We start from the raw sequence: 41426 nt of genomic DNA, 5'->3' as shown, positions 1-41426 counted from the left end.
TTCCGTCTACTATCATTGAGCTTACTACCTTGCTGTCGCCGATGGTACTCACTCCCGTATTGTCTATGGTAACATCTCCGCTCAATGTGACTTCCGTCGCTACGTTTGCTGCATTTCCAAGGTACACTTTTCCATCAGCAAGCGTATTGATAGCCGAAAGCCCGGTATCCACATAATTTTTGGTAGCGGCATCTTGGGCCAAGGTAGGGTCAGCAACTCCTGTTAATTTATTGGTTCCAAGTGAAACATCTGCAGCTGCTGCACCAAATCCACTCAATGGAATATTTTCCTTATCCAGTTTGGCATTGGTCACATTGGTATCTGCAATCATGGAACTCACCACTTTGCTATCGCCAATTGTATTTACCCCCGAATTGTTAAGGGTAACATCACCTGATAATGTGACTTCTGTAGCTTCGTTGTTCTCATTTCCAAGATATATTTTCCCGGAGTCAAGGGTGTTGATTTCTTTAATTGCCTGTGAATTCTCCAATTCAGCGGCTTTTGCACGGGCCTCCTCATCAGCAATCGCAATTTCAGCAGCTGTTTTGTTGGCATCCACATTGCCCTGAACCGTTTCGATATTGCTCTGCAATACGCCTTCAGCATTAGTTGCACGGGTTGTTTCAGATGCAAGATCAACAATTAGTTTCTCCTCAGCGGCCTTTGCACGGGCCTCTTCATCAGCAATCGCTGTTTCAGCGGCTGTTTTGTTAGCATCCACATTGCCCTGAACCGTTTCGATATTGCCCTGCAAAACCCCTTCGGCTCCAACTGCACGTATTGTTTCATCGGCAAGATCTGTGGCCAGTTTCTCCTCGGCAGCTTTTGCACGCGCTACTTCCTCAGCAAGCGCTTTGTTGCCCTCAGAAGCTGACGCATTCACAAAAGTCTTGACGGCAAGTTCGGTAGGAAACTTCGTGTTGGTGTCATCCGACAAGGCCACATCGGTTGATTTATTTGCACTATTTTCCTTTAATGCAATATTGGCGGCATTGGTCAGGATATCAGAACTGTTATTGGAAACAGCGGTGTTCAGACTATTGATATCGCCTGTGTTCGCTGAAATATTGTTGGCATTTGTTTGAATACCCGAAGCATTGCTCTGGATATTAGTGATATTTTGGGCTACCGCAGTATTCAAGCTGCTAATCTCTCCAGTGTTCTGAGCTATTTTTTCTGAATTTGCTGATTCTGCTGCTTTAGCCCTAGCAATTTCAGATTCAAATGCTGTCAAATCTACTTTTGTATCTAGAAAGGGCTGGATCTTAGCAAGCGTCAAAAAAGGCAATAACATTTTAGAAGTATCAGAAGCATAGATGATTTCTGGGATGTTGTTTAGATCAGAGAAATCACCGGAAACCGCCACATCCGAAAAATCAGGCTTGTTTAAAATCTGGGTTTCACCACTCGTTGCCTCCCAATCAGCGTTTTTGTAAACAGAATGTTTGAGCAAAGTCCAGTCGCCTCCGTTAAAAAAATAAAATCCGGAAACATCATCTACTTGGTAAATAAGCAATGATTCAGCAGGGTTCTGAATGGCATTTTTTTGCGCAAATGTTAATCGTGGAATTAAAAGTCCCTTTTCATTTGATTTTATTTCCAATGCAGCAGAAGCATGAGGTTCCTCTGTTCCAATTCCTACCTGAGCTTGAAGCAGAAAGGGAATCAACAAAAGAAAGCATAGTAAGAGTAGATTTTTCTTCATTTCACTTATAATAATTTTTGAAATAATTTTAATACACAATCTGACCTATTAAAGTAAATGCCTTAATGAGCTATCAAAGTCAGCAGGATCGCTGTATTGAATCTCAAAAGATTAAGTAATAGGTTTGGTAATTTCAGTAGAGATTGATCTGGGGATTAAGGATTTTTTCTCCACACTGATTTTGTAAAGCACATCAATTCCCAGTCAGGATTCAAAATTTGTATGTTTCAAAAGCCGATTTTGAAACATACTGTCAGAGAAGTCCCTTTTCAGTTTTATGAAATGCAAAAGTGACTTTACAAAAACCTGCCGCTTTGCTAAAAAAAATTAGCCCATTTAATCAAGAAGTGGGTTTTTCAGTAGTTCGTAAAATTATACAAACAAAAAAAGGTGAACTTTTTGACAACCGCCCATTGAAATACAAGGTATGAAAATAGGTTAAAAGTGGGTTGAGTTGATATCTGCCAAATAGGTTTTCCCCTGCAATTTTCCACAAGCCGGGCAGGAAAGATGGGAAGGATCCGGGTTCAGTCAGTTTATCCCTATCTTAAACCTTCAGAATACAATTATCTTATTTGATTATAGAAATAAGATAATTGTATTCAGATTATTGTTGCAATACCTACCTGTATCAAGAAGGGCTTTCCTGAAATTTCTTCCAAAACTCAGTGGGGCTGCAACCCTTTTCTTTTTTAAATGCATTGAAAAAAGTAGTCCTTGAATTGAATCCGGACATCTCACCCAAAGCTTCCAACGTATAATCATCAAGGTATCCTTCTTCTATTTTGGTAATGGCATATGATATCCTAAACTGATTTAAAAATTCATTGAAATTTCTACCAAATTCCCTATTGATAACCAATGAAACCAATTTTGATGATACATTAATACAGCTTGAAAATCGATTTAATGTCATTCCGGTTTCGGTAAATAACTGGTCTTCTTCCATTTTTGAGATGATCTCAGATTTAATGGATTCGATTTCTTTTTGGGAAATAACATCCGGTTGTTCTTTGGGTGATCGTAAATGGTCTTCAGATTCGTCTGGATTTTTGGTATTCGGAATTTGAATTATATCAATATCCACTTTGGTAACCTGTGATTTTTTCTTCTCCTTTCGATCGCTAAAATATCCTGCCCTGAAATTGACAAAAAGGTTAAGACCCAAAAGCCCAAGAAGCGAGATTCTTCTTAAATAATAATTCTCCACCGTTAGGTCAATTGCTCCAAAATTTATCAAAACCTCCAGGATAGCATAAGTAAATTGAAAAAGCACCAGCCAACCTAGATTGATCAATACAATCGTGAGGTCATATATTCGCCTATCCCCCTTCTTAAAAAAAAATATCTCTGGTCGCATCTTTTTCACCAGGTATAGTGCATAGACAAAATAGCCTGTCTGAAGAAAAATCCTGAACAGGTAGTGGAACTGAATTGGAACCAATCCGCCAGCTTCAAAATTAATTTTGGAATTGTCTGATACAATCGTTGTGGCAAATACAGATTTAACTTGAGCAGATTCGAAGTAAAAAGGAAGCAGGTCCAATAAGTGAAATAATGCGGGAAGAAAGTGAATCCAATCCCTTTCCCTTAATCCGGAAAATCCAAAAAGAGAGTTTCTAAAAAAAAAATAGAATAAAGGCGCACACAAATACATCAATGGACTTATAGTTCTCATTAAATAAGGCATTTTCATGATAAAGCCTGCCTCATACCAAATAAAATATATGAACAAGCAGAAATTAAAAAAAAACAATGATGCATAAAGGAACTTGTATCCTGAAATGTTCTTTTCCTTTTTTAATATCAAGATGAAACTGTTGAATGTAGCAACAGTCAGTAACATGATAATAAAGAGTAATTGAAACTTCATAATTCGGACCTGGGCTTGTGGGAATTAAAGAAGAATGCCGGAATAGCATCTTAATGGATATTTGAATATAGCTCAAAATCAAGTAATAAATAGATATTTCTAATACAAAATCTATGTTATTTTAAAATTATGAAGTTTTGTTAATACATAATCTCTGATTTTTCACGAAAAAACAAATTAAAAATTATCAAATAAATCTCCTTTTCATTATTATTACATTAAACTTATAAATAAGTAACACAATAAATATCATTGATATGACTATTTCAATTGATCATTTTATTAAGAAAAAACTCTTGTTTTTTTCACCAAACAAGAACTCCAAAACAAAAAAGTCAGGACTCCTAAAAAAACATCAGCCCCATTCTTTAAATTGGGAAAATAAAAAAGCCACCGCCATCAGGCAGTGACTTTCTATTCAAATTTAATTTTTCCTGAATTATATTAGAACTCGAACTTTTAATTTGGAAGTTTATCAGAAAACCTACCATAAGTCCAAGTACCGGCAATGGCACTTACCAAGGTAACTGCAATCACTGTGAACCCACTGCCTATTTGAGCAAATAATGGCCCGGGACATGCACCCGTCAAAGCCCATCCCAATCCGAAGATAAATCCACCTATGATCTGCCCTTTTCTAAATTCCTTTTTGGGTATGATGATTTCATCTCCATGAATGGTTTTGATATTGAATCTTTTGATCAATTGGATGGAAATGATACCGACCAAAATGGCCGAACCAATAACCCCGTACATGAAAAAAGATTGTAATCTGAACATTTCTTGAATTCTGAACCAAGAGATAATTTCGGCTTTGACGAAAATCAGACCGAAAAACAAACCCACTATCAAATATTTAATCAATCCAAAACCCGCCTCATGATCAATTTTGTTATTAGGCGTTCCGCAATCTTTTGGATCCTGTGTTTTTTCTATTATTGTCGTTTTCATAATCCCTTACTATTAAAATCCAACTAAAGTCATTAATGGTCCCAAAAACGCATGTGTCATCAGAAATCCTCCAATCATGAAGAAAATCGTAGCAACCACAGACGGCCATTGGAGGGAACTGATTCCCATAATCGCATGACCCGAAGTACATCCTCCGGCATAACGGGTTCCAAATCCCACCAAAAAACCTCCTACAACAAAGAAGAGTAGTCCTTTTGCAGTAAACAGGTTTTCCCAGTTGAATATCTCAGCCGGCATCAGGCTGCTGTAATCCGTAATACCCAATGCTGCCAAGTCCTGTTGTGTAGATTCCGCTATGACAATCGTTTCGGGATTGGCAAAGAAAGCTGTAGCTACAAATCCACCTATCAATATCCCAATAACAAAAACAATGTTCCACATTTCCTTTCTCCAATTGTAAGTAAAGAAAGGGATGTTGGCTGGTACACACATAGCGCAGACATGTCTAAGTGATGAGGAAATTCCGAAAGATTTATTTCCAATTAGCAATAATATTGGTACTGTTAGACCGATTAATGGTCCCGCGACCCACCAAGGCCAAGGTTGTTTGATCCATTCAATAAATTGTTCCATATTTAATTTGTTTGTTATTTATTTTTAATTTTTAAAACCTGTAATCCATTATTAGGTTCAAATTCCACATATCTACCCTATTGATTTTTAGGTTTTCGGTGAGTGCAGAACCTTTCTGAGGTATTTTATTGATTACCAGCAGTTGCATATTCAAGCCTTTGAGATAATTATCAAACTTGTAATCAAACATACCTGAGAAATGATAATATGATGGGATTCCATATTTATTGGTCTTAAAGGTGTACATGTCTGAATGATCTATTTTTCCGGCCCCAAACTGCGCAAATAAACCTTCTAAAGGGGTTATTAGATCATATTTAAGTACTATAGCTTTCATATCCCCACTCCCCTCATATCTTTCTCTGGAAAGACTTGCATAGAGGTTTTCTCTACCCCACTCTCTGGGAAACAAAAACCTACCTCTTCCATTGATTCCAAGGAAATTCAATGAAATATTATGTCTGCCCCAGAAAACTCCCATTTTGGAGCCCAAACCAGAACCTTTTTCACCTGGTAAAATATAGGTCTTACTGGTTTCTGGATTTCCGCCATCATTGATGGCAAACTGATGAAAACCCTGCAAACCGACATTGAATCTTGGCTTTCCTCCTAAGTCAAATGTGTAGTCCGTCTGTACAAATGAAATGTTAAATACATTTTCACTATAGTAATTCCAAGCTTGTGCAGTCAGTCCACTTTTATGGTATTGGAATCCTATGAGTCCAATCCCTTTGGAGCTGATATTATCCTTGTAATCAGAAGGTTCTCCAAAAGGATTTCTTCCAAAGGGATACACCCCAAATGATTCTTCAGCACTGTACCATTCTACTGTTCCCCTTATGGCAACAGAATTGATCCACATGGCCGTAATCTTATAATTCAGTGCAGAATACGTAGCAGATAGTCCACCAAAGACATTTGGCCTCATTCTATTGTCCTGATCATTGAGTAGCGGAGTGATTAATTTTTGACGTCCAAGGACTAGTTTCAACCGATTCCGTCTGTATGCCACAAATAACTCCTCTAGCCTGTCTAATTTATTGGTATTGGTCAGGTCGTTCATGTCATAGAGCAATAACTCATACCTGTTTCCTGCCCCCGTTATCGGATCAGCTATTCTGACGTTATGTTCAAACATCTGAAAGGTAAAGAAACCACTGAACCTCACTTCAAATCCCTTCCACTCCGGACTGGTATATCCTACTCCGGCACCCATTGCCAAGGTAGAATAATTCAATAAGTCTCCATGATTGATTGTTGACATAAAAAAGGATTTGACATGAAAATCAAATTCTCCTTTTTTAAGATCTTCTCCCAAAGTTGGTCTGATCGTTTTCAATGTATCAGTCGGTATATTTTCTTTTTGACCAAACACTTCAATTGAAAGAACATTTAAGAAAATAAAAACCAAAACTCGATACATATTCAAAATTGGGTAGACTTGATACGATTCGCAGTGACATTTATCACTTTTAACTCCTTTCAATGAAAAATGGCAAGACCAATGCCTTGCCATTTGAAGTTTTAGAATTTCAAAGGTTGAAAGTTTACAACAAGGTTGTGGGACAAACATAATCACTGACTTTGAAAAGAGCTGAGTCTTTGATTGCGTCAAACCCACCCTTAACATCGATCAGGTTATCAAACCCTCTTGCTTTCAAAATTGAATTAAATACCATGGATCTATAACCTCCCGCACAATGCACATAATACGTTTTGTCTTTATTTACCTGGGCCATGCTTTCGTTGATATAATCCAAAGGAGCATTTTCGGCATCAATGACGTGCTCGCTCAAATATTCAGAGTTCTTTCTGACATCAAGAATATTCACATTACCTTCTTTTTCGATAATATGAGCCAATTCCTCAGCAGAGACAGATGTAATGGTATCTACTTCTCTACCGTCTTTTGCCCAAGATTCAAAACCACCTTTGATATATCCAATAGCATAATCATATCCCACTCTTGCCAATCTCGTGACAACTTCCTCTTCCCTTCCTTCTTCTGCTACGATCAGTATTTCTTGCTTCAAGTCAGGCACTAAGGCACCTACCCAAACAGCAAAGCTGCCATCAATACCAATATTTATAGAATTTGGAATGAATCCTTTGGCAAAAACCTGAGCATCTCTTGTATCCAATATCACAGCGCCGGTTTCATTGGCCGCTGCTTCAAATGCAGCAGGACTCAAAGGCTTGATTCCTCTTTCCAAGACATCATCAATGCTGTCATAGCCTTGAATATTCATCAATACATTTTGAGGGAAATAGGAAGGCGGAGGTGTCAGTCCTGTCAACACTTCCTTGATAAATTCCTCTTTGGTCATTTCCTGAAGCGCATAATTGGTCTTCTTTTGATTGCCCAAAGTGTCTGTTGTTTCTTTACTCATGTTTTTACCACATGCACTACCTGCACCATGCGCAGGATATACAATGATATCATCAGCCAAAGGCATGATTTTATTTCTCAAGGAATCATAAAGATGCGCTGCTAATTTATCTTGGGTAAGGTCAGCAATTACTTTCTGGGCCAAATCAGGTCTTCCGACATCTCCAATAAACAATGTATCTCCAGTGAATAGTGCTTCTTCTTTACCTTCCTCATTGATCAAAAGGTAGCAGGCACTTTCCATGGTGTGTCCAGGGGTATGTATCAATCTGATTTTTACTTTACCCAATTGAAACTCCTGACCGTCCTCTGCAACTATTGCGTCAAATCCCATTTTCATACCTGTTGGCCCAAAAACTATCGGAGCTCCTGTCTTTGCAGACAAATCCTGATGACCTGATACAAAGTCAGCATGAAAATGGGTCTCAAATACATATTTGATTTTTGCGCCCCTTCTCTCTGCCTTTTCGATATAAGGCTGAACTTCTCTTAGTGGGTCAATGACTGCAGCTTCGCCATCAGACTCGATGTAATATGCTCCTTGAGCCAAACATCCGGTATAAATTTGTTCTATTAACATATTCTTTGTTTTTATTTTTGATTCTGTAAAATTATAACTGTCACCTTCTTTGAAGAATGACTTTTGTCACACTTATAAAATTATACTTTTTGAACCGTTTTTTCCTCAATTACTTTCACCAATTGGTGTGCAGGTACGACACCTGACTGCCTCCACAAGACTTGCCCGTTTTGGAATAAGATCAAAGTTGGGACCCCTCTTACTTGGTATTTACTAGCTGCTAAAGGATTTTTGTCGACATCTACTTTGATGATTTTGACTTTTTCACCGACTTGTTTGGCTGTGTCCAAAAGGATGGGCTGCATCATCTGACATGGACCGCACCATGTAGCAAAGAAATCTACCAATACTGGCTCATCACTTGAAATAAGCTCGTTGAATGTTCTAGGTTGTGCACTCATGGTTTTCATATTTTTTGATGCTACAAATTTATGGTGTTAAGAAATGATTCACAGTAATTTTTATCACAATACCTTAAATGCTGTTAAAATTCCAGACATTTTGGATTTATTGCTTATTTTCGCCCGATACTATTATTTCGTAAACAATGCTTGATTATAAAAAGGTCAACGACCTGACTGGTTGGTTGGTTTTTCTGGTGGCTACCACCGTCTATGTACTTACCGTTGAAGAGACTGCCAGCTTTTGGGATCCAGGGGAATTTATAGCTGTCTCATATAAACTACAGGTTCCCCATCCTCCGGGAGCTCCGTTTTTCTTGTTGATTTACAGGATGTTCGGTTTCCTTGCTTTGGGAGATGGACTGGCAGTAGCTTATTGGATGAACGTCGGCAGTGCAGTCTTCTCAGGACTAACCATATTATTTCTTTTTTGGTCTATCACCTTATTTGGAAGGAAACTTTTCAATTTACAAAAAGGACTAGAAAGCAAAGGGCAGACCATTACCCTGATGGGTGCGGGCATTATCGGTTCACTTATATACACATTCACGGATAGCTTCTGGTTTTCGGCCGTAGAGGCTGAAGTTTATGCCATGTCTTCTTTTTTCACTGCTATCGTGATTTGGGCATTCCTCAAATGGGATGTCATAGAAGATCCGCGGGATGAAAACCGTTGGATGATTTTTATAGCTTATCTGGTTGGTCTTTCCATAGGTGTCCACTTGCTGAACCTGGTGACTCTACCTGCATTGGCTTTGGTGTATTATTTTAAAAAGTACAAAAATCCAGACCTGAAAGGAGGAATAATTGCACTGATCATCGGTGGAATTGCACTGATCATCATCAATAATTTGATTATCCCTGGTTTGCCAAGCCTTGCCGGTTCTATAGAGATCTTCTTTGTGAATAGTATAGGATTGCCTTTTGGATCCGGTATAGTAGTATTCTCCGCAGTATTTTTAGGATCATTGATTTATGGGATTTTATATTCTATCAAAAAGGAAAAAGTAGTGCTGAATACCATTTTGGTATCCTTGACATTTATATTGATCGGATATGGTTCTTATGCCATGATTGTAGTCAGGGCAAATCAGGACCCTGTGATCAATGAAAATGCACCTAAAGACATTATCAGCTATGTATCCTATCTCAAAAGAGAACAATATGGCTACAGGCCCTTGCTATTTGGACAATATTTTGATGCAGAATTGGTGGACCAAAAAGAGGGTGCACCTATCTACATGAAAGGCAAGGACAAATATGAGATTGTGGATTATTCCACCACCAACATTTATGATCCTGAAAGGTCTACTATTCTCCCCAGAATTTATTCGACCCAAGATCGCCACAAACAACTCTATAGATCAAAATTAGGTCTTCGGGAAGGTGAGAAACCAAGCTTTGCTGACAATTTGTTTTTTATGTTCGATCATCAATTAGGGCATATGTATTGGAGATATTTTATGTGGAATTTCTCTGGCAGGGAAAGTGATTTTGCTGATGCGCCTTGGATGGGGATTTCAGATTTTTTCTCCGACATCTTTCCTGATTATATCAAAGAAAACAAAGCACACAACAATTACCTGATGTTGCCACTTATCTTGGGTTTGATCGGATTGATATTTCAGGCAAAAAATGACCCCAAGTCCTTCTACATTACCGTGATGTTGTTTCTCATGATGGGTGTGGTACTGGTACTTTACCTCAACTCACCACCTGTCGAACCAAGGGAGCGGGATTATATCTATGTGGGATCTTTTTATGCCTTTGCCATTTGGATCGGCATTGGTGTGATGGCATTGGCAAATTGGATAGCTAAATTGAACAAAAATCTGGCCTTTGCAGGGATCATTGCCACCTTGGTGACTTTTCCCATCCCTGTATTGATGGCTTCCCAAAACTGGGATGACCATAACCGGCAGGGTAGATTTTTCTCAGTGGATTCTGCAAGGAATTTCCTGTCATCATGTGCCCCAAATGCAATCTTATTTACAGGGGGTGACAATGATACTTTTCCACTCTGGTATGTGCAGGAAGTTGAAGGATTCAGGACTGATGTGCGTGTAGTTGTATTGAGTTACTTTGATACTGACTGGTACGTAGAGCAAATGACCCGTCCAGTACATGAATCTGCGGCATTGCCTTTTTCCTTGGATGAGAAGAATTTCAAAAAAGGAACCAATGATGTCCTTTATGTCGTGGATAGAGAGGGATTGGATGCTATTTCAGCAAATGAATACCTTAAGCTGGTCAAAAATGAAAGCAATCTTTTGAAGCTACAAACCTCAGGTAGAACTAATTATAATATGGTCCCATCCAGAAACCTGATTCTGGATGTCAATCTGCAAAACGTCTTCAATCAAGGGCTGATACCTGAAGGCATGGAGACTTTGATGACCGAACAGATTAACTTGAGGGTCAAGGGTAACTACCTGACCAAAGGCAATCTGATGCTGATTGACCTGATTACAAGCAACAATTGGGAAAGACCCATTTATTTCAACAATACTTCTTTGGCCACGATAGGCATCGACATCGAGGATTATGTGGTCATGGAAGGACTTACCTACAGGCTTCTTCCTGTAAGAAAACCTCAGGGACTAAGAACTGAACTTGTCAATACTGACCTTGCCTATTCCAACATCAAGGAAAAATTTGCTTTCAGGGGAATGGATAACCCCGATAATTACTTTGACGATGAATTCAGGCGCTTCACTTCCAACCACCGTTCTGCCATCAATTCTGTGGCGATTGCGCTATTGGATGAGGACGACTTGGACAGGGCTGCAGACCTACTTAAATTCAGTATGGAAGTCATGCCGGACAAGGCCATTCCATACGACCTTGCGAGCGGTCAATCAGTCCCTTTATTGTTTGAGGTGGGTGAAGATGATCTTGCGTTGGATATCATCGAAAAAATCTCCCATAGATCAGTTCAGATGTTGGAATTTTATACCCGAACCAATCGCGATTATGACAGGGAAGCTATGATTTCTATTGAAATGCTGAAATTCTTTGTGCCTCTTCTCGATGAAAGGGGATATAATGAAATGTCCGAAAAACTAAAGAAAGAACTGGATAAAATCCTTGGCCCCTCCGTCAGGGGCGGCGGAATCATGAATCCGAATTAAGCTATTCGTCATTTGTAATGACGAAGACAGATAATCAGAATTTGTAATCCTACAAGATCCTACGAAAGAAAGTTTACCGGAATTACAAATTCCGGATTATCTGGTCACGAGATTACAAATCTCGAGACGCACGAGAAGCCTTATGTAAGACATAAAACAAATCCAAGCCTTTTTCGGGGGAGGGCTCCAAGGTGTAATCTACATGAGTGATGTCAGTGACTGAGTTTCCCTGTTGTTGGTGAAGTTTGTTGCGGTTCATCCTATTGAGGATTTCATATGGCCATCTCAGCACAAAAGCAGGCAATCGGTATTGCAGGTTCAGCACATCAAACCGCATGATCTTTTGAACTGATTTACGGTTTGCTTCGTGATAAGCCCAAATTTTATCGTTGCCTCCGATACCCAAAGGTTCCACTTTTTCAAAAATACCTTTACATAAATCCTCTAATTGCTTGGGTGTATATTCCCGGATATGCCATGGATTGCGGGAAAGGGTATGCTTGATATTGGGAGTGGAAATGATGGCTTTGCCACCCGGCTTTAATACCCTATAGATTTCCTCCAGAAAAAGTCTGTCGTTCTGAATATGCTCTATAACCTGAAAACTGACAACCGTATCGTAGCTATTGTCTTTCAAATCAGAAAAAGGTGGAATGACTGCTTGTTGAAAAACTGCCTCGGGAAATTTATTTTTAAGTTTGTCAATGACTTCTTGGATTTTGTCAATTCCAAGATAGGAATCGACTTGGTCCAACAATACCTCTACACCTCTTCCTTCACCGCATCCTACTTCCAAAAGGTCACCACTGACCATAGGCTTGGCAGCAATATAGGCCTTTAGGAGACGTTGATGAATTGGGTTATCACTGATTAACTTATCAGAAGCGATTTCCGTTGTATAGGTAGCCATTTAAAATTTGATTAATTTGGGCAAAATTAAGGTTAATTTTTAATTGAAGATGATAAGACACAAAATCAAAGCGAAAATCACACCCTTCTTAGGCATCCTTTTCTTATTTGTTGGATTTTCCAATCTCAGTCAGGCACAGCAGACATTGGAAACACTCAACCAAGCATTGAGGTATTCCAGATATTCCCGGTTGGCATTGAAAATCATTCCGCTGCAGGAACAAAACAGGTCTTTTGTTTTACAAATGCCGGTGGAGAAAATTGAAGAAGACCTTGATTTCGACACATACCAATTTGCCTATGCAGTGTTGTCGGGATTCCAGGAACCTATTACAGCACAAAATCTTATCACTTTGACCAAGGAGGACGTGGTCAGAGAAACTGACTTCCATATTTATTTTGAAAAAAGAGTGACCATTCCCGATTCACAGGAAATGGCCTTTGCCTTGCTACAGGCGACAGATACCCGTCAAGGAGATGTGTATTATTACCACACTGACCTGATCAGTCCATTTATTTTCGGGCATGCTGGTTTTTGGGCATATTATGAAGATGGCGTGCCCTTTGACCAAAGTTTTGTCATCCAGAAAGAACCTATAGAATTCAAGGGAAGGACAGTAATCAATCTTCACAATTTCCATTACCCTGCTACTTTTGATGCGCCGCTACCCCCTATGGAAATTCGACCTGCTCCAGTACCCCGGGAAATAAAGGTGGACTACAAAGGGAGTTTTTTGGCAAATTTACCCAAGTCATTTGATGAAGTGGGATACTATTTTATCCAATCAGATACCAACTCTACCCAAGGTATGATGCTCAAAGCAGTACCGGAAACATTTCCCCGGGTCAATGATTTTAATGAAATGGTGGATATGGTCGTATACATTTCCACAAGAAGGGAACACGAAACATTGAAAGAAGCTGAAGATAAAAAAATTGCCCTTGACCAATATTGGTATGGTCTTACCAAAGATGAAGAGACAGCCAGAAAATTGATCAGGGAGTATTTCAAACAGATAGAATTTGCCAATATCCTCTTTACAGACTTCAAAGAAGGCTGGAAAACTGACCGGGGTATGGTATACACGGTGATGGGCCCGCCCAATGAAGTCAGCTTTCGATTGAACGGTGAGATATGGTCTTATGTCAGCGCTAACTCCAATTCAAAAATAACCTTTACATTTGCACGCGTCAAAAATATCTTGACCCCGAATTATTATATACTTAACCGTTCAAGAGCCTTACAGCCGGAATGGTTCAAAAGCATCACAACATGGAGAAACGCTCAGATGGTTTTCTGATCAACAAAGGAGACCACGAAAAAGATTTTATTTTTGGAACCAGGGCAGTCATGGAAGCCATCCATGCCCAAAAAGATATTGACAAGATTTTGGTGGACAAAGAGGTCAACAATGAATTGATCAAGGAATTGCTTTCATTGGCCAAAGAGGAAAAAATCAATGTGGTCCGTGTTCCCGAAGCCAAACTCAACAGAATTACCCGAAAGAATCATCAGGGAGTGGTGGCACACATGTCTGCCATTCAATATGCTTCTTTGGACAATGTGATTGATGAATGTTTTTCCAAAGGGATAGCACCTTTAATACTAGTTTTGGACAGGATTACTGATGTCAGAAATTTTGGCGCTATGGCCAGGACGGCAGATTGTGCGGGAGTTCATGCCATTGTCATTCCGGAAAAAGGAAGCGCTCAGATCAATTCAGATGCAGTCAAAACTTCCGCAGGAGCGTTGAACCATCTACCTGTTTGTAGGGTAAAAAACCTCTATTACACTGTCAAGGACTTAAAGAAAATGGGTCTAAACGTGGTCAGTGTAACCGAAAAAACAGAACGTCTGATGTATGATGCAGACTTTAGTCTACCTACTGCCCTGATTATGGGTTCGGAAGAAGACGGAATCTCCCAAGAATTGATGGGCATATCAGATGAGTTCGTCAAAATTCCATTATCAGGAAATATCGAAAGTCTTAATGTATCTGTATCTGCTGGTGTGGTAGTATATGAAGCGATCAGGCAGAGGAGGTAGGGAGAAAGGATGAAGGAAGGTTGACATTGATATATGCTTTGCGATATAAATAGATATTTGCCTTCGGCGATATATTTGGTCATCGTAATTAACACAACTATTGTTCTGGAGCAATTAGAATTGACATTTAAAAAAAGTAAAAAGTGTCAAGTAAATTCAGGATGTGACACACAATGGATTTTAAGGCAGGCAATTGCTTACTCAGAATACCAACTGTCCTCTGAAACTGTCTAAAGCAACTGCCTACTGAGACTGCCCACTGAACACTACCTACTTTTCCTCCTCCCCTGGTTTCATCAGTTTTTCCTGCACAAGTCCAGGATAATCCTTTACATATAGGTCCCTCTGCGGGAATGGGATTTCTATATCGTTATTTTTAAATGCTTTAAATATCCCTCTCATGACCTGATCTCGGATCATTATCCATATATCCACATCATTGACCCAAAACAACACCCTGAAATTGACAGAATTGTCTGCAAAAGTCTGTAGAAAAACCCTTGGTTCAGGGGATTTTAGGATTTCATCTTTGGCAAGTTCATTAGCAATAAGTTCTGTCACCAGATCCATATCAGATTTATAAGCAACTCCAATAATCAATTCAACCCTTCGCTTTTTATCAGAAAGGGTCCAATTGGTCAACTGCTGTGCCAATAGATCGCCATTTGGTATAATCACTTCAGCACCGTCCCAATTTTTTATTTTACTGGCCCTGATGCCAATATCTTTGACTATTCCCTCGACTCCACCCACCTCAACGGTATCCCCGATTTGAATGGGTTTTTCAAATGCAAGAATGACTCCTGATACCAGGTTATTGACAATGGTCTGCAAGCCAAACCCAATACCGACAGACAATGCTCCCAATACAATCGCTATTTTATCCACGGGTATACCGGATGCCGCCACCGCAATCAAAAAACCAATCGTCAGCACCGCCAATCTCATCAATAAAATAGAAGACCCTAACCTTTTATTACCCAAACCCACATTCTGCTGATCTTTAATAGAGGCTGCATAGGCCACGGTATTTGCCAGAAAAGTGGCAATATAAACCACAACAAAGAAGACAGCTATTTGGGCAAAGTTGAAAGATGCATTCAGGATGCTCCTCTGTTTGGAAAGAAATTCACCTATACTTTGGATTAAAGTATCCAAGATGCTTAAGCTTTCAAAAAAATAGTAACCCCAAATTGCAAAGGCGAGGAATGAAAACATTTTATTCACCTTTTTTTGTATATCATTAAAATCAATCATGGAGGTGAAATCGCTTTCACTTTTCCTGCTTACCTCAAGCTGTAGGTATATCAATTCTTTGATAATGATCACAAAAATCACCAATGCCAAAGCATGCATCAGACTCAAAGTCGCAGTAATGCCTATCATTTTGCTTAAACTGAATCTCCCTAGGATGTTGGCTATTATTGAAACCGCACCAAAACTCACGTAGATTCTCGCAAAAAGCCTGACATAGGGTGGTATATCCAATTTTTCATTTGCCTTCTGCAATTTTAGCAACCTCAAACCCAGAAAAATCCCAAAGACATTAAATGCCAATAAATGCCATCTTTCTTGATAGGCAATTTCCCAATACAAATTACTCGCAGTACTGATTATAAAAAGAAAGAAAAGCATCCACCAAACTTGGTACAATTCTTTCCCAATTCTTCTTCTCAACAAAATGCCAGATATACTGACCATTACTATGAGTACGAGCGAAAAAAAAGAAACAGGCGGATTTGGATAAAAAAATGGTGCGATGGCCAAAATAACCATCAGAGATGAAAGGAAAGGGTAGCTTGGAAGGTATCTCATTCTGCCCAGTATAATTCCGGAAAACTCCTTTTCACTCTTAATTTTTTTCAAATTGGCTCCAGCCCAGTAGTTGATCAAAAACACCAACAAAACCAAAAAAATGCTGATACCCAAGTGGTTCCTGATATACCTGCTGACAATAGTCTGATTCAAATTGATAGATGTCCTGAAAATATCAACAAGGCTTTCTGTATTTGGGAAATCTTTGGGTTCCCAAATAAAATTATTTTCTTTATTGAAGAGCGCTCTCTCCAATCCTTGTTTTTGAAAATCCAAATTATCACGTATCTCATTGACCTTGACAGTAATATTGGATATTCTGGATTGGAAAGTCAGTGCCTGCAATCTCTGAAAACTCAATAAACTATCTGTTCGTGCAAGAATTGTTCTTAAATTAGAAATGGCGGATTGGTATTCAGGAAGTAAAGTGGTATCACGTAAGCTGTACCGCATCAAGTCATCCTGCTTGATAGAATCAATTTTTGTTTTCACCGCGGCGAGGTTATCCACCCTGCTTCTAACTGTCTCTTCAATGGTTGTAATTCTTGAATTGATGGAAGAAATCAGATTATCCAATGCGCTCAGGTATCTAAGGTTAATTTTTGTTTCTTCACTTACCAACCTTCTTTCTACTATAGAGACCAAGCCTTCAGATAAACTGATAACTTCTGAAATTTGGACTGTATCCAATTCGCTTTTTAAAATTTTATTGAGCTCATTGATTTTTAAAGTGTAATCTTGTGTTTTCCTGATACTTCCTTCCAAAGAGAGTCTAGGTGCTGCTTTCTGGGCATCACTCTCTTTTTCGTTCGACATAAATACGGAATCCAGCAAATCCTCATCATCAGTAATTTGCGCAGACACTTTGCCCTGCAATGCAATTAGCATGAATATTGAAAACAAAATCCCTATTGACTTCATCAGTATATTTTTTTTTAAATATAAGGAGAATACAATACGAATATCGGGAAAATGAATTGGATTTCTGGGGAAAGACGGAAGTTGAAAACTGAAGACCGAAATTGGGACATGAGAAGCGAAAACAAGAGTTAAGAATAAAAACCCATTCTGAAATCAATACTAATGACATGATATTTTTCTGAACTTATTGACCTTTCAGAATATAAAAAAATGAAACCAACTTTTGCTTTTCGCTCCAATCCAGATAACTACGGTGGAGAGGAGTCTACTTTTTTCCGAGTGTCATTCAAATTCCGAATGTTTTTTCAAAAATATTGAAAAATCGAGTTGTCAATACAAAGTTATTTATTACTCCTGAATGCCAATCTAGCCAATTGTTCCAATTAATGCATTTAAAAATTTACTTATCCCCTGTCAACTTGACGGTTTTTAAAGACGATTAATGAAAAAATAAGTCATAATGTCCTGATTTGAAGACTGGTATATAATTTATTAGAAATAAAATATCTAAAAAACTTCATTAAACACAAACCGATTACCACTATGAAACTTGTAAAATATAACCAGCTTGAACCAAATTATCCAACCACATTCAGCAACATGTTGGACAGGTTCTTCAACGACTCCATCGGTCAAAATGTCAAGCAGTTCACCCCTGCAGTGGATATTTCAGAAGATGAAAATCATTATGAAATCCATGTGTCAGTACCAGGAATGAAAAAGTCTGACTTTAACCTTGAGGTGATAGATGGAAGACTGACCATCTCAGGAGAAAGAAAAATGGAAGAAAAGACAGAAGGCAGAAACTTCCATTCCTTGGAAACTCACTATGGATCTTTCAAAAGGTCATTTTATCTGCCGGAAAATGTCAAAGAAGATGGAATCGCCGCTTCTTATGAGGATGGATTACTCAAAGTCAACCTTCCCAAAGAAGAGAAAAAAGTAAATAAATCAAAAATTGAAGTAAAATAAAGGCAAGTGGGGAAACCCACTTCCTTTTTTTTTGTTATGCCTATACACAATTTACCAAATATGCATTTTCCTGTTAAACCTTGTTAAATCAATTTGCCAAATAGGAAAATATGCTTGGTTTTTGATAACGGTAGTCTATAAATTACGTGTATCAATAGACAAAACATTATAAAAGAAAGAAAAAAGAAATGAATAAAAACCAGTTTTTCCTTGGAATCATCCTTGCTTCATTGATTGGAGGCGTAGTGGCACTTGCAGGGGCAAGCTACCTTTCGAAGCAAAATTCCGCCACAAATTTTACCGATAAGCAAGATACCAGTTTGGTCAATTGGCTTTCAGACGAAAAATTCATCATACCTGATGGAATCAATTTCGTGGCATCTGCGCAAATGGTAACTCCTGCTGTAGTCCATGTCAAAAGTAGCGTAACTGTCACTCAGGGGCAAAGGGGTACGGATCCTTTTGAAGAATTCTTTGGGTTCAGATCTCCCGATAGAGGACAGGCCCCAAGAGAAGGAAGAAGTTCCGGCTCGGGCGTAATCATTTCTGCTGATGGTTTTATTGTGACCAATAACCATGTGATAGAAAATGCAACACGGATCGATATTTCGCTGGAAGACAATACCAGATATACTGCAAGGGTAATTGGTACAGATCCCACCACTGATCTGGCACTACTCAAGATTGAGGCTAATAATTTGCCTTTTGTGAAGTTTGGAGATTCCGACCGAACGAAAGTCGGTGAATGGGTATTGGCTGTAGGCAACCCTTTTGACCTTACTTCTACCGTAACCGCTGGAATCATCAGTGCCAAAGCAAGAAATATCGGTATCCTCAGGGATATGGAAAATAACCTTCAAATTGAATCTTTCCTGCAGACTGATGCAGTAGTCAATCCCGGAAATTCCGGAGGAGCTCTTGTCAATTTGGCTGGGGAACTGATCGGTATCAACACCGCTATCGCCTCAAGAACAGGTACTTTCAACGGTTATGCTTTCGCTGTTCCAAGTTCTATTGTCCAAAAAGTAATGGATGACCTTTTGGAATTCGGTACAGTACAAAGGGGATTGTTGGGTGTGCAGATCAGGGATGTCAGTGCTGAACTGGAAGAGTCCCTTGGTGAAAAATTGGATGTAGCAAGAGGTGTGTATGTAGTAGATGTCAATGAAGGTAGTGGCGGTGAAGAAGCCGGATTACAAAAAGGTGATATCATAATCGGAGTGGATGGAACAGACACTTACAATGTAGCCAAGTTACAGGAGATGGTTGCCAGAAAACGACCCGGCGATAAGGTAGACGTCAAATACCTTAGAAAAGGTAAAGAATTATCTGCAACCGCTACTTTGAAAAATATATCAGGTGATACTAAGGTGATCAGAAAAGAACTTCCTGTAAGGATGACATTTGGAGGCGTGACATTTGAGGATGTTAAGTCAGATGTAAAAACAAGACTTAAATTAAATGGTGGTGCCAGTATCATTGAAATTAACAATGAAGAGTGGAAAAAGTCCGGTGCAAAAGTCGGGTTTATCATTACCTCTGTAATCGGTTCTGAAGGTAGGTACCGCATCTCAGGAGCAAATGACTTATCTCAAATCCTGAATGACAGTAAAGGTGAAGAGTTAGTAATCTTGGGTGTATATCCAAACGGGCAGGAATACTACTTTGAAATCACAGTTGAATAAAGAATTTGTTTGGTTTTTTACTAAAAAGCTGGCCTGAGATTTCAGGCCAGCTTTTTTTTGTTCTGCCTCATTCAGGACGAAGCGACCGAACCCCTCGTCATTCTGAACGTAGCGACACAAACCCTGAATTCTCAAAGAACCTTGAAGATTAAAAAAAAGGCTTCACTTGTCATATCGACCGTAAGGACAAATCTAATCCTCCTAAGGTCTCCAAAGACCTCTCCTGTCGTCGAGGTGATAAGGCAAAGTTTAATAATAATCTGAATCCTTTTCCTGGATCAATCATGTCAATTGCCTCTCCTTGTCATATTGAACGAAGAGAGATATCTGTTCTGCCTTCAAGGTTTAAAGACTTCTCCTATCGTCGAAGTGACAAGGCAAAGTTTATGGCAGAAAATAAACCTTTTTTGTTCAAAAATCTTGGATTACCCCCCTACTCCCGACTAAAATGCACCATCATCAATATCGCCCCTGCCGTGCCGTCCATGGTGGGTTCGTTGGTACTGTAATCTCCTACGTCATCATGGTAGACCACATGCTCGTTTTGGAAGGCGGCAAACTTGTCGGGTTTCAATAAAGTCAGACCCAACAGGTTATTGTAGATAGAAGTATAAACAGGACCATCTACCAATCCTCCAGGAACTTCCATACCCAGCAACACATAGGGTGCGGTATGTACTTCCACCGGAAATTCACCTCGTTCTGGAATTCCTGTGAACATGGAACTCCCCCAAGGATTTTTTCCGAATAACCAATCTCTTTGGGCAACCAGAAATGGTTCAAATTGGTTATCCCCTGACATTTTTTCATACAGAATGACCTGCGTAGCCAAACTTGTCAAGAGGTTATTGCTGCACCAGATAAAAGGCACTCCAATGTGAAAAGGGTTTTTCTGGGCCCGATTCATAGTATAGTCAATACCGCCTTTATAATAACCCTCCAAAGTCTTTTTGAAATCTTCATCCACCACTTCATGCAGGGAATAATGCCCCATATTGATAAAGGGGTACAATTGATAATGAGCCGCTGAGTCCCTTACCATCCAACTGTCGGCTGTATTGCTTTGCAATGCATAGGATTTGGCTTGTTCCAAGTACTTGTTTTCTTTGGTCAATTTGTAGAGTTCTGCCGCACCCCATTCCATATCATCAGCCCAGGTTTCTTCATTATACCGATAAGGTGCCCCATAGGAATTACCCTGCTGAAAACCTTCCTTATCCCTGCCCAATTGATACAAGGATAGGGCGGCCTTTTTACACTTTGCCGCAAAAACAGGATCTATCATATCCCTTTCCCAAATCCTGGCTGCCAATGCCATGGCAGCGGCACTTCTTCCGGCCAAATTTGCAACACCGGTTGCCTCGCTCTGATACTTGCTTAATCCTTGTGGTCTGCCTGTGGCAAAATAACCCACCCGATAAGAGTTCTCACCCCATCCATAATCCGCATTGTCTTTATTTGGAATCTTAAAACCTCTGTGGTCCCTATCATCGGCTACCTGATGAAAAAGCTGATCAGGTGCAGGATGCATCTTGTGGATCCAATCCAATCCCCATTTGGCTTCATCCAAAATATCCGGGATTCCATTGGCCCCGGGCTGACCCAAGGCATTGACCTCATCCTCAAACCGATCTGGATACATCTCATAAGCCATCAACATATGGGCCGTAGCATAACTGGAAGTGATCAGATACTTCAGCTGATCTCCTGCATCGTGCCAACCCCCACTCAGGTCGACAAAGGTACTGTCCGGCATTGGCCCAAAAAACGACCTTCCATCTTTCTGATGACAGACCATGTCCAACACAGGATTATAGCCACAGCGCTGCTGCCGCATAAATTCCAACAATTGTTCCTGATAGCCTGCATAGGCATTGTTTGAAATCAAAAAAGGAGTAGAACTAACCCCTGATTTCTTTCCTTTCAGAACATACTGCCCCGCTTCACTGATTGGGGAAAAATCCACCTCCCAATACAAAAATCCTCCCCAAGCATCTTTTTTCAGTTTGACGGGTTTGATGTCCAAAACAGTTTTACCTGTTTCAACATGCACCAACAGGAAGTTTTCCCTGACGGTCTCTTTGCTAAAGATTACCGCTTGCTTATTGTCCTGAGGGAGATAGCCGATTTGATTGATGCGGATATGAATTTCTGCAGGTTCTGTTACCAGGAAAAAGCTCAATAAAAGGCTTAGTAGGATTAGATAGTGCATATGGATGGGAGATTTGGGATGGATTTTTTCAATAGGATAAGATCCAATATAATCAAATGTTTTTTGGGTAAACCTGCCTCTGCGGATCTCTTTCAGGTTTGGGCAGTACCAAGATTGTTATAAATATCTACCAATTATCTATAATGCTTATTGCCGTAGGTATAAATAAGTTTACAAAAATGCATTTTGCAAATTTTGTAAACCAAAAAAGAGAAAAGATGGACTTAAATAACAAAGTAGTATTCATTACAGGAGCATCAAGCGGAATAGGAAAAGCAACGGCTCTAAAACTGGCCAAAGAAGGTGCCTCTGTGGTATTGTGTGCCCGAAGTGAGGATGAACTCAATCAATTAAAAGAAAAAATTGAGAAGAATGGTGGAAAGGCATTGGTTGTGATAACGGATGTAACCAAACCTGCTGATTTTAAAAAAGCCGTTTCTCAAACTTTGGAAAAATACGGTTCTATCGATGTATTGATCAATAATGCCGGACTGATGCCTCTTTCTTACATCGAGAAACTCAAGACCGATGAGTGGGATAAGATGATAGACGTCAACATCAAAGGTGTACTCAATGGAGTGGCCGCTGTATTGCCGACGATGCGCAAGAACAAAAGCGGTCACATTATTAACATATCTTCTTCAGCAGCCCACCGGTACTTTCCGGGTGGCGCAGTTTACAGCGCCACAAAGGTTGCCGTAAAAATGTTTTCCGAAGGACTGAGACAGGAGTTGGCGCCAACATACGGAATCAACGTGACCTCCATAGAGCCTGGTGCCGTGGACACAGCTCTATACGAAACCATCACCGATGATGACATCAAGGAGAAACTGAAAGGAATGAAGGAGATGACCACACTCGAGTCAGAAGATATCGCCAACGCCATTTTCTATGCCTTAAACCAGCCTGACAGGGTAAACGTCAACAACGTGTACTTGATGCCAACGGAACAAGGATAATTAACAAACTAAGAAACAATGAGCAAAGTAGAAAAAAAAGAAAGAATTGAGACCATCAACCCTACTACAGGTAAGAGTCTCGACCATTACGAATATATGACTGACGAAGAGGTCAAAGTTGCCATTTCAAAATGCCACGAAGCCTTCAAGAAGTGGAAAGAAGTCTCTCCTGAAGATCGGTCCAACATGATCAAAGCTATCGGCAAAGCACTGACCAATGCTAAAGAAGAGTTGGCACAGCTGATGACTGATGAGATGGGAAAGACTCTAGTGCAAAGCAGGCAAGAGGTGGATTTGTGTACTGCCATTTGTCAATATACCGCTGAGATCGGACCGAAGGAGTTGAAAACCGAGGACAGGGAACTGCTCAATGGAAACATGGGCCGCGTATCTTATGCCGCAATAGGTGTGGTATACGGTATTCAGCCTTGGAATTACCCAAGCTATCAAGTGGTGCGTTACTCCGTAGCGAGCCTTATGGCAGGTAACGGAGTCCTATTAAAGCACGCCTCCAACGTAACTGGTTCAGGCCAACTGCTGAAGCGAATTTACCGGGAAGCCGGTCTCCCGGAAGGCTTGTTTACCACCTTGGTGATCAGTCACGATCAGTCCGATGAGGTGATCAAAAATAAACTGGTGCGGGGAGTGACCCTCACCGGAAGTCCCGATGCAGGAAGAAACATTGGACAGAAAGCCACCGCTGCATTGAAAAAATCAGTATTGGAATTGGGGAGTAATGATGCGTATTTAGTTTTTGAAGATGCAGATATTGAAGTAGCCGTAAAAGCTTGTGTGATGGGCCGTATATACAATAACGGCGAAACATGCATTGCAGCCAAACGGTTTGTCGTGGTCGAAAAGGTCTACGATGAGTTCAGGGATAAATTTGTAAAAGCAATGAGTGAAGTAAAAATGGGAGACCCCAATGACGAAGGCACCGAATTGGGACCCGTGGCACGCAAAGACCTTCGCGATGATCTGCACGAACAAGTAGTAAAAAGCGTTGAGAAGGGCGCCAAGATAGCTTGCGGAGGAGAAATCCCCGATGGGGAAGGATTTTTCTATCCGGCCACTGTTTTGGAAAATGTGCAGCCCGGACAGCCTGCTTATGAGGATGAATTTTTTGGTCCCGTAGCCTCATTGATCAAAGCCAGGGACAACGAAGATGCCATGCACATCGCCAACGACAGCCGCTTTGGACTGGGGGGAGGAATTTTTTCGAAAGATGAAGACGCAGCCATCGAAATGGCCGAAAAGCACTTTGATACCGGAATGGTATTTATCAATTCCTTCGGCTTGGCCGAACCTTCCATGCCCTTTGGCGGTGTGAAAGATTCGGGCTACGGCCGTGAACACGGTGGATTCGGTTTGAAAGAATTCGTGAACGTGAAAAGTGTTATGAAACGGTAGTTTGACTGCATTACCGGATATTTAAAAAGCTTGTTGCTGTGGCAGCGGGCTTTTTTTATGAAACATCTTTGCAACGCGTCTTTGTTTAAACCATCAAATAAAGTTTACATTTGGTTTATGATATTGGTCAATTTTATTTGTTTTTTTCTACAATGTCAAAAGCCTCTGTTCGCCAATTCCAAAATTTCCCGCGAAATGAAATTTTGTTGTTTTCAGCATCAAAAGATACTTCTTCAGGATTTATGTTTGGTATAATTTTATCTCCTTTAAAAAAAAATTATTTTTGTCTTTCGCAAATCTTAATTTCACCTTCAAAGTATGACCGTTCAAAATTAAGTACTAACGTCCCCCTTTGTCAGCATGCGCAATTCTTATAATTTCCCGGGCAATATCCTCAGGCGATAGAATTAAATCTATACAACCGCTTGCTATGGCACTCTCCGGCATGTCAGGTTGTGTGGCAGTATCGGGCTTCTGTGCGATGGTGATACCCCCGACTTCCTTAATCCCGCAAAGCGCATCTGCCCCATCACCATCATACCCGGAGACAATGACAGCTATAAGTTTGCCGTCCCAATGTTGGGTAAGGGATTTTAGAAAAACTGTAATCACATCGGGCCATCCCCTAGGTTTTGAAATTGGCTTTAAGCGGAACTCATCATCCTGTACATGCAAATCACGCTGTTGCGGAATTATAAACACATGATTAGGCTGAACGTCAAGTCTTTCTGTGATTAGTTCCACGGGCATATTTGTATATCGTGGTAGAATCTCGTGGAGCAAGGTAGCTACAGTTCTCAAATGATTAACAATAACGATAGCAACACCCATATCTGCAGGCATATTCCGCAGTAAACGGGTATAAGCATCTAGACCACCCGCCGAACCACCCACGCAAACGATAGGAAAATCTTTTACAGCACTCTTAGGTTTTTGATTTTTCATGGCTTTAAAATAAAATCACTCCATAGTTGGCTATTCCCTGGGTAATTGACAGCCTAATTAATAGTCTCCTCATTTCACCGACGTAAGTGTCCACTCCCATCCCCCAAACCTAAGCAGACTAAGCTAAATCAAAATCCCATCCATTTACATCTCCGGTTTCCTCGCTATCGGAATAGCCAACTGGACATCGCTCCATTCAAAGTACACAGTGGCACCATCAGCAGTACCTTCTTCAATCCGTGCAGTAAATTGTTCTACAGGTGTATCGAGTCGGGTGACGGGTACTTCGGTGGTGAATAAATCATTGCTGCTATCCGGTTCCCATGCCCCCCATTTTCCTATTTCTGAACTTACACCGATGCGAAAGGTATTGGGACCGGGTATGGCATACAGTCTATATGTTCCGGCCGGTAAAGGCATACCGTTAAAAATAACATCTTGGTTTATGGTGATTTCCGTGGCTTCGTTTGCTCCCAACCGCCAATAGCTGCCATAAGGCTGAATAGCCCCATCTTCCTCCGTGCCAAAAATCACCCGGTCCCTAACAGATGGGCGGCTGTAGTTGATTTCCACTTTTAGGTCAATTACCTCTAACTCAGCTATACTCTGAGGGCTTAGTGTACGACTGCGGTAATTCATCCAAGCAAATGCAATGATGATCACCAAAACAATAACCCCTAAAATAATAAGCACCTTTTTTAACATAACTATTATGTGTTTTTATTAAGAAGAAATGTAAGAATTATAAGGTTGGTTTACAAGATTTTCACCATTGAATATATTCTTCCTTTAATTACTCTCTCCAATTGAATATCTTGGATAAAAAAATAAAAACCATGGAACCTATCAAAGTTGCCACCGCCCAGTTTGAGAATAAAAGCGGCGATAAGAATTACAATCTTTCGGTGATAGAAAAGTTGGCAGGAAAAGCTGCGGCAGAAGGATCTCAGGTTATCGCCTTCCACGAATGTTCGGTTACGGGTTATTCATTTGCCAGAAAACTCTCCCGAAGAGAGTTGCTGGGAATCTCAGAATCCATACCGGACGGAGAAAGCATCCAAAGATTGATAGCCATTTCAAAGGAATATGATATCGTTATTCTTGCCGGATTGTTTGAAAAAGATGGAACAGATAATATTTATAAAGCTTATGTATGTGTCAGCAAGGAAGGCCTGATTGCCAAATACCGAAAACTTCATCCGTTCATCAACCCACATATTCTTCCCGGTAACCAATATTGCATATTTCAACTTTATGGATGGAAATGTGGGATTTTGATTTGTTATGACAACAACATCATAGAGAATGTCAGAGCTACAAAACTTCTTGGGGCTGACATCATCTTTATGCCCCATGTGACCATGTGCACCCCTTCCAGCAGACCCGGGGCAGGTTTTGTTGATCCCAAACTTTGGGAAAACAGACATCAGGATCCTACTTCACTCCGCTTGGAGTTTGACAGCATGAAAGGCAGGGATTGGCTGATGAAATGGCTTCCATCCCGTGCTTATGACAATGCAGTATATGTCATTTTTTCCAACCCGATCGGAATGGATGATGATCAGCTCAAAAACGGTTGCTCCATGATTATCGATCCTTTTGGGGATATTTTGGTTGAATGCCGGAGTTTTGAAGATTCCTTTGTTACCACCGAGCTGTTTCCATACAAACTTGATGATGCCGGGGGAAGCCGATACATCAAGGCTAGAAGACCTGAACTATACAGGGATATCTTAGGAAAACCCCACCAATCAGAACAGAAAGTTGCTTGGTTGAAAAAATAGTTTAAAAAAACAATATTTTTCCTTAGCTTACTGATAGAAAATTATTTTTAACAATCCTCCCAAAATGAATATGATCCGATCCTGTTTTACCATCATCTTGCTTTTTCTGATAAACCTGACAATCGCCCAAACCCATTCCCAAAAAAAATCCCCGCCTCTTTCCGAAGGCACTCCACAAAGTGTAGGCATCTCTCCTGATCGGTTAAAGAAACTCGATGCCATGTTAGAGGAGTCGGTTAAATCTGGGGAAATACCTGGTATGGTTGCGCTGATTGTGCGAAACGGCAAAGTGGTGTATCACACTGCCAAAGGGAAATCCGACATGGAAAGCGGAAAGAACATGTCCAAGGATGCCATCTTCCGAATCGCTTCCCAGACCAAAGCCATCACCTCTACTGCTGTCATGATGCTTTGGGAGGAAGGTAAATTCAGGTTGGACGATCCGATCTCCAAGTATATACCTGAATTCAAAAACCCACAGGTGCTCCAAAACTTCCGATACGGTGACACCACCTATACCACTGTTCCTGCCAAAAGGGAGATCAGCATCAGGCATTTGCTTACCCATAGTGCCGGAATAGGGTACGGAGGGATTGACAGTGACGAGCGCATGAGGATGATTTACCATAAGGCGGGAATTGTAGAAGCCTTCGACTCCAAGGGGATGAACAATGAACGTAATATCAGAAATTTGGCGAAAATGCCACTACATCAGGATCCTGGGGGAAGTTTTATTTATTCCATGAGTATAGATGTGTTGGGTCACTTGGTGGAAATAGTATCCGGGATGTCCTTGGATAGCTTTTTTCAGGAAAGGATTTTCAAACCGTTGGGAATGGGGGATACCCATTTCTACCTACCTGAGAACAAAATTTCGCGGATGGCAGCACTCCACCTCCATCAAGAAAGCAACTGGGTCAAATCCCCTTCCAATTTAGGTTGGGACACCAACTATCCCATTAACGGTGCCAAAACCCATTATTCCGGAGGAGGAGGGCTGAGTGGCACTGCGATGGACTATGCGAAGTTTTTGCAGATGTACCTCAATGGAGGCGAATATAACGGAATCCGGATTTTAAGCCGAAAGACCATAGAGACCATGATGGCAAACCAAATGGTCGAATTAGATCCCAACGAAGGGAAATACCATGGATTGGGATTTGCTGTCAGTACCGATAAGACAGCCGCCAAAGGAGGCATAGGAAGTCCAGGCACTTTTGAGTGGGGCGGGGCTTTCAACACTTCATATTTTGCCGATCCAAAAGAAAACATCATCGGAATCATCATGAAACAAACTTATGGCGGTTCAGAATCCACAAGCTGGAAATTCAGGCAAATGGTCTATTCCCTTTTAGATGATTGATTTGACATCTCACAGATTTCTAATCTGCCAATGTGAGTCCCCACTAATTTAGGATGGGAAAGATAATATTTTTATTTACCTTACTTTGAAGAAAATCATTGTCAACATACCTCCCAAAATAAAATGAACCGAGCCTATTTTACCGCCGTACTGTTTTTACTCATTAACCTATCATTCGCTCAAACTCCTTCCCAAAAAAAATCTCCGCCCCTAACCGAAGCTACTCCGCAAAGTGTAGGTATCTCTCCTGAGCGATTAAAAAAGCTGGATGCCATGTTGGAGGAATCGATCAAAAACGATGAAAACCCGGGGTTGGTGGCATTAGTTGCGAGAAACGGCAAAATTGTATACCATACAGCCAAGGGTTCTGCTAACGCCTCCACCGGCAAAGCCATGACCAAAGACGCCATCTTCAGAATTGCTTCCCAAACCAAAGCCATCACATCCACAGCGGTCATGATGCTATGGGAAGAAGGGGAATTCCGATTGGACGACCCGATTTCTAAGTTTATCCCTGAATTCAAAAATCCAAGAGTCCTTCAAAATTTCCGATACGGAGACACCACTTTTACTGCTATCTCAGCCAATAAGGAAATCACCATCCGCCATCTTTTGACCCATACCTCCGGATTGGGCTATGGGGTGATTGATGGGGATGAACGCATGAAGATGATATACCACAAAGCCGGAATCATTGACCTCTACACCACCGAAAACATCAGCATCGGAGACAATATAAAGAAGCTGGCAGCACTACCCCTCCACCATAACCCTGGAGAAAAATATACCTACTCCGAAGGATTGGATGTGTTGGGCTATCTGATAGAAATTGTCTCCGGAATGCCTTTTGACCGGTTTTTGAGAATAAAGCTTTTTGATCCATTGGGCATGAATGATACCTGGTTTTACCTGCCCGATGCGAAGGCTGACAGATTGGTCAAAGTTCAGCGTAAAGTCGATGGCAAATGGGAAAATTTCCCGATCACCTTCTACGACCCGCAATACCCTGTTAGCGGTGCCAAAAGGTTCTTTTCGGGAGGTGCCGGTTTGTCTAGCACTGCGAAGGATTATGCTACTTTCTTGCAGATGTATCTGAATGGTGGGGAACTCAACGGTGTCAGAATCCTCAGCCGCAAAACCATCGAGACCATGATGAAAAACCAGGTCGGTGACCTTTGGGGCGGGGCAAAACATTATGGATTGGCTTTTGGGGTGGTGACAGGAAATGGAGTGGCTGATGGAGGAATAGGCAGTGAAGGCACCTTTGATTGGGGCGGCTATTTCAATACCCAGTATTTTGCAGATCCACAGGAAAAAATCATCGGCATCCTGATGAAACAAACCAGCCAAACCTCCGGCGACCAAACAGGCTGGAAATTCCGACAGATGGTATTTACCTTGTTGGATGACTAATAGCTTGCTATAATATTTTACCTGTATTTAAAATTGATGAAAAAGCCCATTATCCTTTTTCTCTTGTTAATGCTATCCATGTCTGCCCATTCCCAAAGGTTGATGGATGGCACAAGGAGGACGGTAGGATATATTGAAAATGACAGGGTGATGAATGGGTCGAGGTCTACCATTGGTTATATTGACAACAACCGGATTATGGATGGCAGCAGGAAGACTATTGGATTTCTGGAAGACAGGAGGGTTATGGATGCTTCAAGGAAATCAATAGGCTTTATAGAAGATGGCCGCATCTTAGATGGGACAAGAAAAACCATAGGCTATGTTGAAGATGGCAGGGTGATGGATGGCTCTAGAAAAATAATAGGCCATTATGAAAGTCTGAAAATCTCCGAAGTGGCCCTGTTTTTCTTTTTCTTCTTTAATTAATCATCTTCAATTCCATGGACTCTTACCAATTGCGTCCTGCTTTAGCTGGACTTTTTCGAAAAACCCTGATTCTCCTTGGGCTTTAGCCAAATTAGATCTTTTAGACCTAAGCCCTAAAAATCATTTTTGGCTAAAGCCTATTATCGTTTTGGGTTATTTTTGAATGGGCTCAATCCACATTCCTATTGATGGCTATTAGAATCTGAATTCTTTCAAAGACCAAGAGTGCAGAAACTTGATATCTACATGGATAAATCTGAAACTTACTGCCTAATCCTATAATTCAAACTCAAATTGATCTGCCTACGGACATTTTGGAAATCACCATAGGTAATAAAACCTTGTCCTTCCAGGATGTAGCGATTCCACCTTGAGTTAAAAATGTCCGCTATATTCAATACAAGGGTTCCTCTATTTTTGAGTAGATCCTTACTGGCGGATAAATCCATGAAAAATATACCTTTTTGGATGCCTTGAGCGATCCGTTGTCTTGCCTGATAATTGGTCCTGACCTGTACAATAATACCGTTTTCAAAGGTAAAGCGGGAATTTTGCCTTGCATTCCAAGAATAGGTCGTGGCTGTGAAATCGGTTTGAACATTGCTACCATCAATATTGGCATAAAAGAAATTTAAATTCACATCTGCCTTCCACCAAGGGAATATGGCGTAATCCGTGGTGAACTCCAGTCCAAATGATTGTTCGCCGTTGAGGTTTTGGGGCAATGTGGTGGCATTCCCTGCATTGTCCACAGTCCTGATTCTTTCTATTTTATCAACCGTATTTCTGAAAAATACTGTAGAAAACAAAGTCCCTTTTTCAAAATACTTGATATGGCCCAATTCAAATGCATCGGTAAATTCCGGTTCAAGGTCAGGATTTCCACTGAAGAAATTTCTGGCATCTGAAAACGTTACAAATGGACTCAGGTCATTGTAAAAGGGTCTCCTCACTCTTTTGCTATAACTGAATTGCAGGCCATTCTCATCGGTGAAATTGTAAGTAAGGTGCGCACTTGGAAATAGGTTGACATAGTTTCTGGGGTTTTCCTCGTTGGTTTTGACCAAAGTTGTTTTGATATCTGTCCACTCTGTTCTTAATCCTCCCTGATAGCTCAGTTTCTTGGTTTTATTCCCCAAAATGCCATAAAGTGCATGGATATTTTCTCTATAAAGGAAAATATTGTCCAAACCGGGCATGGGCTCAAATTGCCCCTGCTCATTTTGTTCCTTAACCACAAAGTCATTTTCCATATTCCGGAAACTGCTTCTTATTCCGGTTTCAAATTTTCCTTCCGCACCTATGGGTTTGGCATAATCTATTTGGATAAGGTATTGCTTTTCAAATTCATCATTGATGGAGGTCTGTACCAAAGAGCGTGAAGGAATCAAAGTTCCATCAGGTGAAAAAGTGGATTCGGTAAACAACTGATCGGAATTTTCCCAATAATCCAGATAAGTCAGAACTGTTGTGAGTTCGTGTCCTTTTTTGTCAAAACTTCTTTTATAGGTAATCAAATATTCAGAGTTTGGTTCTTTTTCGGTTTCATCCTGTGTTCTCAAAGAATAGCTCTGCATGTTGTCCATGTTGAAGAGGTAGTCATTATAGCGAATGTTAGTCAGCCTTCTAGCATCACTTCTCCTCAGAGAATATGACGCAGTCAAAATGCTATTTTCATTAAAAAAGTAATCCAATCCCGCTCTGATATTGTTATCAATGGAGTTGACCGTGCCCTCTGTGGATTGGTCTGAAATAAATGTGGTATCACCCCCAAAAGCTTCTTGATACAAAGTGCCCCTCCTGGGCACTATTCTTTTTGCAATTCCATAGTTGACAAACCAGTTGATTTTTTTATGCCTGTAATTGATATTGGCCGCCAAACCAAGATTGGTCGGTGTACCTACGATTACCTCAAATGATCCATTAAAACCGGAATTGGTTTCTTTTTTTAAAATAATATTGATTACCCCTGCCATCCCTTCTGCCTCGTATCTAGCAGAAGGATTAGTGATGATTTCGATGCGTTCCACCATACTTGCCGGTAATTGTTGCAAACCCCTGCTGCCTTTAAAACTTACCAGACCCAAGGGTTTACCATCCACCAATATCCTGACATTATCAGAACCTCTCAACCGTACATTTCCCTGTGTATCGACAGTGACAGAAGGCAGGTTCATCAAAATATCCGAGGTGGTACGGCCTGCATTGGCTAAGTCTTCTGCTACATTAAAAATTCTTTTGTCCAAGGCCAGCTCCATAAAGGGCTTCTCCCCCGCTACAATAACTTCATCCAAGTTGCTCAAACCCGATTCTAAACCTACAACCCCCAAATTGAATTCGGAATTTTCTTTGTTTAGCTTAAAGATTTCCGTTTTGAATGCCTCATATCCCATAAATTCAATCACAGCATAATAGGAGCCAAAAGGCACTTTCAAAGCAAAAAGACCATCTTCATCCGTGATATTTCCCTCCACCAATTCACCTGCTTCATCGAAAATAGAAACAGTTGCAAAAGGCAAAGCCAAGGCTGACGGCTTGTCAACTACCTTTCCTGATATTTCGCCTTTATTGGATTGTTGAGCTTGAATATTCCCACTCAAAAAATTTAAAAGAATTAATAGAATACCTGAAAATATCCAGGTTGCAGAATTTGAAGGCTTGAACAGGAAAATCACAATAGGATGCTGGTATGGTAGGTTTGAATTGATATTCCTCTCCCAAAGGAAGATTAGCGCCGGAATAATTGATTGAATTTAGAAATTATTAGACAAGATGAACAGGAATTTTTACCAATGGATTTTTCCTCTTTTTATCAGCTTAATATTTGGTTCCTGATTCCCTCCTTCCCAAACTCTTACACAAACGACTTGCTAAATTAAATTGCATTTCCAAGATTTGAGCTTAACTCCAACCTTTACCAAACAAAAACATATGAACAACCCTCAATACAGAAGAATCTTTCTAAGAAACCTTGGCCTTTTGGGATTGGGCACGACTATAAGTCCATTAATACTTCAATCCTGCGGAGGTCCGCAAACCCAAACCACCATGGAAGAAGCCACTAAAGAAATGTTTTTCAAAATCTCCTTGGCCCAATGGTCACTGCACAAGGCATTATTTGCCGGAGAACTGGACAACCTGGATTTTGCAGCCTATTCCAAAAATGAATTTGGAATCGATGCGGTGGAGTACGTCAATGCCTTTTTCAAAGACAAAGGAAAAGACATGGACTATCTCGGTCAAATGAAACAACGCTGCGAAGACAATGGCGTGAAAAGCGTACTCATCATGGTGGATGGCGAAGGCTATCTTGGTGATCTTGATGCTACTGCAAGGATGAAGTCCGTGGATGACCATAAGAAATGGGTGGAAGCCGCCAAGTTTTTAGGTTGCCATTCTATCCGGGTCAATGCCTTTGGAAGAGGGACTGCAGAGGAGGTAAGTGCGGCTGCTATTGATGGGTTGAGAAATCTCTGTGAATTTGCCAAACCTTTTGATATCAATGTCATTGTGGAAAATCATGGAGGTTACTCTTCCAATGGAAAATGGCTGGCCAATGTCATCAAGAGTACAGAAATGGATAATTGTGGCACCTTACCTGATTTTGCAAATTTCTGCATCAAGCGTTCCGACGACTCAGAATGGGGCGGTGAATGTATAGAAGAATATGACCGCTATATCGGTACAGCTGAAATGATGCCTTTTGCCAAAGGTGTCAGCGCCAAGACTTATGATTTCGATGAAAACGGTGATTGCGTCGAAACAGATTATGTCAAAATCCTGAAAATTGTAAAAGATGCAGGATATACCGGACACATCGGAATCGAATATGAAGGAAGTAACTTGCCTGAAGTAGAAGGTATCAAAGCCACGAAAGCATTGTTGGAGAGAGTTGGCCCAACAGTTTAAAAACCATAGAGATATCAATTAAAACTTTTAATAAAATACCCTTGCGACCTTTGCGGTTATGAAATTGAACCGCAAGGGACGCAAAGGTACTCAAAGAGACAATATATTTTAAGCCTTCTGCATCAGGTATCCTACCTCATTATCCAATAAAATGGCATCCAAATCTTCTCCGGGAAGGGCGACTATTCTCTCACTTTCTTCATCCCATTCTACCCTTCTTCCCAGTTTATAAGCTAGGCCTCCCATATGTGCAGTGATGGCTTCTTCGAATCCCTCTGTGATACCACAGCTTGGATTACCGCCATTTCGGACACAACTCAACCATTCTCTTATATGTAGGAATGTGGAATCAACTCTTTTGCCATCTCTATAGGTCCACAGCAATCCTTTGTTGGCAAAATATTTGGCCGTTGCAGAAGTCACCGCGTCCACGCCATTGGCACTAGGATCATATTGGTAAATCGGCACCATAGGGTCTATCCGCTTTTCTTTGATAAATTCCGCATATTTTGTAGACCTGGGGTCAGCATGAATGGTCAGCATATTACCCAACTCCATAGTAGCATCATGGCCCATCAAAAGCGTTCCCCTATCAAATTGATTACCTAAAGTGGCACTATAGACCAAAGTCATCCCTTTTTCCTTCCCAGGTTCCTGACTACTACCTGTACTGAAATTCGGGAAATCCATATTGATCTGCATCACATCCGGAACATTTCTACCATCTCTATGGGTATAAACTCCTCCTGATGCAGTGATGTATTTGGGAATGCCCATTTTTAGCACGCAATTGATCCTGTCGTAATCATGGGTCAGCAAATCACCCGATAGACCTGAACCATAAGCCCACCACTTTCTCCAACGGAAAAAATGTTCGGCATTGAAAGGAATTTGGGGTGCAGTTCCCAAGAAAGCATTCCAATCAATAGTGTCTGGAGAAGCATCGGGGTGAATATCATACTGCCAGGCACCATTGTCATCATTTCTATTGGTAGTCGTGGTAACCAATGAAACATGTCCTAAAGTCATCTTTGCAATGGCATCCTGGGCCGTAAGAAAGCTTTGCGTTTGGCGATGTTGGTGTCCTACCGCCATCACTACATCAGGATTTCTCCTACAGGATTCTCTGAGGTCATACGTCTCCTGAATGGTATGGGTCATTGGTTTTTCGATATACACATGCAGACCTGCTTCTATTGCCTCAATGGCCATAGGTGCATGCCAATGATCGGGTGTTGCAATGATAATGGCATCTATTTCACCACTGTGGATCATATCGCTATGCGTACGGTAGCGCTTACAGACATTCCCGTTTTGATTGAAAGAGGCAAGTGCTTTTTCGGCCCTTACATCAAAGATGTCACATATACCTGCCAATTTCACATTGAGGTTTTCCTGCGCCTTAAAATCATCTAATCTTTTATCATTTGGGTTCTCAGCGCTTGATTTTGCCATTTGCTCCAACCATTCGGTGGTAGCAAATCCTAAAGAACGCATCAATTGCTCACCTCTTATGCCAAAACCAATAAGACCAATCCTGAGCGGTTCACCACTCATTGGGCCAGAGGCAGGAGGTGGAGAAGCCTTGATGTTCAATGTTTCCAAAAGCAGGTTTCTTTCGGTTTTTGCTTTTTCAGTAAAACGATAGCCTGCAGTCCATACAGCGCCTAAAACCGGAATTCCACCAAGGATTTTGATCCACTCTCTTCTGGATAGGCCTTTAAATAAATTTTTGTCCGTCTTCATGGTTTTTTAGTTTAGTTGGTGAGCAGGCTCCATTTTTTTCTTCATAAAAAGTCTGCCAATCCCAAATGCATATTCGGTGGGAAAAAGAAAGACCACCAACAACGCCGCAGCTTCAATCAGGTTCTTATTGACAAGCCAATAGCTGCCCTCACTTGGACCTTGCGCATATCCAGGAAAAGGAGGATGGGCAAAATAATAGAGCAACAATAGACCTATGCCAACGACACTTACCCATTTGGTCTTGAAACCAACAATAAGCCCAATACCGACAAGTATCAGTGCCGCTATATTCAAAGTGTCCACTACAGAAATCATTGATTCACTTGCCAGCCATTGAAAAAAAGACTGCATATATGTCGCACTTAACAAGTATCCTTTCGCAGTCCATGAAGGGCTGTACAATTTGATGACACCTTCATAGAGGAAATGCCATCCTATCAGCAAACGCATGGCCACAAGGGCAAAGGTCTGCACAGAGGTGAAATTGGGGTTTTGGTTCATAAGTCTAGGTTATTGATTTGTTTCACGAATTTACTACCTGAAAATAGCAGAAAATATGACTTATGTCAATCAAAAACATGATGTATCACCCTGATGAATATAACTTTAGCTTTTTAGATGTTGGTTTTCGGGGCGTTTTGCCCGTTGTCGGATGACCGATGTTGGGTAGAGACAAGAACCAATGCCTGTCCCGATGAATATCAGCGAACCAAGAAAAGGAATCGACAAGAGACTTTATGATACCAGGGCCATTCCATGGTGTGTTGAAGGACTTTACGACATAGTTTCAAATAAAACCAAGACGCAAGACAGGAAAGGAAACGTAGAAAGTGGATACTTTTAAACAATTCTTTATTGGTGGATCCTCCCAATTTTAGGCAGGATTGCGGACATCAAAATTGCATCAAGAATTCAAAAGCCAACTTTCAAAAAAAACTGAACTTTAATTTATTCTATAAAAATTCTTTATAGTCTTAAGCAACAGAATTTCATCATCTGAAAATTTCTCCACTTTCAGGTGTTTGAAACATTCATCATACTGAACCCTGATAAAAAAATCTGCACTATCCAGTTCAACGGTTTTGGCCGTTAAAGTAGATAAATCATCGGTTTCAGAATATTCAACTTTTCTGATCATAGGATTTTCAACGATTGTTTTAGAACAAATAATATTTGCCTCATTCAAAAATGAAATAATCAAATCTCCCTCGCCCGGTTCTGATTTTGAATTTAACTCCCCTCTCAATCTTCCAGGATTTGTCAGGGAATTAATCAGTTTAACTGAATCTCTGGAGTCCATAGAAAAGCTGACCATGAGTATTTCAGGGGTATTCTGGACCAACATTACTTCTGCTTCATTTTCCTCTGCCACTGACTCCTTAGAGGTCTTACATGCTACCAAGGAAACCAATACAAAAACGATAAGAATTATTGTTGAATTGATTTTCATAAACTTAAATAGATTAAATGGTTATCGGCTTCTTTGCCAGCAACCCAATATTCATTTACAAACATGTCTGATGTACTCTGCCGGCAGGCAAGGATGTACTGGACATTTCAGCTTCCTTGTAAGAATTATATTGAATTACCATTTTACTGGAATCATTGCGTACATACATGATAGATTATTTCAACTGATAATAATGTATACCAGCCCATTGACTATCTGACAATCCCAAATCTTAATATTTTTACGGATTTTTGGGCATTTAATCTTATAAAATATTGACCTGATTGGAGTTCTTTTACTTCGATTGGAATGACATTCCCATTTCTTTCAAAAGCCCTGATATCATTCAATATCCTACCGTTGATATCCATAATCTCAATGGATTCCAATTGAGGATCAATCAATTTCAGGTATTCAATAAAGACAATGTCATTTGCTGGATTGGGATAAAACTTAAGGGTTTCTGAAATTTCACCTCTTTCTGCTGAAAGAATGATATTTACCGTGACCGTTACTTCAACTGAAACAGAATTGGAACAAGAATCTTTGATGGTAAATATCACTTTATTTTCTCCTGCATCCTCTCTGCCAAATTCAGTTTTGGACAAGGTCATTTTCCTGATCTCACAATTGTCAAATGAACCATCATCAACGTCTGCCGGATTTAATTTAGCTTTCCCCTCGGAGTCCAGGTAGATTTCAATATCTTTTGCTTTGATGGTGGGTTTAATATTATCATCTACAGTGACAATCACCTCAGTTTCGGCCTCATTTCCACTGGAATCTATGGCTTTAAAGATGACTTTATTGTCCCCCATATCTTCGCAGGTGAATTTTTCTTTAGAAATACTGATTTTCACAAGCTCCACATCATCATAAGTACCATCATCTATATCTTCTGCACAAACAATGGCTTCCCCGTTTTCATCAAGTTCAATTTTTACATTTTTGGTAATGATAACGGGGGGAGTGGTATCTGCTTCAGGTCCTACTACATTTATAAATTCTTCCCTAGAAAATACATTTTCGCCAGAACTATTTTTTGCTTTCAAGATGACTTTATACTTTCCTCCGAATCTATAGGTAACCTCAGGATTTTTTTCATTGCTTATTTCAGGTGTTCCACCTTCGAAAGTCCACTCCCAAGAGGTGGGATTGTGGGTAGACAAATCAAAAAACTTAACTTTTTCTAAAGACTTCACTTCCAATTTATCTGCTCCAAACAGCACTGTGGGTCTTGCGGGTGCTTCCGGCTTAGATAGGAATTCCAATCTTGCTTCCAAGTGATGGCTACATACATCACAAAAATTTCTTCCCAAATACCTCATTTTACAATTCTGATGAGGCCTGTGCCAAGTGGGTGATTCTGCATGGGGATAAATTCCAATCCCATTTCTGTTCAAAAAACTCCTCCATTTATTTGTCAAAGGGTTGGCGTCTTGGGTCATATTATGTCTTTCCCGGGCATACTGAGGCCCTGCCCAATATTCATCTGCCAAATTCCCATAGGAATGGCCCAATTCATGTATCATGATTTCAGTGGCAGAGGAATGTGTGGAAAAAACTGCAAAGGTTCCACCGGAGCCTCCATACTTGCCATCATTGACCACAAGTACCCCAATATCAAAGAACGGTGTATTGCTGAATAATACTGAAAAAATCTTATTTGAGCGCCATGCTACCAATAAGCGCTCGATATTATGGGACCAATATGAACTTCCAAAATAATTATCAATCAGGTTATTGGGATTCATAGCTGCCCCAGAAACATTGGAGACTACTTTAATGGCGTATACATTAATCCCATCTCTGTAATTTCTCCATGGCAATTGTCCCAACATACCTGCTGTGGCATTTTTGGCATCTCTGAGAAATTTATCCTGTTCTAGCGCAGTGTAGCCATCTCCCACGATCACCATGTTGGTTACTTCATTTGGGGAACCACCGTAATGAATAATCTCCATTGGCATCAACTGTGCCTGAGATTGAAGGGAAAATAAAATTAAGACAAGTGTAGAAACAGCTTGAATTTGCTTATTGTAAAATTTAACCATGGTATTATTCATTAAAAAAACCTGAAATCGATTCTGACTTTATCAAACCCTTGAGTTATTAGCGAGATAAAAACTCAAAGTACCAAACCAAAAAGATATCTCTTAAAAAAAGATACCTGCATTATGGAATAAACAAATTTCAATTACTAAGATTTATCCACAACTCAGACTTAGAGTTGTTTTCATATGAATATGATTGAAAATTATGGTTTAATGTACCAAAAATGTTTTATTTCACCATGAAATATTTACTTAAATCCTTTATTTTCCATAGATATTTTTACTCACATATTCATTTCTGAATTTTCCTTCAGGATCATATTTTGCCAATAAGTCCTTAAAATCTTCGATTTTTGGATATCGACTGCTTAAAGTTGCATAAGGAATGGTAAATAGTTTTGCCCAATGTGGCCTGGGATTAAACTTGTCCAACTTGGCTTCCATTTGGGGCAGTAAAGCCATGACCTCTGGAATCTCTTGTTTCCAAGTGGTATGAATGGCTACCGAGTCTCTTTGATAAGCGGTACTCATCCATAAATCATCTGCTTGGATGGTCCTGATTTCGGAGATGAATAAATGCGGATGAATTTGTTCTGACATTTCCCTGACTGCCATCATGGCTTCATAGCCATTTTCCAATGGAATAAAATATTCAGATTGCAGTTCTTTTCCTGCACTGGGTTGAAACTCCATTTTGAAATGGGGCAGCCTGTCATACCATGGGCCTGCTACCTCCAACTGCTCCGAGCAACTTTCGGCAGCCATTGATGGGACGGGATGCATCTTGACACTTGCTTTTTTGGCTCCAAAAAAATCGTCAGGAAATTCAGCAACTCCACCGGGTTCTACTCTTTTTTTCACCCAAACCTCATTGACCTTATCACTTCCCCAATCCAAAAACAAACTTACACTATAACCTGAACCCATAATTTCCTCGAAATTCTCTTTGAGTGATTCCATGGGCATATTCACATAAACCACCTGTGCCACTTCAAAAGTCGGTTGCAAATCCAAGGTCACCTTGGTCACGGGCCCCAAGGCTCCCAATCCCACCACAACACCATCAAATTCCCTATCATCTTTCCCCAAACTGACCAAGTCTCCATTTGCATTTACAAATTCTATGGCAGCAACTCCTGTAGACAGGTTACCATTTTCCAATCCCGACCCATGAGTAGCCGTGGCAATTGTTCCAGCGACAGAAATATGTGGCAAAGAAGCGAGGTTATGCAGGGCAAAACCATTCTCATGCAGATAAGTACAAAGCTCACCATATTTGATTCCACCTTCTACTGTCACCTGCTTTTTTTCTTTATCTAAAGAAATCACTTTGTTCAAATGGTCAAAAGAAATCAACATCTCTTCAGAATCGGCAATCCGGTTAAAAGAGTGCCTTGAGCCCAAAACTCGCAGAGAACTGCTTTTTTTGACAAGTTCCTGTACTTCAGCAATTGATTTGGGATAGTGAACATTGTTGGTACTGAATTGAAAATTTTCTGCCCAGTTCAGTAAGTAATCTGCTTCCATTATTTCAGGTTTTTTAGGTGAACAGGAAATCCAAGGTGAAACCATAGCGGCCCCTAACAGGACAGTAGTGTTTTTGACAAAGGTTCTTTTGTTCATGAGGTGTGGGTTTTGAGAGGTAAGTTAGGGAAAAAAGACTTGCTTTACTCAATCCATAACTGATAAAGGGTTTCGGTTCAATTGTGCATTGTTCCTCGCCTTGTCATACTAAGTTTGGCCTATAAAAAATGTTGTTTAATTATCAGAATATTA

The 41426-nt window shown here is 40.4% G+C and carries 29 protein-coding genes and 1 pseudogene; 12 read left to right on the top strand and 18 right to left on the bottom strand.

Features of this window, described 5'->3' with window-relative positions:
* From HMJ38_RS23105 to trxA, 7 genes and pseudogenes are all read right to left on the bottom strand, one after another.
* Positions 1-1708, bottom strand: a pseudogene (locus HMJ38_RS23105) (hypothetical protein); the annotation flags it as partial.
* A gap of 631 nt (positions 1709-2339) precedes the next feature.
* Positions 2340-3386, bottom strand: a complete 1047-nt coding sequence (locus HMJ38_RS23100) for a helix-turn-helix domain-containing protein (RefSeq protein WP_194976816.1) — start codon at positions 3384-3386, stop codon at positions 2340-2342.
* A gap of 654 nt (positions 3387-4040) precedes the next feature.
* The gene (locus HMJ38_RS23095) at positions 4041-4532 is read right to left on the bottom strand and encodes a DUF6691 family protein (RefSeq protein WP_194976815.1); all 492 of its coding nucleotides are present in this window, start codon (positions 4530-4532) and stop codon (positions 4041-4043) included.
* Between the two features lie 12 nt (positions 4533-4544).
* On the bottom strand, positions 4545-5126 hold the full coding sequence (locus HMJ38_RS23090; protein ID WP_194976814.1) for a YeeE/YedE family protein: 582 nt from the start codon (positions 5124-5126) through the stop codon (positions 4545-4547).
* 31 nt (positions 5127-5157) lie between these two features.
* The gene (locus HMJ38_RS23085; protein ID WP_194976813.1) at positions 5158-6549 is read right to left on the bottom strand and encodes a hypothetical protein; all 1392 of its coding nucleotides are present in this window, start codon (positions 6547-6549) and stop codon (positions 5158-5160) included.
* 124 nt (positions 6550-6673) lie between these two features.
* A complete protein-coding gene (locus HMJ38_RS23080; protein WP_194976812.1) occupies positions 6674-8095 on the bottom strand; it encodes an MBL fold metallo-hydrolase in 1422 nt (473 codons plus the stop codon).
* A gap of 80 nt (positions 8096-8175) precedes the next feature.
* Positions 8176-8496, bottom strand: coding sequence for a thioredoxin (gene trxA / locus HMJ38_RS23075; RefSeq protein ID WP_194976811.1), 321 nt, complete (start codon positions 8494-8496; stop codon positions 8176-8178).
* Between the two features lie 146 nt (positions 8497-8642).
* Between trxA and HMJ38_RS23070 the strand changes: the two genes are divergently transcribed.
* The gene (locus tag HMJ38_RS23070; RefSeq protein WP_194976810.1) at positions 8643-11627 is read left to right on the top strand and encodes a glycosyltransferase family 117 protein; all 2985 of its coding nucleotides are present in this window, start codon (positions 8643-8645) and stop codon (positions 11625-11627) included.
* Between the two features lie 112 nt (positions 11628-11739).
* Here HMJ38_RS23070 and HMJ38_RS23065 read toward each other — a convergent pair whose 3' ends face one another.
* The gene (locus tag HMJ38_RS23065; protein ID WP_194976809.1) at positions 11740-12537 is read right to left on the bottom strand and encodes a class I SAM-dependent methyltransferase; all 798 of its coding nucleotides are present in this window, start codon (positions 12535-12537) and stop codon (positions 11740-11742) included.
* A 49-nt stretch (positions 12538-12586) separates the two neighbouring features.
* Between HMJ38_RS23065 and HMJ38_RS23060 the strand changes: the two genes are divergently transcribed.
* Entirely contained in the window at positions 12587-13837 is a 1251-nt protein-coding gene (locus tag HMJ38_RS23060) for a GWxTD domain-containing protein (protein ID WP_194976808.1), read from the top strand.
* Positions 13810-14583, top strand: a complete 774-nt coding sequence (gene rlmB, locus HMJ38_RS23055) for a 23S rRNA (guanosine(2251)-2'-O)-methyltransferase RlmB (RefSeq protein ID WP_194976807.1) — start codon at positions 13810-13812, stop codon at positions 14581-14583. Before HMJ38_RS23060 ends, rlmB begins: the two co-directional genes overlap by 28 nt.
* A 270-nt stretch (positions 14584-14853) precedes the next feature.
* On the opposite strand, the gene HMJ38_RS23050 is transcribed toward rlmB, so the two are convergent.
* Positions 14854-17286 carry a mechanosensitive ion channel domain-containing protein gene (locus tag HMJ38_RS23050; protein WP_228780235.1) on the bottom strand — a complete coding sequence of 811 codons (2433 nt, stop codon included), beginning with the start codon at positions 17284-17286 and terminating at the stop codon, positions 14854-14856.
* A 576-nt stretch (positions 17287-17862) separates the two neighbouring features.
* On the opposite strand from HMJ38_RS23050, the gene HMJ38_RS23045 reads away from it, so the two are divergent.
* On the top strand, positions 17863-18291 hold the full coding sequence (locus HMJ38_RS23045; protein ID WP_194976805.1) for an Hsp20/alpha crystallin family protein: 429 nt from the start codon (positions 17863-17865) through the stop codon (positions 18289-18291).
* Positions 18292-18479: 188 nt separating this feature from the next.
* On the top strand, positions 18480-19976 hold the full coding sequence (locus tag HMJ38_RS23040) for a Do family serine endopeptidase (protein ID WP_194976804.1): 1497 nt from the start codon (positions 18480-18482) through the stop codon (positions 19974-19976).
* A gap of 433 nt (positions 19977-20409) precedes the next feature.
* Here the strand turns inward: HMJ38_RS23040 and HMJ38_RS23035 are convergent, their stop codons facing one another.
* Positions 20410-22188 carry a glycoside hydrolase family 9 protein gene (locus HMJ38_RS23035; RefSeq protein ID WP_194976803.1) on the bottom strand — a complete coding sequence of 593 codons (1779 nt, stop codon included), beginning with the start codon at positions 22186-22188 and terminating at the stop codon, positions 20410-20412.
* Positions 22189-22406: 218 nt separating this feature from the next.
* Between HMJ38_RS23035 and HMJ38_RS23030 the strand changes: the two genes are divergently transcribed.
* Both HMJ38_RS23030 and HMJ38_RS23025 read left to right on the top strand, forming a co-directional pair.
* The gene (locus HMJ38_RS23030) at positions 22407-23147 is read left to right on the top strand and encodes an SDR family oxidoreductase (protein WP_194976802.1); all 741 of its coding nucleotides are present in this window, start codon (positions 22407-22409) and stop codon (positions 23145-23147) included.
* An 18-nt stretch (positions 23148-23165) separates the two neighbouring features.
* Positions 23166-24557 carry an NAD-dependent succinate-semialdehyde dehydrogenase gene (locus HMJ38_RS23025; RefSeq protein ID WP_194976801.1) on the top strand — a complete coding sequence of 464 codons (1392 nt, stop codon included), beginning with the start codon at positions 23166-23168 and terminating at the stop codon, positions 24555-24557.
* Positions 24558-24896: 339 nt separating this feature from the next.
* On the opposite strand, the gene HMJ38_RS23020 is transcribed toward HMJ38_RS23025, so the two are convergent.
* Positions 24897-25502: a chemotaxis protein CheB gene (locus HMJ38_RS23020; protein ID WP_194976800.1), complete on the bottom strand. Its 606-nt coding sequence runs from the start codon at positions 25500-25502 to the stop codon at positions 24897-24899.
* 144 nt (positions 25503-25646) lie between these two features.
* Positions 25647-26207, bottom strand: coding sequence for a DUF2911 domain-containing protein (locus tag HMJ38_RS23015; RefSeq protein WP_194976799.1), 561 nt, complete (start codon positions 26205-26207; stop codon positions 25647-25649).
* A 131-nt stretch (positions 26208-26338) separates the two neighbouring features.
* Between HMJ38_RS23015 and HMJ38_RS23010 the strand changes: the two genes are divergently transcribed.
* From HMJ38_RS23010 to HMJ38_RS22995, 4 genes are all read left to right on the top strand, one after another.
* On the top strand, positions 26339-27286 hold the full coding sequence (locus HMJ38_RS23010) for a nitrilase family protein (RefSeq protein ID WP_194976798.1): 948 nt from the start codon (positions 26339-26341) through the stop codon (positions 27284-27286).
* Positions 27287-27350: 64 nt separating this feature from the next.
* The gene (locus tag HMJ38_RS23005) at positions 27351-28649 is read left to right on the top strand and encodes a serine hydrolase domain-containing protein (protein WP_194976797.1); all 1299 of its coding nucleotides are present in this window, start codon (positions 27351-27353) and stop codon (positions 28647-28649) included.
* A 123-nt stretch (positions 28650-28772) separates the two neighbouring features.
* Positions 28773-30062, top strand: coding sequence for a serine hydrolase domain-containing protein (locus tag HMJ38_RS23000; protein WP_194976796.1), 1290 nt, complete (start codon positions 28773-28775; stop codon positions 30060-30062).
* Positions 30063-30098: 36 nt separating this feature from the next.
* The gene (locus HMJ38_RS22995; protein WP_194976795.1) at positions 30099-30491 is read left to right on the top strand and encodes a 5-fold beta-flower protein; all 393 of its coding nucleotides are present in this window, start codon (positions 30099-30101) and stop codon (positions 30489-30491) included.
* A gap of 263 nt (positions 30492-30754) precedes the next feature.
* On the opposite strand, the gene HMJ38_RS22990 is transcribed toward HMJ38_RS22995, so the two are convergent.
* Entirely contained in the window at positions 30755-33091 is a 2337-nt protein-coding gene (locus HMJ38_RS22990; protein WP_228780233.1) for an outer membrane beta-barrel family protein, read from the bottom strand.
* Positions 33092-33422: 331 nt separating this feature from the next.
* Here HMJ38_RS22990 and HMJ38_RS22985 point away from each other — a divergent pair, with 331 nt between their 5' ends.
* Positions 33423-34400, top strand: a complete 978-nt coding sequence (locus HMJ38_RS22985; RefSeq protein WP_194976794.1) for a sugar phosphate isomerase/epimerase family protein — start codon at positions 33423-33425, stop codon at positions 34398-34400.
* Between the two features lie 108 nt (positions 34401-34508).
* Here the strand turns inward: HMJ38_RS22985 and HMJ38_RS22980 are convergent, their stop codons facing one another.
* The 5 genes from HMJ38_RS22980 to HMJ38_RS22960 all read right to left on the bottom strand — a co-directional run bounded on the left by HMJ38_RS22980 (position 34509) and on the right by HMJ38_RS22960 (position 41273).
* Positions 34509-36146 carry a Gfo/Idh/MocA family protein gene (locus tag HMJ38_RS22980; protein WP_194976793.1) on the bottom strand — a complete coding sequence of 546 codons (1638 nt, stop codon included), beginning with the start codon at positions 36144-36146 and terminating at the stop codon, positions 34509-34511.
* Positions 36147-36152: 6 nt separating this feature from the next.
* Complete coding sequence (locus HMJ38_RS22975; protein ID WP_194976792.1) at positions 36153-36647, bottom strand: DoxX family membrane protein; 495 nt, start codon at positions 36645-36647, stop codon at positions 36153-36155.
* 442 nt (positions 36648-37089) lie between these two features.
* Positions 37090-37596 (bottom strand): hypothetical protein, encoded by a 507-nt coding sequence (locus HMJ38_RS22970; protein WP_194976791.1) that lies wholly within the window; start codon positions 37594-37596, stop codon positions 37090-37092.
* Positions 37597-37808: 212 nt separating this feature from the next.
* Complete coding sequence (locus HMJ38_RS22965) at positions 37809-39650, bottom strand: M64 family metallopeptidase (protein WP_194976790.1); 1842 nt, start codon at positions 39648-39650, stop codon at positions 37809-37811.
* Positions 39651-39911: 261 nt separating this feature from the next.
* A complete protein-coding gene (locus HMJ38_RS22960; protein ID WP_194976789.1) occupies positions 39912-41273 on the bottom strand; it encodes a D-arabinono-1,4-lactone oxidase in 1362 nt (453 codons plus the stop codon).
* Positions 41274-41426 lie beyond the last annotated feature (153 nt).

This window comes from Aquiflexum lacus (genome assembly GCF_015476655.1).
Classification (GTDB): domain Bacteria; phylum Bacteroidota; class Bacteroidia; order Cytophagales; family Cyclobacteriaceae; genus Aquiflexum; species Aquiflexum lacus.
Note: the sequence above shows the minus strand (reverse complement) of the source record. Positions and strands in the feature narration are given on the sequence as shown.

Coding starts and splice junctions, on each gene's coding strand:
- HMJ38_RS23100 (WP_194976816.1), bottom strand. CDS start 3,386: ATGAGAACTATAAGTCCATTGATGTATTTGTGTGCGCCTTTATTCTAT.
- HMJ38_RS23095 (WP_194976815.1), bottom strand. CDS start 4,532: ATGAAAACGACAATAATAGAAAAAACACAGGATCCAAAAGATTGCGGA.
- HMJ38_RS23090 (WP_194976814.1), bottom strand. CDS start 5,126: ATGGAACAATTTATTGAATGGATCAAACAACCTTGGCCTTGGTGGGTC.
- HMJ38_RS23085 (WP_194976813.1), bottom strand. CDS start 6,549: ATGTATCGAGTTTTGGTTTTTATTTTCTTAAATGTTCTTTCAATTGAA.
- HMJ38_RS23080 (WP_194976812.1), bottom strand. CDS start 8,095: ATGTTAATAGAACAAATTTATACCGGATGTTTGGCTCAAGGAGCATAT.
- trxA (WP_194976811.1), bottom strand. CDS start 8,496: ATGAGTGCACAACCTAGAACATTCAACGAGCTTATTTCAAGTGATGAG.
- HMJ38_RS23070 (WP_194976810.1), top strand. CDS start 8,643: ATGCTTGATTATAAAAAGGTCAACGACCTGACTGGTTGGTTGGTTTTT.
- HMJ38_RS23065 (WP_194976809.1), bottom strand. CDS start 12,537: ATGGCTACCTATACAACGGAAATCGCTTCTGATAAGTTAATCAGTGAT.
- HMJ38_RS23060 (WP_194976808.1), top strand. CDS start 12,587: ATGATAAGACACAAAATCAAAGCGAAAATCACACCCTTCTTAGGCATC.
- rlmB (WP_194976807.1), top strand. CDS start 13,810: ATGGAGAAACGCTCAGATGGTTTTCTGATCAACAAAGGAGACCACGAA.
- HMJ38_RS23050 (WP_228780235.1), bottom strand. CDS start 17,286: ATGCTAATTGCATTGCAGGGCAAAGTGTCTGCGCAAATTACTGATGAT.
- HMJ38_RS23045 (WP_194976805.1), top strand. CDS start 17,863: ATGAAACTTGTAAAATATAACCAGCTTGAACCAAATTATCCAACCACA.
- HMJ38_RS23040 (WP_194976804.1), top strand. CDS start 18,480: ATGAATAAAAACCAGTTTTTCCTTGGAATCATCCTTGCTTCATTGATT.
- HMJ38_RS23035 (WP_194976803.1), bottom strand. CDS start 22,188: ATGCACTATCTAATCCTACTAAGCCTTTTATTGAGCTTTTTCCTGGTA.
- HMJ38_RS23030 (WP_194976802.1), top strand. CDS start 22,407: ATGGACTTAAATAACAAAGTAGTATTCATTACAGGAGCATCAAGCGGA.
- HMJ38_RS23025 (WP_194976801.1), top strand. CDS start 23,166: ATGAGCAAAGTAGAAAAAAAAGAAAGAATTGAGACCATCAACCCTACT.
- HMJ38_RS23020 (WP_194976800.1), bottom strand. CDS start 25,502: ATGAAAAATCAAAAACCTAAGAGTGCTGTAAAAGATTTTCCTATCGTT.
- HMJ38_RS23015 (WP_194976799.1), bottom strand. CDS start 26,207: ATGTTAAAAAAGGTGCTTATTATTTTAGGGGTTATTGTTTTGGTGATC.
- HMJ38_RS23010 (WP_194976798.1), top strand. CDS start 26,339: ATGGAACCTATCAAAGTTGCCACCGCCCAGTTTGAGAATAAAAGCGGC.
- HMJ38_RS23005 (WP_194976797.1), top strand. CDS start 27,351: ATGAATATGATCCGATCCTGTTTTACCATCATCTTGCTTTTTCTGATA.
- HMJ38_RS23000 (WP_194976796.1), top strand. CDS start 28,773: ATGAACCGAGCCTATTTTACCGCCGTACTGTTTTTACTCATTAACCTA.
- HMJ38_RS22995 (WP_194976795.1), top strand. CDS start 30,099: ATGAAAAAGCCCATTATCCTTTTTCTCTTGTTAATGCTATCCATGTCT.
- HMJ38_RS22985 (WP_194976794.1), top strand. CDS start 33,423: ATGAACAACCCTCAATACAGAAGAATCTTTCTAAGAAACCTTGGCCTT.
- HMJ38_RS22980 (WP_194976793.1), bottom strand. CDS start 36,146: ATGAAGACGGACAAAAATTTATTTAAAGGCCTATCCAGAAGAGAGTGG.
- HMJ38_RS22975 (WP_194976792.1), bottom strand. CDS start 36,647: ATGAACCAAAACCCCAATTTCACCTCTGTGCAGACCTTTGCCCTTGTG.
- HMJ38_RS22970 (WP_194976791.1), bottom strand. CDS start 37,596: ATGAAAATCAATTCAACAATAATTCTTATCGTTTTTGTATTGGTTTCC.
- HMJ38_RS22965 (WP_194976790.1), bottom strand. CDS start 39,650: ATGGTTAAATTTTACAATAAGCAAATTCAAGCTGTTTCTACACTTGTC.
- HMJ38_RS22960 (WP_194976789.1), bottom strand. CDS start 41,273: ATGAACAAAAGAACCTTTGTCAAAAACACTACTGTCCTGTTAGGGGCC.